We start from the raw sequence: 57,095 nt of genomic DNA, 5'->3' as shown, positions 1-57,095 counted from the left end.
GACAAGCTCAACCAGAGCGCGCTGGGCCTGTCCGGTGGCCAGCAGCAGCGCCTGTGCATCGCCCGTGCCGTGGCCCTGCGCCCGTCGGTGCTGCTGCTGGACGAGCCGACCTCGGCGCTGGACCCGATTTCCACCAGCCGCATCGAGCAGCTGGTGGAAGAGCTCAAGCACGAGTACACCATCGTGATCGTCACCCACAACATGCAGCAGGCCGCGCGCGTGTCCGATTACACCGCCTTCATGTACCTGGGCGACCTGATCGAACACGACCGCACCGAAGTGATCTTCTCGCAGCCGTCCAAGCAGCAGACCGAGGATTACATCACCGGCCGGTTCGGCTGATCGGCGCTGACGCTTCGTCACCTGTCCCAGCCAGGCCCGCCTGGCTCTACCTGGATTGCAGAACATGAACCTTCCCAACGACCACATCGTCAAAAGCTACGACGAAGAGCAGCAGCGCCTGGTGGCCGAAATCGTGCGCATGGGCGAGATGGCCGTCGCCCAGCTGGAGGCGTCGATGGACGTCATCGAGAAGCGCGATGAGAACGCCGCCCATCGCATCATCGCCAACGACGAAGCGATCGATTCGCTGGAACAGCAGATCAGCCACGACGTGATGCGCCTGGCGCTGCGTGGCCCGATGGCCCGCGACCTGCGCGAGATCCTCGCCGGCCTGCGCATTCCGGCCGATATCGAACGCATCGGCGACTACGCGGCCAACGTCGCCAAGCGCTCGATCGCGCTGGGCAAGGTGCCGCCGCTGCCGCAGATCCAGGGCCTGCGCGCCCTCGGCCGCCTGGCCGCACAGCAGGTCCGCCGCGCCATCGCCGCCTACCGCGACAACGACGCCGATGCCGCGCTGGAACTGCGCGAGGACGACGCCCGCCTGGATGCGCAGTACACCGCGCTGTTCCGCGAGCTGCTCACCTACATGATGGAAGACCCGCGCAACATCACCCCGTGCACCCACCTGCTGTTCATGGCCAAGAACCTGGAGCGCGTGGGCGACCATGCCACCAACATCGCCGAGAACGTGTGGTTCCTGGTGCACGGCGAACAGCCGCTGCCGCCGCGCCAGAAGCGCGACGAGACCTCCAGCGCGGGCGATATCTGATACTGCACTGCAACACCGGATTCGACTCCAGGGTGGCCGCTGTCCTCGTGACGGCGGCCTTTTTGTTGGCGCTGCAATACTTCTCACGAAAATTTGAATTCCCGGCGAGGATTCGTTGAGTAGGATCGCTGCACCATCGCTTCACCACGGGCACCCGCCCACCACCCAGGAGCACGACCGATGAGCACCTCCAACAAGACGCTGTCCCTGCTGACCGCCACCGCCCTGGCCGCAGGCCTCGGCATGACCGCCTCCGCCTCGGCCCTGAGCATGACCGACCTCGCCCAGGGCTACCTGGTGGCCGGCCAGGCGGCCAAGGCCACCGACGCGAAGGCGACCGATGCAAAATCCGCCGATGCGGCCAAGCATGCCGAAGGCAAGTGTGGCGCCGACGGCAAGAGTGCTGAAGGCAAGTGCGGCGGCGACAAGGGCAAGGCAGCGGCCGGTGCGGACACCAAGGCCAAGACCGGCGGTGACAAGAAGTCGGCCGAAGGCAAGTGCGGCGAAGGCAAGTGCGGTGGCAAGCACTGACGTCCGCGCCGGCGTCGTCCACCCGCGGTCGCCGCTTCCTGCGGCGGCCGTGGGCCTGGGCCTGCGCCGTGCCCTGCTGCAGGACCTGCGCGATGCACCGGCCGGCGATTTCGATTTCCTCGAATGCGCGCCGGAGAACTGGATCGGTGTCGGTGGTCCCGCAGGTGACGCGTTGGCCGAACTGGCGGCGCGCCATCCGCTGAGCTGCCACGGCCTGTCGTTGTCACTGGGCGGCAGTGCGCCCCTGGATACCCAGCTGCTGGCGCAGGTGGGTGCGTTTCTGCACCAGCATCAAGTGCCGCTGTACAGCGAACACCTGAGCTACTGCAGCGACGAGGGCCACCTGTACGACCTGCTGCCGATTCCATTCACCGATGAAGCGGTACGCCACACCGCTGCCCGCATCGCCCGGGTGCAGGACATTCTCGGTCGCCGCATCGCCGTGGAAAACGTGTCGTACTACCTGGCGCCGGACCCGACGATGGACGAACTGGCCTTCACCACTGCCGTGCTGGCCGAGGCCGACTGCGACCTGCTGCTGGACGTCAACAACGTCTACGTCAATGCCTGCAACCACGGCTACGACGCCGATGCCTTCATCGCCGGCCTGCCCGCACAACGCATCGTCTGCCTGCACGTGGCCGGGCACCTGGACGAGGCGCCGGACCTGAAGATCGACACCCACGGCAGCCCGGTGATCGACCCGGTGTGGGACCTGCTGGCACGCACCTACGCCCGCATCGGCCCACGCCCTACCCTGCTCGAACGCGACTTCAATTTCCCGCCCTACGCCGAGCTGCGGGGCGAACTGCAGACCATCCACCGCCTGCAGGCCGCGCATGCCGGAGCCGCCCATGGCTGACGCCCCCGAACGCCTGCGTGCGCAGCAGCACGCGTTCACCGCGCACCTGCGCGACCCGGCACAGGTACCGGCGCCGCCCGGCATGGACCCGCGTCGGGTGGCCGTGTACGAACGCCTGCTGTTCAACAATCTGCTGGGATTGTTGAGCAACGGCTTCCCGGTCTGCGTGCGCCTGCTGGGCGAACCGGACTGGAGTGCACTGGTGCGCCACTATTTCGCCAGCCACCATTGCCACACCCCGTTGTTCACCGAACTGGCTGCCGAGTTCGTGCAGTGGCTGCAGGTGCAGCCGGAGCTGCCGCATCCGGCGCTTGCCGAACTGGCCCACTACGAGTGGGTGGAGACCGCGCTGTATCAGCTGCAGGCCGATCCGCTGCCGGAACCGGGCGACATCGATCCGCTGCAGGTGCCGCTGCGCCGCTCACCGCTGGCCTGGCCGCTACTGTACCGCTGGCCGGTGCATCAGCTGGGTAGCGAAGATGCACCGTCGCAACCACCGGCAGAGCCCACCGGCCTGCTGGTGCGGCGCGATGCCGATGGCGCGGTGCGATTTGCCACACTGACCAGCCTGGCGGTGCATCTGCTGACCCTGATCGGCGAGTCCCCCGGGGCCACCGGCCAACAACAGCTGCAGCAACTGGCCGCCCTGCACCACCTCGATCCTGGGACATTGGCCGCCCCTGGCGCGCACCTGCTGCAGCAGTTCCTGCGTGCTGGTGTGATCGGTCCGCTCCCCGCTTCACCCTGACGTCCCTTCCAGGAGATACACCGATGAAGACCCCGCCCTTGGCCGCCGCACGCGGCCAGCTGGACCGTTTCGCCCCGTGGTTGGCCCCGCTTGGCCTGCGCCTGCTGCTTGCCTGGGAATTCTTCGAATCCGGGCGCGAGAAGCTGCACGGGCAGAACTGGTTCGCCGATCTGCAGGATGCTTTCCCGTTTCCGTTCGACCAGCTGCCCGCTGCGCTGAACTGGCAATTGGCCACCTGGTTCGAACTGGTGGGCGCAGCGTGCCTGCTGTTGGGCTTCGGCACCCGCTTTGCCGCCGCCAGCCTGCTGGTGCTGACGGCTGTGGCAACGTACGCGGTGCACTGGCCGGCCGAATGGAGCTCGCTGGGCGATCTGGCGATGGGCTATGCGATCAGCGATCAGGGCTTTGGCAACTTCAAACTGCCGCTGCTGTTCATGGCGATGCTGTTGCCGCTGCTGTTCACCGGTGCTGGGCGCCTGAGCGTGGATGCAGTGCTGGCGCGCTGGTATCCGTCGGGCCCCACGGCGCGGCCTGCGCTCCGGTAGACGCCGTCCCTGGTCGGCGCGCAGGGTGCCAACCAAGGTTGGCACCTACCAGGATCCCGGGCGCCCTGGTCGGCGCACGTCGCACCGTCCGGTAGATGCCGACCTTGGTCGGCGCACGTCGCGCCGTCCGGTAGACGCCGACCTTGGTTGGCACCTACCAGGATCCCGGGCGCCTTGGTCGGTGCACGTCGCGCGGTCCGGTAGACGCCGACCTTGGTCGGCGCGCGTCGCGCCGTCCGGTAGATGCCGACCCTGGTCGGCGCGCAGGGTGCCAACCAAGGCTGGCACCTACCGGGATCCCGGGCGCTCAGGGTCGCTCTGCTAGAATCCGTACATGACCGACCCCACTTCCGCACCTGCCGCCCTCCCTGTTTCCGACGTACCCCAGGCGCAGCGCGCGATGTCACAACGCTTCCGCGGCTTCCTGCCGGTGGTGGTGGATGTTGAAACCGGCGGCTTCGACAGCCAGCGCAACGCGCTGCTGGAAATCGCCGCCGTGCCGATCGAGATGGACGAGAACGGCCTGCTCTACCCTGGCCAGACCGCCAGCGCCCATGTGGTGCCGGCCGAGGGGCTGGAGATCGACCCGAAGTCGCTGGAAGTGACCGGCATCATCCTCGACCATCCGTTCCGGCTGGCCAAGGAAGAGAAGGCGGCGTTGGACCACGTCTTCACTCCGGTGCGTGCAGCGATGAAGAAGTACGGCTGCCAGCGCGCGATCCTGGTCGGCCACAACGCGCATTTCGATCTCGGCTTCGTCAACGCCGCGGTGGCCCGTACCGGGCACAAGCGCAACCCGTTCCACCCCTTCAGCGTGTTCGACACGGTCACCTTGGCGGGCATTGCCTATGGCCAGACGGTGCTGGCACGCGCGGCCACGGCGGCCGGGCTGGGCTGGGATGCCAACGAGGCACACAGCGCGGTGTATGACACCGAGCAGACGGCGCGGTTGTTCTGCACGATCGCCAACGCCTGGCCGCGGTGAAGCAGCCAACGGCGGAGCCCCTCGTGGCGAATCGGCATTGCGGGTGAGGCCGGGCAGGATGGATTCGCGGGGGACGCCGTAAACCCATCCTTGGGGGCTTAGCCGCGCCATCCATGGCGCGGATACCCCCGCGACCCCACCCTGCCCGGCCTTTGACAGTTTCCCGGGCGCCACGGGAAGATCAGAAAAGCGGGAGCAACAGCGGGTCGCTGCGCTCGATGGGTGCCGACTGTTGGTACGGCAATGCCAGTAGATCCACGCCATGCGTGGATGCTTTGCATTGGATCAACCGATGCTCGTGCGATCCCTGCCGTCACTCTTCGCGCGGTACAACGCGCGGTCGGCGCGCTGGTACAGCAGTGCCGGGGTGCGGTCGTCGCCGTCCAGTTCCACCAGGCCGGCGCTGAAGGTCACCCGCAGGCCGGGGATGCCGGCCCAGTCCGGGTGGTCATGGAACAGGCCACGCAGGCGCGCGCACAGCTGCGCCGCCTCCTCCAGCCGGGTGTCATTGAGCAGCAGCGCGAATTCTTCGCCGCCGGTGCGTGCCGGTAGATCCGAATCGCGGCTGGCGGCGGCGATCACCTGGGCCACTTCCACAAGTACCGCATCACCGATGCTGTGGCTGTGCTGGTCGTTGACGTCCTTGAAGTGGTCGATGTCCAGCACCACCAGGCATAGCGGATGGCCACTGCGCTGGGCGCGGGCGAAGTCGCGGGCCAGCGCCTCGTCGAAGCCGCGACGGTTGGCCAGCCGGGTCAGCGCGTCTTCGCGGGCCTGCCGTTCGAACGCCTCGGCCTGCCGCGCCAGGCGCTCGGCCAGCTCGGTCTTCTCCTGGTTCAGCGCCTGCAGGTGCACGGTCTGCGCCTGCAGGTCGAAGGTGGCCTCGTCCACGCGCCGTGCCAGGCGCAGGTTGCTGGCCTTGTACTGCTGCAGCAGGAAGCGGTACAGCGCCACCAGCGCGGACAGCAGCACCAGCCCGATCAGCGCCTGCACGCTGTGCCGCTGCCACCAGAATGGCTCGACGGTAAAGCTCCACACTGCTTCCTGATGCCCCCAACTGCCACCCGGGTGCGCGGCGGCCACGTGCAGCGTGTAATCGCCCGGCGGCAGGCCGACGAATTCCACGCTGCGCTGCGGGCCACGTTCCACCCAGCCGTTGTCCAGCCCCTCCAGCCGTGTGCGGTAGCGGATGCGGTCGGACATCAGGTAGCTCAGGCCCACGTAGCTCACCGCAAGCCGTCGCCCACCGGGAATCAGGTTGCGCTCGGGGCCCTCCCAGTGCACCGGCGCACCGTCGACCTGTACGTTCTCGATTGCCGCAGGCGGTGCGGGACGTTCACGGAAACGCTGCAGCCGCTGCGGATCGACCGTGCTCAAGCCACCGGCGGTCACCACCCAGAACGTGCCGTCCTGGCGCAGGATCGCCGAGGGACCGGAGCTGCCGTTGGCCTGCGCATTGGCCATGCCGTCGATCTCGTTGTAACGCTCCACCGTGACCCGCGGCGCGCGTCCGTCGGCCACGGCGTTGAGCGTGGCCATGTCGGTGCGCAGTACTCCGCGGTTGCTGCTGATCCACACGTTGCCCAGTCGGTCGGGCACCAGCTGGAACACCGCGTCCACCGGCATGCCCTGCTCCAGGCCCACCCGTGCCAGCGTCCCCGCCTGCCAGCGGTACAGCCCACGGTCACTGCTGATCCACATCGCATCGCCGATCTGGTGGAAGCCGAACACGCTGCGGCCCCCGCCCAGCGGCGCCAGGTCGATCGACTGCACCCGGTCACCGCGCAGCACGCGGACGCCTTCAATGGTGCCGATCCACAGATTTCCCTGGTGATCGTGTTCCAGCGCGGTGGTCAGGCCTCCCGGAATGCCAGCAACGGTGGGCACGGTTACTTGGTCACCCTCGATGCGGACCACGCCCTTCTGCGTCCCCGCCCAGACCACGCCGTCAGGCGCGATGCTGATCGCACGGATGTTGCCGCCAGGCAGGCCATCGGCCGCCGCGTAGTTGTGGCGAAGCCGTCCATCGGCGTGCAAGCGGTAGATGCCGTCGCCGAAGGTGCCCACCCACAGATCGCCGCCGGCATCCTGCGCCAGGCTCAGCACCGAAGGCGCCTTGCCACCGCGGTTGTGCAGCGGTATCGCACGGAATCGACCGTCGCCGGTCTGCAGGTCCAGGCCGCTGGCGCTGCCCACCCACAGGTGGCGGTCCCGGTCTTCGAGCACCGTGCGCACGTAGTCGCCGCTGAGGCCATCGCGTTCGGTGTAACTGCTGAACAGGGTTTCGCGCAGGCGGTACAGGCCGCCATTGGCACCCACCCAGATGCTGCCCTCGGCGTCTTCGCGCAGGCTGACCACGCGCCCGCCGGGCAGGTTCAGACCCGCCGGCAGGCGCTCCAGGCCATGTGCCGAGATGCGCAGCAGCCCTTGGTTCTCGGTGCCCAGCCACAGGTCGCCATGGCGGTCCTGCAGCATGGCGGTCAAATGCAGCTGGCCAGGCAGCCGGTGCACCAGCACCAGGCGATCATCCTCCACCCGGTACAGGCGCTCGCCCGCGACGATCCACAGCGTGCCATCGGGTGCGCGATAGGGCCACGACAGGCCCTTGTCCACGCCCCACGCTGCTGGCGCGCGCTGCAGTACGCCGGCGGTGTCGCGCAGCACCAGGCCGTCGAGGGTGCCGATCCAGACCCGGTCCTGCGCATCGACCGCCATCTTGGTGAAACTCATCGCCAGCGGCAGGTCCGGCGGCGGGCGCTGGTAGACGATGCCCTTGTCCGGGGTCAGATAGCCAATGCCCTTGCCCTCGTACAACAGCCACAGGCGCCCTTGGCTGTCCATCTGCATGGACTGGATCAGCACCTGCGGCGTATCCGGTTGATGTTCCCAGACCCGCCACTGGCCGTCGCTGCCGCGGTGGCTGACATTGCCGCGCGAATCGCTGATCCACAGACCGCCCTGCGGATCGACCAGCAGCGCGCCGATGCCGTTGTCGCGCAGCCCCGGCCGGGTGCTGCGGTCGAACACGGTGAAATCCAGGCCGTTGTAGCGCACCAGGCCTTCCCAGGTGGCGAACCACAGGTGGCCTTCCGGGGTCTGCGCGATGTCCCGCAGCGAGTTGTGCGGCAGACCATTGCGCGAGGTCCACACGTCGATGGCGTAGTCGCGCAACGGCGGCGCGCCACTCTGCGCGGCCAGTGGCGTGGCAATCGCCAGCAGCAGCCACAGCACACCCACCTGCAGCAGGCGACCGATGTTCTCCGCGTGGCGCCCCGCCCGGCGCCTGCCCGCCCCCTGTCCGCCCATCAGCGCAGCGGCGGCGGCCAGCTGCGGATGCCGGTGGCGGCAGCAGACGCGAACAGGGACAGCCGCACCGCGCAGGGCGGCATGCCGGCAGGAACAGGCAGGCTCATCGGACGAAGAATGGGGAAGTACGCAGATGATAGGGCAAACCCTGTCACCGGCGTCACCGCGCCCGGGCCGCCCGGCGCAACCGGGCCGGGTCCGGGATCGATGCCGCTAGCGCGCCTCGGCGCTGGTCGACCACTGCACCACCGCTTCCAGCCCACCTTCGGGGCGGTTGCGCAACCACAGGCGCCCCCCGTCCTTCTCGGCCAGCGCGCGGGCGATGGTCAGGCCCAGGCCGGCACCGCCGGTCTCGCGCGAACGGGATGTCTCCACCCGCACGAACGGGTCGAACACCGCTTCCAGCTGGTCATCGGCCAGCCCGGGGCCATCATCGGCGATGACCACCGTGATCGTGCCCTCGCCGCGCTCGACACGTACCCGGGCGCGTTGCGCATACATCACCGCGTTGTCCACCAGGTTGGAGAACAAGCGATGCATCGCCAGCGGGCGCAGCATCAGCACCGCGCCGCTGCGGCCTTCAAAGACGACGTCGGCGCCGTCCTCGGCAGTGTCCTCGACGATGCTCTCCAGCAGCGAATCCAGGTCCAGCGCGGCGCGCTGTTCGGCACTCTCCGCACTTCGGGCAAGTTCAAGGCCCTCGCGTACCAGTGCCTGCATCGCAGCCAGGTCGCCGATCAGGCGCTCGCGCAGCGTCTCGTCGGTCACGTTTTCCAGGCGCAGGCGCAGCCGGGTCAGCGGCGTCTGCAGGTCGTGGGTGATCGCCGCCAGCATCTGCGTACGTTCGGCCAGGTGGCGCTGCAGCCGATGCTGCATGGCATTGAAGGCTTCGGCGGCGCGCTGCACCTCACGCGGCCCGCGCAGCGGCAAGGGTGCCCGCTGCAGGTCATCGCCCAGGTCCTCGGCGGCGGCCGCCAGCTCCTGCAGCGGCGCACTGGCCATGCGTGCAACCACGTAGGCCAGCACGGCAATGGCCAGTACCAGCAGGGTCAGGAACAGCGGGTCCACGGCGAGGATGCCGTTGTGCGCGATCGCCGGCGAATCCAGGGCGAGCTTCAGCAACGTGCCGTCGTTGAGCACCACGTCCACCGCCCGGCACTTGGGCGGGATGAAGGTGGGATCGCGTTCGTGTGGCGGCTTGCGGTGGCCCGGCGGCGGTGGCGGCAGCAGGTCCTGCAGCTTGGGAATGCACGAACGGAACGAGGCGAAGTGCACATGCGCCCGCGACACCGGGCCCGGGCGGTCTTCCAGTACTTCCATCAGCGCCTTGTCGGCCCGCCCGATGCGCGCGCCGGGCTGCAGTGCCCGCACGCTGGGGCCACCGATCTCCAGCAGCCGCTCGCGCAGCTCCGGGTTGCCGTCGAGCAGGTTGATGTAGCCCTGCAGGCGGTCGGCGATGCGGTTCAGGTTCTGCCGCTCGAATTCCTGCTGCCGCTTGGAACTGGCCAGCATGGTCGCGCCGATCGCGGCCACGCTCATGCCCAGCAGCAGGATCACGAACAGCCGTCCGACCATCGAGGACAGGAAGTGGCGCAGGCGCTTCATCGCGGCTTATTCCAGGTTGACGGCCGAGGCCAGCACGTAGCCTTCGTTGCGCACGGTCTTGATCAGGCCATCGGGGCCACCGTCATCGGCCAGCTTGTTGCGCAGCCGGCTGACCTGCAGGTCGATCGCCCGGTCCTGCGCTTCGTAGTTGCGGCCGCTGCTGAGGGCCACCAGCTGCTCGCGCGAGAGCACCTTGTTGGCATGGGCGATGAACACCCGCAGCAGGCGGAATTCGGCGCCGGACAGCACCACCACGCGCCCGTCCGGATCGACCAGGTGGCGATGCTCCAGGTCGAAGATCCAGCGTGAGAAACGCGCACGGCGCACCGCCAGCGGTTCCAGGTTGGCCGGCAGCGCTTCGGTACGGCGCAGCACGTTGCGGATGCGCGCCAGCAGTTCACGCGGCTCGAACGGCTTGGCCAGGTAGTCGTCGGCGCCCATTTCCAGGCCGAGTACGCGGTCGATCGGCTCGGCGCGCGCGGTGAGCATGATCACCGGCGTGTTCGAGCGCGCGCGAAGGTCGCGACACAGGGTCAGGCCATCCTCGCGCGGCAGGTTGAGGTCGAGCACGATCAGGTCCACGTGTTCGCGTTCCAGCAGCTGGCGCATGCTGGTGCCATCGGCGGCGGTGCTGACCTGGTAGCCAGCACGGCCGAGCTGCTCGGCCAGCAGGGTGCGGATATCGTTGTCGTCATCGACGATCAGCAAACGGTGCATCGGGTTTTCAGTCTCCATGTCGCGAATCATCCCGTGTCGGCAGCTGAACCGCATCCAGGCCAATGCGTACCACTGTATCCCCCGCAGTGCGGGATACCTGCCGATACGCAGTCTCGCAGACAGTGTTACATAGAGACACACCCCGAGGATTGAGCACAGCGTCGCTCGATCTTCACAATGCCCACCAACGCCGCCGCTGCGGCCCCCAGAGTGAAGCCGCCACGTGATCTCCCGCCTGTTGCCCGCGACCCGCAAGGGTCGCCTGATGTTGATCGCCCTGATTGTCCTGATCGCCGCTGTATCCGCCTGGTGGCTGCTGCGCAAGCCGGCCGCACCGGCGCTGGCGACCACCCCGGTCAGCCGCGGCGACATCGAGCAGACGGTGGAAGCCACCGGCGTGATCGACGCCTACAAGCTGGTCAGCGTCGGCGCGCAGGCCTCCGGCCAGATCAAGTCGCTGAAGGTGCAGCTGGGCGATACGGTGAAGGAAGGCGACCTGATCGCCGAGATCGACGCCACCACCCAGCAGAACCAGGTGCTCAACGCGCAGGCCTCGCTGGACCAGGTGACCGCGCAGCGCGCAGTGCAGCAGGCCACCCTGCGCCAGGCCGAACTGGAGTTCGCACGCCAGCAGCAGATGCTGGCTGCCGAAGCCACCTCGCGCCAGGAATACGACGCCGCCGAGGCCCAGCTGAAGACCGCGCGTGCGCAGCTGCAGTCCTACGAGGCGCAGATCAAGGGCCGCGAAACCGAACTGGGCACTGCCCGTGCGAACCTGGCGTATACCCGCATTGTCGCGCCGATGGACGGCACCGTGGTGGCGGTAGTGGCCGAGGAAGGCCGCACGGTGAACGCCAACCAGACCGCGCCGACCATCGTGATGCTGGCACGGTTGGACGTGGTGACCGTCAATGCCGAGGTGTCCGAGGCCGACGTGGTCAAGATCAAGGCCGGCATGCCGGTGTACTTCACCACGCTGGGTGACCCGGACCGCAAGTACCACGCCACGCTGCGGCAGATCAATCCGGCACCGGCGTCGATCGCCAACGAAAGCTCGTCCAGTTCCAGCAGCTCGTCCAGTTCCAGCTCCAGCAGCGCGGTCTACTACAACGCGTTGTTCGACGTCGAAAACCCCGATGGCACCCTGCGCATCGACATGACCGCACAGGTATCGGTGCTGCTCAAGCAGGCCAAGGGCGTGCTGATGGTGCCGGCCGTTGCACTGGGACCGAAGTCGCGCGATGGCGATCGCATCGTGCGGGTGGTCGACGACAAGGGCCAGCCGCAGCCGCGCAAGATCAAGGTCGGCATCAACAACGGCGCCAACGTCGAGGTCCTGTCCGGCCTGAAGGAAGGCGAGCGCGTGGTGGTCGGCGAAGGCGGCGCTGCGGCAGCCGCTGGCGGCGGCAACCGTGGCGGCATGCAGATGCGGGTCGGCGGCCCGGGCATGGGGCGCCGATGAGCATGACGGCGCCACTGCTGCGCCTGCGCGACCTTCGACGCGAATTCCCGGCCGGTGAAGATGTCATCGCCGTGCTGCGCGACGTCAACCTGGACATCCATGCCGGGGAGATGGTGGCGATCGTCGGCCAATCCGGGTCGGGCAAGTCCACGTTGATGAACATCCTCGGCTGCCTGGACCGCCCGACCCGTGGCAGCTACCAGGTGGCGGGCCGCGAGACAGGGAAAATGGCGCCCGACGAGCTGGCCGAGCTGCGCCGCGAGCACTTCGGTTTCATCTTCCAGCGCTACCACCTGCTGGGTGATCTCGACGCACGCGGCAATGTGGCCGTGCCGGCGGTGTATGCCGGCAGCCCCGGCCCGGTGCGCACCGCGCGTGCCGAGCAGCTGCTGCAGCGGCTGGGCCTGGCCGACCGCATGCACCACAAACCCGGGCAGCTGTCCGGTGGCCAGCAGCAGCGCGTGTCGATCGCGCGCGCGTTGATGAACGGTGGCGAGGTGATCCTGGCCGACGAACCGACCGGCGCCCTGGACACGAAATCCGGCGAAGAGGTGATGGCCATCCTCGGCGAACTGCATGCCGAAGGCCACACCATCATCATCGTCACCCACGACATGAGCGTGGCCGAGCACGCACAGCGCATCATCGAGATCCGCGACGGCGAGATCATCGCCGACCGTGCCAATCCGGCCGCGCCCAGCTACCGTGCGCAACGCGAGCCGAGCGCTGGCGTGGCCCATGGCAGCAGCTGGCAGGCCGCCCGCGACCGATTCACCGAAGCGTTCCGGATGGCCCTGCTGGCGATGAACGCCCATCGCCTGCGCACCTTCCTGACCATGCTCGGCATCATCATCGGCATCGCTTCGGTGGTCTCGGTGGTGGCACTGGGCAACGGTTCGCAGCAGCAGATCCTGCAGAACATCAGCGCGCTGGGCACCAACACCATCGACGTCTACCCCGGTCGCGGCTTCGGCGACATGCGTTCGGCGCGGGTGCAGACCCTCAAGGCCAGCGATGCCGATGCCCTGTCACGGCAGAGCTACGTCGACAGCGCCACCCCCAGCGTGTCCAGTTCGGTCACCGCGCGCTACCGCAACCAGTCGGCCACCGCGCAGATCAGCGGCGTCGGCGAGCAGTACTTCCGGGTGAAGGGCGTGAGCCTGCTCAGCGGCAGCTTCTTCGACACCGACGCGGTGAAGGGGCTGGGCCAGGTGGCGGTGATCGATGAGAACACCCGGACCCAGTTCTTCCCCGATAGCGATCCGATCGGCCAGGTGATCCTGCTTGGCAACGTGCCGGTGCGGGTGGTCGGCGTGGCCAAGAAGCAGAGCTTCGGTTTCGGCGGCAGCACCAGCCTGAGCGTGTTCGTGCCCTACACCACGGTGATGTCGCGCATGCTCGGGCAGAGCCACGTTTCCAGCATCACCGTGCGGGTGAACGATGAAACGCCGATGGATGCGGCGCAGGAAGCGATCACCCGGCTGCTGACCATGCGCCACGGCACCGAGGACTTCTTCCTCAGCAACAGCGCCGAGATCCGCGACACCATCGAACAGACCACGCGCACGATGACCCTGCTGATCGGCGCCATTGCCGCCATCGCGCTGCTGGTCGGTGGCATCGGCGTGATGAACATCATGCTGGTCTCGGTGACCGAGCGCACCCGCGAGATCGGCGTGCGCATGGCGGTGGGGGCGCGGCAGAGCGACATCCGCCAGCAGTTCCTGATCGAAGCGGTGCTGGTATGCCTGCTCGGCGGATTGCTCGGCATCGGCCTGGCACTGCTGATGGGCGTGTTGATCGGCCGTTTCGCCAGCGATTTCCAGGTGCTGTTCTCCACCGCTTCCATCATTGCCGCCTTCGCCTGTTCGACCCTGATCGGCGTGGCGTTCGGCTTCCTGCCGGCACGCAGTGCCGCCCAGCTCGACCCGGTGGAGGCCCTGGCCCGCGAATGAAGATGATGACCCGACTGCCCTTCCCCGCTCCCTCGCGCCTGCTGCTGTCCGGCGCCGTGCTGCTTGCACTCTCCGCATGCGCTTCCGTGGGCCGCTATCCGGTCGAAGACCCCAGCGTTGCCGCCACCTATGGTCGTGGCGATGCGACCCTCAACGCGCCGGCCGACGACCCGCGCAGCGGCCTGGACAGCCCGGCCCGTGACGTCCGCCAGGACAACTGGTGGACCGGCTTCGGCGACGAGCGCCTCGACCGCCTCGTCGCGCAGGCGCTTGCCGCCAACAGCGACCTCGGTGCGGCCGGGCTGGCGGTGCAGCGTGCACGCCTGCAGGCCGGGCTGGCCAGCAACGCGCTGTGGCCGCAGCCTTCGTCGTCCGGCGTGAGCGGCAGCGGCAGCCGCGCCACCGACCAGGCCGACGACTGGCGCCGCAGCTATTCCACCGGCGTGTCGCTGGGGTGGGAAATCGATCTGTGGGGCCGCCTGCGCACCCAGCGCGACATCGCCCGCTGGGAGGCCGACGCCAGCGAAGAAGACCGGCAGAACACCGCCCTGCTGGTGATCGGCGATGTCATCAACCAGTATTGGGCACTGGCCTACCTCAACCAGTCCATCGCCACCGGCCAGGCCAACCTTGAGCGGCTGCAGCGCACGCACGAACTGGTACAGGCGCGCTTCGATGCCGGTGCGGTTTCGCGCCTGGAAGTACGCCAGGCACTGCAGAACCTGCAGTCGCAGCGTTCGGGGCAGAGCGCGCTGGAACAACAGCGGGTGGAGGTGCGCAACGCGCTGACCGTGCTGCTGGATGGCACGCCGTGGCCGCAGCAGGACGAACCGCAGAACCTGCTGGAGGCGCAGAGCCCGAGCATTGCCGAAGGCCTGCCCGCCGACCTGCTCGGCCGCCGGCCCGACCTGCGCGCGGCCGAACTGCGGCTGCGCAACAGCCTGAAGACGATCCGGGTGACCGCCACCCAGTACTACCCGGCACTGAGTCTTACCGGCAGCCTGGGTTCCAGCGCCACCTCGCTGGGCGATGTGCTGCGCAATCCGGTGGCGACGCTGGGAGCTGGGCTGTCGCTGCCCTTCCTCAACCTGCAGCGCGTGCAGCTGGATACGGACGTGGCCGGCACCAACTACCAGATCGCCGCCACCAACTTCCGCAAGACGCTGTACACCGCGCTGTCGGAGGTGGACAACGCCTTGTCCGCACGCGAGCAGCTGCTGCGCCAGGTAACCGCGTCGCAGGCGTCCTACGATGAAGCGGTGGAAGTGGAACGTGCGCAGGAAGTGCGCTATCGCGTGGGCGCCACCGATCTGCGCACCTGGCTGGAAGCACAGCAGACCCGGCGCGACGCGGAACTGTCACTGGCACGGGTGCGGCAGAGCCAGTTGAACAACGACGTGACGCTGTTCAAGGCGCTGGGAGGCAGCGCGGGGTAAGGCATCCGGAGCGCCAACCAAGGTTGGCGACTACCGCCTGCCCGGTAGGTGTCGACCTTGGTCGACACGGCAGATCAGAAAAAAGGGTCAGATCCCTTTCCCGTGGGAAAGGGATCTGACCCCGATCGGGTCTCCGCAGCTGCCGATCAACCGCGCTGGCGCACGGCCTCGAACAGGCTGACACCGGCAGCAACCGAGACGTTCAGGCTCTCGATCTCGCCCGGCATCGGAATCTTGACCAGGCCATCGCAGTTTTCGCGGGTCAGGCGGCGCAGGCCGTCGGCTTCGCCGCCCAGCACCAGGGCGATGTTGCCCTTCAGGTCCAGCTGGTACAGCGACGCAGTCGCCTCACCGGCCAGGCCGTAGATCCACACGCCCTGCTTCTGCAGGTCCTTCAGGCAGCGCGACAGGTTGGTCACCGCCACCACCGGAATAAGGTCGGCAGCGCCGGCCGAGGTCTTGCGCACCGTGGCGTTGACCGTGGCCGACTTGTCCTTGGGAATGATCACGGCGGTGGCGCCGGCAGCGGCGGCCGAGCGCAGGCAGGCGCCGAGATTGTGCGGGTCCTGCACCTCGTCCAGCACCAGCAGCAGGGCCTTGCCTTCCGCAGCCGTGACCAGGCCTTCCAGCTCGTTCTCGTTGTAGGTGCGGGCGGCGGCATAGCGTGCGGCCACGCCCTGGTGGCGCACCGAACCGCCCACGCCGTCCAGCGCCTGGCTGTTGACCTTGCGCACGTCGATGCCCTTGCGGCGGGCGTTTTCCTCGATTTCGACCAGGCGCGGGTTCTTCGCACCGGCCTCGACCAGCACTTCGCGGACGTTCTCGGCGTCGTTCTCAATGGAGGAGGCGACGGCGTTGACGCCGACGATCCACTGGCTGTTCTTGCTCATGCGGGCAGGACCGGAAAGGGGGTGGCTATGGTAGAGCATCGGCGGACGCGGCGCTGCGGCGGCTGGCCGGTAGCGCCGGGCCATGCCCGGCAACCGTTGTCCGTCGCCCCCGCCGGGCCAGGCCCGGCGCTACCCGCGCGTGCGCGGCGGCCAGTGCGGGGTGTCGTGGTCGGGATGCTGGTGGGAAACGACCGTGGCCAGGAATTCCAGCGCGGCCATGTCCTGTTCCGTACGGCGTGCCGGCAGCCGGCCCAGCCCATCGACGAAGGGCAGCTTGCGCTCGACGCCGTACTGAAGGGTCGGCGGCAGTCGTTCAGGCTGGTCGAACGCACCGGCGGCCACCGCCACGCCATCGGGGGCTTCATAGGTCAATGGCGTGCCACAGTCGGCGCAGAAGCCGCGCCGCACTACGTTGGACGACTGGAAATAGCGCGGCTGGCCACGGGTCCAGCTGAACTGCACACCGCGCACCGACACCAGTGGCGCGTAGTAGGCGCCGAAGGCCTTCTGGCACATCCGGCAGTGGCAGATCGAGCTGTCGGTCAGCTCGCCCCGCGCCTGGAAGCGGATCGCGCCGCACTGGCAGCCGCCGCTGTATTCGGGTTGGCCCTGCATTGCTGCTTTCCTCCGGAACCTCGTGTCGACCAAGGTCGACACCTACCGATGGGGACGTGCCGCCCGGGACCGGCGCCTACCGGGATGGTCGGCGCCGGCGTGGCAGGTGCCGACCGTTGGTCGGCACACCTTTCAGTACTTCTTCTTCGCGCGCTTGGCTGGCTTGCCGCGCTCGGGCAGCGGGGCCGGGCCTGCTTCCTCTTCCTCGCCCTTGTGCTCGACCAGGCGGAAGTCGATCTTGCGCTCTTCCATGCTGGCCTTCAGCACCAGGATGCGCACCTGGTCACCCAGCCGGTAACTGCTGCCGCGGCGCTCGCCGGTCAGCGTCTTGCGGGTCGCGTCGAACTTGTAATAGTCCTGCGGCAACTGGGTCACGTGCACCAGGCCCTGAACCTTCGAGTCGGCCAACTCCACGAACAGGCCGAAGCTGGTCACGCCGCTGATCACGCCGTCGAACTGGCCACCGACGTGTTTTTCCATCCACGCCGCGCGGTAACGCTCATCCACTTCGCGTTCGGCCTCATCGGCGCGACGCTCACGCTCGGAACACTGCAGTGCCAGTGCTGCCATCTCGCGGGCGGTGTAGGTGAACTTGTCCAGCGGCTTGCCCGACAGCGCATGCTTGATCGCCCGGTGCACCAGCAGATCCGGGTAACGACGGATCGGCGAGGTGAAGTGCGCGTACGCCTCCAGCGCCAGGCCGAAATGGCCGTTGTTGTCCGGGCTGTACACGGCCAGGCTCTGGCTGCGCAGCAGCACCGATTCCAGCAGCGTGGCATCGGGACGGTCGCGGATTTTCTTCAGCAGCTTGGTGTAATCACCCGGGCGCACCTTCGACCACGGCGGCAGGCTCAGCTTGAACTCCTTGAGGAATTCCAGCAGATCGGCGTACTTGGTCTCCGGTGGCTTCTCGTGCACGCGGTAAGGCGCGGGCACGTGGCGCGACAGCAGGTACTTGGCCGCCTCCACGTTGGCCGCGATCATGCATTCCTCGATCAGCTTGTGCGCATCGTTGCGCACCAGCATGCCGGCCTGGGTGACTTCACCGCGGTTGTCGAGTACGAAGCGGACTTCACTGCTTTCAAACTCGATCGCGCCACGCTTGCTGCGCGCCTTGGACAGCACCTTGTACAGCTGGTGCAGTCGCTGCACCTGCGGCAACAGGTCACCGATGAAGGCCTTGGCACCAGCATCGTCCTCGCCCACCGCCTGCCACACCTGGGTGTAGGTCAGGCGCGCATGCGAATTCATCACCGCTTCGTAGAAGCGCGAGCCGGTTACCTGGCCCTCGCGGTCGATCTGCATGTCGCAGACGAAGCACATGCGGTCGACCTTCGGCATCAGCGAGCAGATGCCGTTGGACAGCGTTTCCGGCAGCATCGGCACCACGAAGCCCGGGAAGTACACCGAGGTGGCGCGCTTCTGTGCTTCATCGTCCAGCGGCGTGCCGGGACGGACATAGTTGGAGACATCGGCAATGGCCACCACCAGGCGGAAGCCATCGGCGTTGGGCTCGCAGTACACCGCGTCGTCGAAGTCCTTGGCGTCCTCGCCATCGATGGTCACCAGCGGCGTGCTGCGCAGGTCGACGCGGTCGCCGATCATCGCCGGCTCGACCACCAGCGGTACCGAGGCAGCTTCGTCCAGCACCTCCTGCGGGAACTCGAACGGCAGCTCGTGGCCGTGGATCGCGGTTTCCACCACCAGCGAGGCAGTCAGCTTGTCGCCGAGCACGGCGATGATGCGACCGATCGGCGGACGGCGGCTGTCCGGTGCCTGGGTCAGTTCGCAGACGACCAGCTGGCCATCGTTCGCGCCGCCGGTCTGGTCCGGCGGTACCTGCACGTTGCGCTGGATGCGCTTGTCATCGGGCACCACGTAGTTGATGCCCATCTCGACGCTGAAGCGGCCGATCAGGCGCGTCATGCCGCGCTCGAGAACGCGGGCGATGCTGCCTTCGCGACGGCCGCGGTGGTCAATGCCGGTGACACGTGCCAGCACCTTGTCGCCGTGCATCACCTTGCGCATTTCATAGGGCGGCAGGAACAGATCGTCACCGCCCTCGACCGGGCGCAGGAAGCCGAACCCTTCCGGATTGGCGATCACCACGCCGGTGACCAGGTTCAACGTCTGGATGGGCGCGAAGCCGCCGCGGCGGTTCTGCACCAGTTGGCCGTCGCGGACCATGGCGCCAAGACGGCGCGAAAGCGCTTCGGCACGGTCCGGTGCGGTCAGGCCCAGGCGCGCGCCGAGTTCCTCAGCCGTCTGCGGCCCTTCGCAGCGTTCCAGCAGGGCCAGGATGGCCTCGCGGCTGGCAATGGGTTGTTCGTACTTTTCCGCTTCTCGGGAGGCGTAGGGATCATCGATCACCTTGCCCGCCGGTGGCAGCTTGCGACCCGTTGCCGGGCCCGGCGGCTCGGCGTTGCGGCGGCCACGCCCCGGAGGCGGTGCACCGCCTTCGGCCAGTGCGGGGAGCCAGCCCGGCAACGGCTTGCCCGGCTTGTTGTTGCGGGCAGTGCCCTGCTTGGTGCCCTTGTTGGGGGCTTCACTGCGGGACTTGCTCCCGCCCTTACTTGGTTTTTTGGTAGTCATCGCCCTCCATGGTAGCCGCTGTGGGCGTGCAGAACGGGTCAGCACCCGTCTTTGAACAATCGGGTGAAAAACGTTCACAAAATCGTTGACAGCCTGCGTGTTCATCTTCACAATTGCGCCTCTGGAACGCCCAGATGGCGGAATTGGTAGACGCACTAGTTTCAGGTACTAGCGGGTAAAACCGTGGAGGTTCGAGTCCTCTTCTGGGCACCAACGAAAAAACTCCTCGCTTCGGCGGGGATTTTTTTTGCCTGTAATCCGGCTGCCGCATCCATCCACGCATGGCGTGGATCTACTGAGCGCGTTGGACGCAGGAATTTCAGAAGGGTGTTGACACCTCCGTCACGGCACCCCATAATTCTCCTCCTCGACGCCCAGGTGGCGGAATTGGTAGACGCACTAGCTTCAGGTGCTAGCGGGGGCAACTTCGTGGAGGTTCGAGTCCTCTCCTGGGCACCATGTCGAGAATGAAAAACACCCGCGAAAGCGGGTTTTTTCTTGTCTGGCGTCCGGTCGGCATCACCACCACGAACGCAGCATCAGCTCCAGGCCCAGCAACAGCAGGAAGCCGAGGAAGCAGGCACGGAACACGCGCGCACTGATGCGCTGGCGGATCACCTGCCCCAGCCACATGCCCAGCAGCGCCGGCAGTACCGCCAGCGCGCTCAACCCCAGCTGCTGCACGCCAAACGCCCCGTTGAGCACTAGGCCGGTGGTCAGCGAGATCGTCGATACGGTGAACGCCAGGCCCAGCGCCTGCACCAGCTCCTCGCGCTGCAAGCCCAGCGACTGCAGGTAGGGCACCGCCGGCATGACGAACACGCCGGTGGCGCCGGTGACCACGCCGGACACCGCCCCGACCAGCGGCCCCAGCCAGCGCTCGCGCCGCTGCGGTACGCGGAACACCGGCGCCACCAGTGCGTACAGCGCATACACGACCAGCGCCACGCCCAACGCGGCGCGCGAGGCATCACGATCCACCCGTACCAGCAGCGCGGCCGAGCCCAGCGTCACCACCACCACGGCCAGCATCATCGGCCACAGCCGCCGCAGGGTGCGGCCCAGTGATGGCCCGGACAGCAACTGCCAGGCATTGGTGACGAAGGTGGGAATGAACAGCATCGAGGCCGCCGCCACCGGCGACAGCGCGCCGCCCAGCAGCCCCATCGCCACGGTCGGCAGGCCCATGCCGGTCACGCCCTTGACCACGCCGGCCAGCAGGAACACCACCACCAGCAACCCATAGAAGTACATCGTCTCGTTCATGCCTTCATTGGAGCCGGCGGCACTTCAGCGCACAATGCGGTCTTCCCGCCTGCGCCTTCGGACCAGCCGAAGGCAGGGCCGAGCGGAGCAAACGACATGCGTCTGGACATTGCCGATCTGCGCCTGTTCCTGGCGGTGGCCGAAGCCGGCAGCATCACCGCCGGCGCTGCAGAGGCGAATCTGGCACTGGGATCGGCCAGCGAACGCCTGCGCGCCATCGAAACCGACGCCGGCACCGCGCTGCTGACCCGTCACCCGCGCGGCATCAGCCTCACCGAAGCGGGTGCCGCACTGGCCCATCACGCGCGATTGATCCTGCAGCAGCAGGCGCAGCTGCGCGGCGAACTGCAGGCGTTCGCCCACGGTGCGCGCGGCACGCTGCACCTGTACGCCAACACCGCGGCATTGACCAACTACCTGCCCGCGCGGCTGGCCCCATGGCTGGCAGAGCGCCCTCGCCTGCGCGTCGAACTGCACGAACGCACCAGCAATGAAGTCGTGCGCGCGATCCGTGCCGGCCAGGCAGAGGCCGGCATCATCAGTGATGCCGTTCCCGCCGATGGACTGCACCGCCATGTCGTTGCCGAAGACCCGCTGATGATGCTGCTGCCGGCCGGCCACCGCTTCGCCGCGCGGCGCTCGCTCGGCTTCAGCGATGTGCTGGGCGAGACCTTCGTTGCCCTGGCCGACGGCAATGCGCTGCAGACCTATATCGAAGAACTGGCGGCAGAGGCCGGACGCACGCTCGACGTGCGCATCCGCATGAAAACTTTTGAAGGCCTGTGCACGATGGTGGGCCATGGCATCGGCGTGGGCATCGCGCCGCGCACGATCGCGCGGCAGCATCGACGGGCCACCGGCATCGTCGCCGTTGCACTCGGCAACGCGTGGGCACAACGCCGGCTGTGCGCCGCGTTCGCCGACTGGAAATCGCTCTCGCCACCGATGCGCAGCCTGCTGCTGCATCTGGATGTGCACGCGGAAGCCGGTGCAGAAAAAAATGTGTGAAATGGTGTTGACACATATCCAGCCTTCCTGCAAAATTCTCCTCCTGAGTCGCCCAGGTGGCGGAATTGGTAGACGCACTAGCTTCAGGTGCTAGCGGGGGCAACTTCGTGGAGGTTCGAGTCCTCTCCTGGGCACCATGACTCAGACAATGATCAAACCCGCGCAAGCGGGTTTTTTCATGTCCGGCATTCGAAACGCGATCGCCTGCGCGGCAGTGCATCCACGCATGGCGTGGATCTACTGGAATTCGCATGCATGCGTGGATGCACTGCAAACAAAAACCCCGCCTTCCGGCGGGGTTTTGTTTTTCAGCAACAGCGATCGATCAGTGCCCGCCACCGGCGGCAGCACCCGCGCCCGCACCGAAGGGCGGCTTGGCCAGCCACAGGAACGAGATGATCGCCAGGAAGATCCAGCCCAGCAGGAAGAAGATGTCGTTGAAGCCCATCTGCGATGCCTGGTGGTTGATCATGTTGTTCAGCACCGCCGCGCCATGTTGCAGGTCGCCCTGCCCCATCGCCGCCACCTGGTCCTGCATGCCCGGCTGATAGGCCGAGATGTGCTCGGTCAGGTCCGCGTGATGCACCTGCGTGCGACGTGCCCACAGCCAGGTGGTCAGCGACGCCGCGAAGCTGCCGCCCAGCGTACGCAGGAACGTGGCCAGGCCCGAACCGGCCGCGATCTCACGACCATCCAGGTCCGACAGCAGGATCTGCAGCACCGGCATGAAGAACAGTGCAACGCCGATGCCCATGATCAACTGCACGCCGGCCACATGGTGGAAGTCCACCTGCAGGTTGAAACCCGAGCGCAGGAAGCTGGTCATCGACAGCACCACGAACGCGATGGTGGCCAGCATGCGCATGTCGAAACGCGATGCGTACTTGCCCACGAACGGGGTCATGATCACCGGCAGTACACCGATCGGGGCTGTTGCCAGACCGGCCCAGATCGCGGTGTAGCCCATGTCGCGCTGCAGCCACTGCGGAATCAGCAGGGCCACGCTGAAGAACGCCGCGTAGGCCACCACCATCGCCAGCGTACCGGCACGGAAGTTGCGGTGCCGGAACAGCTTCAGGTCGACGATCGGGTCCTTGTCGGTCAGCTCCCAGATCAGGAACACGGTCAGCGCCACCACGGCCACGCAGGCCAGTACCACGATCTTCATCGACGAGAACCAGTCTTCGTCGTTGCCCAGGTCGAGTACCAGCTGCAATGCGCCCACGCCGATCACCAGGGTGACCAGGCCGACGTAGTCCATCTTCGGCTTCTCGACGTGCTCGGGGCGACCCTTCAACTGGTTGCCCACCACCAGCGCAGCGAAGATGCCCAGCGGCACGTTGATCAGGAAGATCCATTCCCAGCTGTAGTTGTCGGTGATCCAGCCACCGAGGATCGGCCCGCAGATCGGCGCCACCACGGTGATCATCGCCAGCAGCGCCAGCGCCTGCCCGCGTTTCTCCCGTGGATAGATCGAGACCAGCAGCGACTGGGTGATCGGGTACATCGGGCCGGCGACGAAGCCCTGCAGCGCACGCGACAGCACCAGCATGCCCATGCTCTGGGCCAGGCCGCACAGCAGCGAGGTGATCACGAAGGCCAGCGTGGCCCACACGAACAGCTTGCGCTCGCCGAAGCGACGGCTGAGCCAGCCGGTCAGCGGCAGCGCGATCGCGGTGCTGACCGCGAACGAGGTGATGACCCACGTCGCCTGCTGCGAACTGGCGCCAAGATTACCGGCGATGGTCGGCAGCGAGACGTTGGCGATGGTGGTGTCGAGCACCTGCATGAACGAGGCCATCGCCAGGCCCACGGTGCACAGGGCCACACTGGGTGGCAGGAATCCAGCGGCCGCACCCGGCGCCGCCGGTGCGCCCGGAGAGCCGGGCGCAGCTGGAGCTTGTGCGGACATGGCCGACCTCAGCTCGCCTTGGACTGCTGCGGCAGGTTGCCCTGGATGATCGTGTGGATCACCTCATCGGCATCGTGCAGCTGCTTGGCGTACACGTCGGTGTCGAACACCGTGCCCTTGGCGGCTGCGCTCGGCAGCACTTCGCCCTTCTGGTCGCGCAGGCTCACCTCGGCCTTCATCGACAGGCCGATGCGCAGCGGGTGTTCGGCCAGCTGCTTGGCATCGATGGCGATGCGCACCGGCACGCGCTGCACGATCTTGATCCAGTTGCCGCTGGCGTTCTGCGCCGGCAGCAGCGAGAACGCCGAGCCGGTGCCCAGGCCCAGGCTGTCGATGCGGCCCTTGTACTTGACGTCGCCGGCATACAGGTCCGACTTCAGCTCCACTTCCTGGCCCAGGCGCATGTGCCGCAGCTGGGTTTCCTTGAAGTTGGCTTCGACCCACATCTGCTCGGTCGGCACCACCGCCATCAGCGCATTGCCCGGCTGCACGCGCTGGCCGACCTGCACCGAACGACGGGCGACATAGCCGGTGACCGGCGCGACGATGCCCGAACGTGCATTGTTGAGGAAGGCCTGGCGCAGCTGCGCCGCGGCAGCCTGCACATCCGGCTGGGTGGCGATCACGGTGTCATCGACCAGTGCGCGGTTGCGCTCGACGGTCTCGCGCGAACCGGCCACGGCCGCTTCGGCAGCTGCCAGCTCGTCGCGGGCGTGGGCCAGTTCTTCGTTGGAGATGGCGCCGGTGGCGGCCAGGTCCTTGCGGCGTGCAAAGTCGTCGCGCACGCGCTTCAGGGTCACCTGGCGTGCGTTCAAGTCTGCCTGCGCACCTTCGACGCTGCGGTACAGGCCGCGGGTCTGGCGCACGGTCTTGGCCAGGTTGGCTTCGGCCTGCTGCAGGGCCACCGAGGTATCGGCCGGGTCCAGCTGCACCAGCAGCTGGCCGCGCTCCACGCGCATGCCGTCATCGGCGTTGATGGCGACCACGGTACCGGCCACCAGCGGGGTGATCTGCACCTGGTTGCCCTGCACGTAGGCATCGTCGGTCTCTTCGAACCAACGGCCGAACATGAAGTACCACAGCGCCAGTGCCGCCAGCAGCAGCACGACGATCACGAACAGGCCGCGCAACAGCTTGCCGCGGCGGTTGGGGGCGGCGGGGGCCGCAGTGTCTTGGGTCTGGCTCATGGCAGGCGTCTTCAGGAATGCGAGGAATCGGAATGGGAAGCAAGCGGTGCGGCATCAGCGTCACTGGGCTGGAAACCACCGCCGAGCGCCTTGCTCAGGCGCACCGAGGTCTGCAGCTGCTGCGACTGCAGGCCGGCCAGCTGCTGCTGCGACTGCAGCAGGGTGGACTGCGCGGTCAACACGTCCAGGTAGCTGCCGATGCCAGCGCGATAGCGCTGCTGGGCCAGGTCGAACGCAGCGCGTGCGGTATCCACCGCCTGCTGCTGCGACTGCGCCTGCTGCGCCAGTGAGCGCACCGCGTTGACCTGGTCGGCCACGTCGCGCAGTGCATCGAGCACCGCCTGGTTGTAGTTCGCCACGGCCAGGTCGTACTGCGCATCGGTGTTGGCCAGGTTGGCCCGCAGCTTGCCGCCTTCGAAGATCGGCAGGCTCAGCGCCGGGCCGATGTAGGCGAAACTGGAACTGCTCTGCAGCAGGTCGCCGACATTCGGTGCGACCACGCCGGCCAGCGCGGTCAGGTTGAGGCTCGGGTAGAACCGGGTCTTGGCGACCTTGATCTGCTTGTCGGCCGCTTCCACCCGCCAGCGCGCGGCGACGATGTCGGGGCGACGGCCGAGCAGTTCACTGGGCACCACGCCCGGCAGCTGCAGGGCCAGCGGGTTCATCGCCCGCGGGCGTTCGATCGACAGGCCGCGGTCCGGGCCCTTGCCGACCAGCGCGGCCAGCGCCGTGCGCCCGGCATCGATGCGCTGCTGCGCCGCCAGCAACTGCTGCTGTGCGGCCGGCACGCGGGCTTCGGCCTGGCGCACCTGCAGATCGCTGTCGATGCCGGCACTACGACGCTGCCGGGTCAGCTGCAGCGACTTCTGCGAGCGCGCCAGTTCTTCTTCGGCCACGTCGTTGAGCTGCCAGGCGTAGGCCAGGTCGGTATAGGCCTGGGCGATGCCGGTGGACAGGTTCAGGCGCGCGGCCTGGGCTTCGACAGTCGCGGCGTGGGCGCCATCCACGGCAGCCTCCCAGGCGGCGCGCTTGCCGCCCCACAGGTCGATGCCGTAGCTGAAGTCGAACGCGATCTGGCTGCTGCCGGCGTAGTGGCCGCCGATTTCATCGCCAGCCATCGATTCGGGCAGGCGCAGGCCGGTGTAGCCACCGGACACGGAGAGGCTGGGCAGGCGATCGGCGCGCGCGGTGCCGACCTGCGACTGTGCCTGGCGCAGGCGCGCGTCGGCGGCGTCCAGGCTCGGATGGCCGGCCAGGCCTTCGGCGATCAGCGCATCCAGTTGCGCATCGCCCAGTGCCTTCCACCAGTCCTGGGCAGGAAAGCCGGCGGCGCTCAGGTCGCTGTCGGCCAGGGTACGTTCGCTGTGCAGGCTGTCCACGTCGAGCACGTGGCCCTGCGGGTCAAGGCCACGGCTGCTTGCGCAGGCGGCCAAGGCCAGGGCCAGCGCTGAAACCAGCAGCGCGCGCCCGGAGCGGCGGAGAGTGGGATGCGGGATCGGGTTCATGGGGTTGTCAGGGAATCGCGGATTCGGGTCAGGAGGGACAGCAGCTGCGTGCGTTCGTCGGCGGACAGATCGCGCAGGGCGTAATCCATCACCGCGTCGCCGCGCAGCTTCAACCGCGCCCACAGCGCGCGGCCTTCATCGGTCAATACGATCTGCAGTGCACGCCGGTCCTGCGCATGCGGCTCACGGCGCACGCAACCGAGCGCTTCCAGCTTGTCCAGCAGGCGGGTGACCGCGCTGGGCACCTGGTCGATGGCCTGGGCCAGCTCGTTGGCCGTGCATGGCGCCATGTTCGAGAGCACCTTCAGCCCGATGTAGTGGGTGAAGCCGATGCCGAGGTCTTCTTCGGCCATGGACGCGTCGAGCTGGCGGACCAGGCCGTCGCGCACCTGGCGCAGCAGCAGGCCGAAGCTGGGGGGAGTGGTTGCAGGACAGATCATGGGGGAGCATTCTCTTCCAAAAAAAATATTTCTCAATGGAAATATTCGATCTGGCATCAAATGCTGTGTTGCAGCAGTGGGCTGGATCAGGTGAAGGCGCCACCTTAATGGCGCCCCCAACTGGCCCGGTAGTACAATCCAGCCAATGAATGTCACATTCAAGCCACCCCCGGCCCACGTGAAGGCGGGAGAACCCGGCCCTGCCACCCTGCTGCGCGAAGAAGCACTGGACTGGTTCGAGCGCAATGACGGCCCGCCGGTCATCGCCTTCCGCTTCGACAGCCCGCAGGGGCTGGCCCGCGAAGTGGACTGGCATCACCACGTCCGCGCGCAGCTGATCTGCGTCGAACGCGGCCTGCTGACCACCCGCACCTCGCATGGCACCTGGTCGCTGGCGCCAGGCTCGGCGGGCTGGATGCCGCCGGCCGAGCCGCATACGGTCCACATCGATGGCCCCCTGCGCGGCTGGGGCATGGTGCTGGCCGCACCGCTGTGCGCCGAACTGCCCGCCGACCCATGCGTGCTGGGCATCTCGCGGTTGGCGCAGGCAGTGGCCGAACGCATCTGTGACTGGCCGCAGGACTACGAAAGCACCAGCGAACGGCAGCACATCATCAACGTGCTGCTGGACGAGATACGCACCGCGCCGCGCCAGCGCATGCACCTGCCGATGCCGCGCGACCGGCGCCTGCTGAAGATCGCCTCGCAGCTGCTGGCCGACCCGGCCGACGAGCGCGGCCTGGCGCAGTGGGCGCATTGGGCCGGCCTGTCGCCGCGCAGCCTGACCCGCCATTTCCGCGACGAGACCACCCTCAGCTTCGCGCAATGGCGCCAGCAGGCGCGGCTGGCCGAGGCGCTGCGGCAGCTCAGCGAGGGTCGCAGCGTGGCTGACATCGCCCACTCACTGGGCTTCAGCAGCGCCAGCGCCTTCGTCACCGTGTTCCGGCGACACTTCGGGCTACCGCCCGGACGCTACCTGGCACGGGCCGGCCACGGCCTGGAACCGGGCCTTGACCCTGCACGCGGCTTGGCATCCCCCGCCGCATCCGGATAATCACTGGATTGAGAGCGGCGACCGCCGTCACCGCCTCCCGACATAGGTAACAACGCCGCATGACCGATCTTGCCCGCCCCGTGTTCCACGGTTTCGAACAACTGCCGCTGCGCGAGTACGCCGAACGCGCCTACCTCGACTACTCGATGTACGTGGTCCTGGATCGCGCCCTGCCGTTCATCGGCGACGGCCTGAAGCCCGTGCAGCGCCGCATCATCTATTCGATGAGCGAGCTGGGCCTGAATGCCGCGTCCAAGCCGAAGAAGTCCGCACGCACCGTCGGTGACGTCATCGGTAAATACCACCCGCATGGCGACAGCGCGTGCTACGAAGCGCTGGTGCTGATGGCACAGCCGTTCTCGTACCGTTATCCGCTGATCGAAGGCCAGGGCAACTTCGGTTCCAGCGACGATCCGAAGTCGTTCGCGGCGATGCGTTACACCGAATCTAAGCTGACCCCGATCGCCGAAGTACTGCTGGGCGAACTGGGCCAGGGCACCACCGACTGGGCACCGAACTTCGACGGCACCCTGCAGGAACCGACCTGGATGCCGGCACGCCTGCCGCATCTGCTGCTGAACGGCACCACCGGCATCGCCGTGGGCATGGCCACCGATGTGCCGCCGCACAACCTCAACGAGATCGTCAGCGCGCTGCTGCACCTGCTGGACGATCCGGATGCCAGCGTGCGCGACCTGTGCGAGCACGTGAAGGGTCCGGATTATCCGTCCAACGCCGAGATCATCACCCCGGCCAACGATCTGCGGAACATGTACGAGACCGGCAACGGCAGCGTGCGTGCGCGTGCCACCTACATCAAGGAAGCGCACAACGTGGTGGTCACCGCGTTGCCGTTCCAGGTGTCGCCGTCGAAGGTGATCGAGCAGATCGCCGCGCAGATGCGCGCCAAGAAGCTGCCGTGGCTGGAAGACATCCGCGATGAGTCCGACCATGCCAACCCGGTGCGCGTGGTACTGGTGCCGCGCTCGAACCGCGTCGACGCCGAGCAGTTGATGGGGCACCTGTTCGCCACCACCGACATGGAGCGCAGCTACCGCGTCAACCTCAACGTGATCGGGCTGGACGGCCGTCCGCAGGTGAAGAACCTGAAGACGCTGCTCAGCGAATGGCTGGCATTCCGCAGCAGCACCGTCACCCGCCGCCTGCAGCACCGCCTGCAGAAGGTCGAGCGTCGCCTGCACCTGTTGGAAGGCCTGCTGGTGGCGTTCCTCAACCTGGACGAGGTGATCCACATCATCCGTACCGAGGACGAACCGAAGGCGGCGCTGATCGCACGCTTCGGCCTGTCCGAAGACCAGGCCGAGTACATCCTGGAAACCAAGCTGAAGCAGCTGGCCCGCCTGGAAGAAATGAAGATCCGCGGCGAGCAGGACGAACTGGCCAAGGAGCGCGACAAGATCCTCAGCATCCTCGACAGCAAGGCCAAACTGAAGAAGCTGATCCGCGACGAGCTGCAGGCCGATGCGAAGAAGTTCGGCGACGAGCGCCGCTCGCCGCTGGTGCAGCGCCAGGCCGCGCAGGCCATCGACGAGACCGAGCTGGTGCCGAGCGAGCCGATGACGGTGGTGATGTCCGAGAAGGGCTGGATCCGCGCCGCCAAGGGCCACGACATCGATGCCTCGACCCTGTCCTACCGCGATGGCGATGCGCTGCAGGGTGCAGTGCGTGCGCGCAGCACCCAGCAGGTCGCGTTCCTGGACAGCGAAGGCCGCGCCTACTCCACGCCGGTGCATACCCTGCCCTCGGCACGCGGCAACGGTGAGCCGCTGACCGGCCGCTTCTCGCCAGCTGCGGGCACCAGCTTCGTGACCCTGGCCAGCGCCGAACCGGATACGCGCTTCGTGCTGGCCTCGACCCACGGCTATGGTTTCGTCACCCGCTTCGAGAACCTGATCGGTCGCAACAAGGCCGGCAAGGCGATGCTGAACCTGTCGGCGGGCTCGTCGGTACTGACCCCATCGGTGGTGGCCAACGTCGCTACCGACCGCATCGTCGCGGTGACCAGTTCGGGCAACCTGCTGGCGATCGCCGCCAACGACCTGCCGGAACTGGACAAGGGCAAGGGCAACAAGATCATCGAGATCCCCAAGGCCAAGCTCGCCACCGAACGCGTGGTCGCCATCGTGGCAATCAGCCCCGGCCAGACCCTGCAGGTCCGCAGCGGCCAGCGCACCATGGGCCTGAAGTTCAACGAGCTCGACGCCTATCTGGGCGCCCGCGCCACCCGTGGCCATCTGCTGCCGCGTGGCTGGCAGAAGGTGGAAGGGTTGTCGGTCGAATGACGGTAGGTGTCAACCTTGGTTGACACGCCTTGCCCGGCAACCGGGAACCCGCCGGGCATGGCCCGGCGCTACCGGGATCGGAGCATCAGACACAAAGAAGCCGGGGCATTCCCCGGCTTCTTTGTTTGTCGGCTGGCGGGCGGTGGAGCAGCTGGCGGGCGAAGGCTGGCTGGCGGTGCTCCGGTGCTGGCGGGCGACGTTGCTTTGCGCTCCTGGTAGAGCCGGGCATGACCCGGCGCTACGGCAATCGGGGTCAGTGCGCCGGGGCGCCGCTGCCGTCGATCTTGCTCAGCTGGTACAGCTCCAGGCCGATGCGCTTGATCAGGCCCAGCTGCTGCTCCAGCCACCAAGCGTGGTCTTCCTCGGTGTCCTTCAACTGCGCCAGCAGCATGTCGCGGCTCACGTAGTCGCCCTTCTCCTCGCACAGCTTCATGCCGGCGGCGAGGTTGTTGCGCACCGCGTACTCGGTGTCCAGGTCCTTGCGCAGCATCTCCTCCACGGTCTTGCCGGGCTCGGTGGCATGCGGGCGCATGTCCGGGTCGCCGCCCAGGAACAGGATCCGGCGCAGCAGCGCGTCGGCATGCTGGGTCTCTTCCTCCATCTCGTGGTTCAGGCGTTCGTACAGCGCGAACAGGCCCTGGTCCTCGTAGCGGCGGGAGTGGATGAAGTACTGGTCGCGGGCGGCGAGTTCGCCGCGCAGCAGTTCCTTCAGGCAGGCGATGACGTCCGGGTTGCCTTTCATGGGGGGAGCTCCTGTGAATCGATGGCGCCCATGGTGCCCCATCTGGAAATACGGTGATCTAATCGGAATCAGTCGCAGTTGCGCCTGCGGCTACAATCGGCCGACCTGCTCGGAAAGGACCTGCAATGCGTCGTACGTGGCGGTGGATTCTGGGTGTGCTGGTGGCAATCGTGCTGCTCGCGGTGCTGGTCCTGTGGTTGCTGCTGCGCGGCAGCCTGGCCGAACTGGACGGCGAGCGCCCGTTGCCCGGGCTGGCCACCAAGGTCACCGTGGAGCGCGATGCGCTGGGGGTGGTCACCATCACCGCCGGCAACAAGGCTGATGCCCTGCGGGCGCTCGGCCGTGTTCACGCGCAGGAACGTTATTTCGAAATGGACCTGATGCGGCGCAGTGCCGCGGGTGAACTGTCCGCCCTGTTCGGGGCGAAGGCGATCGAAGCCGACAAGCGCATGCGCGTACACCGCCTGCGCGCGCGCACCGAGGCCCATCTGCAGGACGCACTGGGCAGCGACCCTGCGGCCGTGCGCGCCTATGTGGACGGGGTCAACCAGGGCCTGGGCAGCCTGGCGGTACGGCCATGGGCCTACCTGCTGCTGCGGCAGGCGCCCCAACCGTGGCAGGCCAGCGACAGCGTGCTGGCAGGCCTGGCCATGTACGCCGACCTGCAGGACCCCAGCAACCAGTCCGAACTGGCCCTGGAGCGCATCCGCGCGGTGGTGCCGCCAGCACTGTATGCGCTGCTGGCGCACGACGGCAGCGAGTGGGATGCGCCGCTGGCCGGCGCTGCCCGTGGCAACGCCCCCCTGCCTGATGCCAGCCAGCTTGACCTGCGCACGCTGAAGGCCGCGACCGGCGCGACTGCCGAGGATGCCGACGCGGTCGGCAGCAACAATTTCGCCGTGGCCGGCGCGCTGACCGCCGATGGCCGTGCGATCGTCGCCGACGACATGCACCTGGGCCTGCGCGCTCCCAGCCTGTGGTTCCGTGTGCGCCTGCGCTACCCCGATCCACAGGCCGCGGGTGGCCAGGTCGACGTCAGCGGATTCTCGCTGCCGGGCGTGCCGGCGGTGATTGTCGGCAGCAACGGCCACGTGGCCTGGGGCTTCACCAACAGCTATATCGACACTGCCGACTTCCGCACCGAGCCAGCGGACGCTGCAGTGACCGTGCACGAGGAACGGATCGTCGTTGCCGGCGGTGCCGACGTGCGTTTCCCGGTGCGCGAAACCGCGTGGGGACCGATCCTGCACACCCACGCCGATGGCAGCGGCGACGCCTTGCGCTGGGTCGCGCAGTTGCCGGGCGCGGTGCGCATGGACTTCGCCGACATGGCACGGGCCGCCGATCTGGACCAGGCCCTGCAGATTGCCGACCATGCCGGCATTCCCGCGCAGAACCTGGTGCTCGGCGACCGCAGCGGGCGTATCGCGTGGCGCCTGATCGGCGCGCGGCCTGACCGTGGCCCGGGCTGTACACCGCTGGGCTTCAATGACAATCACCGCAACCCGGGCTGCGCACCGTGGCCGATCCGCAGCGACGCCGCGCCGAGCCTGGTCGACCCCGCCTCGCATCGGCTGTGGACGGCCAACAGCCGCGTGGTGGACGAGGCGACGCTGGCCACGGTCGGCAATGGCGGCTACGACCTCGGCGCGCGCGGACGGCAGATCCGCGACCTGCTGGCCACGCAGGAGCATTTCGACGAGCACGACCTGCTGGCGATCCAGCTCGACGACCGCGCGGTGTTCCTGCAGCGCTGGTGGGTGCTGCTGCACCAGGTGGTCGAGCACAGCGACGATCCGGCACTGAAGCGGTTGGGCACGGCCAGCAGCCATTGGGACGGGCGCGCCGCGATCGATTCGGTCAGCTACCGGGTGGTGCGCGAGTTCCGCACACAGGTACTCGACACGTTGACCGATGCGCTGCTGGCACCGGCCCGGGCACCGCTGGGCGAGGATTTCCTGGCACCGCGCCTGGCGCAGCTGGAAGGCGTGGCCTGGCCGATGCTGCAGCAACGCCCGGCCAACCTGCTGCCACCCGCCTACACGAGCTGGGATGCACTGCTGGCCGATGCGGCGCGCCGTACCGAAGCGGAGCTGTCCGCGCAGGGGCCGCTGGCGCACCGCAGCTGGGGCGAGCGCAATACCGCAGCGATCTGCCATCCGGTCGCGCGCGCCCTGCCCGCCTTCGCCAGCCGCTGGTTGTGCATGCCGGCCGATCCCCTGCCCGGCGACCGTGACATGCCGCGTGTACAGACGCCGGCGTTCGGCGCCTCGCAGCGCATGGTGGTCTCGCCCGGACACGAGGGCGATGGCATCGTGCACATGCCGGGTGGGCAGAGCGGCCATCCGCTGTCGCCGTACTGGGGCGCCGGACATGAGGACTGGGTGCATGGCCGCCCCACCCCGTTCCTGCCCGGCAAGGCGCAGCACACGTTGACGCTGATACCGGCCAGGTAATTGCTCGCCGGGCATGGCCCGGCGCTACCAGAGCAACGAGCCCGCGCACAGTGGATCCGAACGATATGGTAGCGCCGGGCCATGCCCGGCGGGATTCACCGCGTCAGGCCTTGCGGCGCTCGATCAGGTTCAACAGCGGCCCGGTCATCGCGGTCGTCACCAGTGCCATGATCACCAGCACCGCAAACAAGCGGTCGCCCAGCAGGCCCAGCTCGTAGCCCAGGTTGAGCACGATCAGCTCCATCAACCCGCGGGTATTCATCAGTGCACCCAGTCGCCACGCTTCGCGCGAGGCCATGCCGGTACTGCGCGCCGCGCTCCAGGTGCCCAACAGCTTGCCCACAGTGGCCACGGCGATCACCACCACGCACAACGCGATGTCACTGGTCTGCAACGCGTCGGCGCGCATGCGCAGGCCGGTCATGGCGAAGAACAGCGGCAGCAGCAGCGTCACCGCGAACGGTTCGACCCTGGCCACCAGCAGGTGCCGCAGCTGCGCGTTGGACGACACCGCCACGCCTGCAGCGAAGGCGCCGAACAGCGCATGGATGCCGAGCACTTCGGTGACCAGCGCACTGGCCAGCGAAAGCAGCAGGATGCCCAGCAGCCAGCGCCCTTCGCGACCCGGCGCGATGGTCTGGCGGGCGAACCACGGCTTCACCAGTCCCAGCATCAGCGCGATGAACGCCACCACGCACAGCAGGTTGAGGCTGGCCGGCAACCAGCCGGTGGCCTGCGCTGCCGCCACGATCAGCGCCAGCAGGCACCATGCGGTCGCATCGCCCAGCGCCGCGCAGGCGATGGCAGTCTGCCCCAGCGGGGTGTGGGTGATGCCGCGATCAGCGAGGATGCGCAGCAGCACCGGGAAAGCGGTGATGCTCATCGAAATACCGACGAACAGCGCGAACGCGGTGAAACCCACGCCCTGCGGGCCATGCTGCGGGTACAGCCAGATGGCCAGGACCACACCAAGCACGAACGGCACCGCGATGCCTGCGTGGCTGACGGTGAAGGCGAATCTACGGCGCCCACGCAGCGCGCCCAGATCAAGCTCGGCACCGGCCACCAGCAGGAACATCAGCACACCCAGTTGGCTGAGCATACCCAGCGGCCCGAGCGAAGCGGCCGGGAACAGTGCACCGTGCACCTGCGGCAGCAGGCTGCCCAGCAACAGCGGCCCCATCATCAGGCCAGCGGCCATTTCGCCGATCACGGCCGGCTGGCCGAAGCGCTTCAACAGCGCACCGGCGCCCTTGGCGACCAGCAGCAACACCAGCAGCTGCAGCAGGAACAGGCCGAGCGGCGAGGCCAGGTGATGTGCCCAGTCACTGCCGACCACGGCTTCGGCCTTGCTGGCCACCGTCGGCAGCCCGGGGCCCGCATAGCGCGCCAGCAGCAGGCCGACCAGCAGCGGCACGCCGGCCCACACCAGGTAGCGCCAAGCCCACTTCGTCGGCCTCACGGGGCCTCCGGTCTGTACGTCCATGAACATTCCCCAATGTGCAGGGGGCTGATGATACGTCCCTCGCCGCCCATGCGCTGCAGGGCTCGCCGGGCATGGCCCGGCGCTCCCCGTGTGGCTGCCGCTCGGCGCGGCCGATCAGGCCAGGGCCTGCTCGTGCACGCCGGCGATGGCGCGGCCCGACGGGTCGGCGGCGGCGGCAAAGCTGGCATCCCAGGCGATCGCTGCCGGCGAGGAACAGGCGATCGACTTGCCGCCCGGCACGGTTTCAGCCGCCGCATGGCTGGGGAAGAACTGCTCGAACAGGTGACGGTAGTAGTACGCCTCCTTGGTCTGCGGCGGGTTGTGCGGGAAGCGCTTGTCGGCCGCAGCCAACACGCGGTCGCTGACCTGTGCTTCGGCGTGCGCCTTCAGGCCATCGATCCAGCCATAGCCGACGCCATCGCTGAACTGCTCCTTCTGCCGCCACAGGATGCTGTCCGGCAGGTAGCCCTGGAAGGCTTCGCGCAGTACCGCCTTCTCGATGCGGCGACCACCAAAACCGGCGCCGACCATCTTGTGCGCGGCATCGAATCGCATCGCCACGTCGAGGAACTCGCGGTCCAGGAACGGCACGCGCGGCTCCACGCCCCAGGCCATCATCGACTTGTTGGCGCGCAGGCAATCGTAGTTGTGCAGGGCATCGAGCTTGCGCACCAGTTCCTGATGGAATTCGCGCGCGTCCGGCGCCTTGTGGAAGTACAGATAGCCGCCGAAGATCTCGTCGCTGCCTTCGCCGGACAGCACCATCTTCACCCCCATCGCCTTGATCCGGCGCGCCAGCAGGAACATCGGCGTGGAGGCGCGGATGGTGGTGACGTCGTAGGTTTCAATATGGCGGATCACCTCCGGCAGCACGTCCAGGCCTTCTTCGAAGGTGTATTCGAAGCCGTGGTGGACCGTGCCCAGTGCTTCGGCGGCCACCGCAGCAGCGGCCAGATCCGGCGAGCCCTTCAGGCCGATGGCGAACGAATGCAGGCGCGGCCACCACGCTTCACTCTGCCCGCCATCTTCGATGCGACGACGCGCATAACGTGCTGCCACGGCGGCAACCAGCGACGAATCCAGCCCGCCCGACAGCAGCACGCCGTACGGCACGTCACTCATCAACTGGCGTTCGACCGCATGTTCGAAGGCCTGGCGCAGCTCGGCGAGATCGGCCGAGCGGCCCTGCACGTCGTCGTACTCGCGCCACGGCTGCTGGTAGTAGCGCACCAGCTCACCGCTGGCGCTGTCGTAGTAATGGCCCGGTGGGAACTGGGCGACGTCGGCGCAGGTATCGACCAACGCCTTCATTTCAGAGGCGACGCGCAACCGCCCCTGCGCATCATGGCCCCAGTACAGCGGCACCACGCCGACCGGGTCGCGCGCGATGAGTACACGGCCCGCACTGCGATCCCACAAAGCGAAAGCAAAGATGCCGTTGAGCTGCTCCAGCCACTGCGCCGGCGACCCGCCCTGGCAGTACAGCGCGTTGATCACCTCGCAGTCCGAGCCGGTCTGGAAGGCATAGGCCTGGGCAAGTCCGGCCTTGAGCTGCTGGTGGTTGTAGATCTCGCCGTTGACCGCAAGCGCCAGCTGCCCGTCTTCGGACAGCAGCGGCTGCGAGCCGCCTGCCGGATCGACGATGGCCAGGCGCTCGTGCACCAGCAGCGCGCCCTCGTCCAGGTACACACCGCTCCAGTCCGGGCCACGATGACGCTGGCGCTGCGACAGCTCCAGCGCATGGCGGCGCAGGGAAGGAAGATCGTCACCGGCCTGCAGGCCGAAAATACCGAAGATCGAACACATGGGTGGAACTCCTGTTGTGGGGAAGTACACGGGGGAAAGGTGTTCGACCGGCCATCCAGGCCCGGGTGGGGCTGCGCCCGGGCACAAAAAAACCCGCATCGGCCGATGCGGGTTTTCTGGTGTCCGGGCGTATGTTGCTGTCTATCTACCCAGGGCGCAGTCCCGCATCGGCCGCGCACGATTATTCGCACGCAGATTATTGCGGTTGGTGTTGTTGACGGCGGTGGCCAGGCGGATCGACATGGCACCGACCCTACCCCGCTTTCCGGCACGGCGCAACCGTTGCGTTGGCAACCACTCCGCAGCGCGCATAATGGCCCGCCGTGAAACGTGCAATGGAAATGCAACACCGCAACGGACGCAACGCGGCTCTGGCCGCCCTGATCTGCCTGGGCCTGGCCGCCTGCCAGACCCTGCCCCCACCCTCGCTCCTTCCGCCGGCTCAGCAGCAGAGCCTGGAACAACGCGGAACCGACGGCAGCTTCGAGGGAGCCTTTGATACCGCGGAAACCTTCGAGCGCTTCAACGATCCGCGCGCCATCGCCTATTACGAGCGTGCCGCAGCGGTCACCCCCTGGACCTTCCACAACACCAAGGCGGAAAAAGCACTGGGCCGGATCTGGATCTCCGGCACGCTGCGGTATGCCGACAGCCCCCACATCAATCCTGCGCCGGTGCTGCGCGCGTCCTGGCGGCGTGGCGAACGCGCCTATCTGGCGGCGGCCTATCACGGCAATCCCTATGCGTTCTACGAACTCGCCAAGGCCTATCGCCAGCGTGGCGACGCGCAACAGGCGCTGCGCTGGGACCTGCGCGGAATGATCTACCAGCGCTATCCGAGTTCATCGTCGCGACTGCCGGATGCGGTGGCCGCGCAGGGCGACAGCGTGCATCCGCTGGTTGCGCAGATCCAGCGTCGCGCCGAGCGCGGCGATGCCGAAGCGCAGGTGGACCTGGGCGCGCTGCTGGAGAAGGGCGTGGGACTGCCGCGCGATCCGGCGCGTGCGCTTCAGCTGTACCAGCGCGCCGGCGAGAAGGGCAATGTGTTCGGCCAGTACTTCGCCGGGCTGCTGCTGGGCCGCAGTGCGCCGGGCGTGGACAAGAACCCTGACGCTGCTGCCGCCTGGTTTGCCAAGGCGGAAGCACAGCAGTTCTACATGGCGGCGCCGAGCTACTGGAAAAAAGCGGTCGAACCGCCGTTCTTCAGTTTTTCGGAGTAACGCGCGCCGCTGCGCTCGCCGGGCATGGCCCGGCGCTACCCACGATCATCCGCACGCTCACCCCGGTGGCGCCGGGCCATGCCCGGCGACGCAGATCACACCAGCAACCGCTCCACCAGTCGCTGGTACAGCCCCGGCAGTGCTTCCAGCTCGTCCACGCGCACGTTCTCATCCACCTGGTGGATGCTGGCGTTGACCGGGCCGACTTCGATGCATTGCGCGCCCAGGGGTGCGATGAAGCGCGCATCGGAGGTGCCACCACCGGTGCTCTCTTCCGGTGCGCGACCGGTGTGCTCGGCCAGCACCGCGCGCGCCGCTGCACGCAACGTACCTTCCGGGGTGTAGAACGGCTCGCCACTGCGGTGCCACTTCAGCGTGTACTGCAGGCCATGGCGGTCCAGCAGCGCGGTGATGTCCGCTTCCAGCTTCGCTGCATCCCAGTGCGGGTTGTAGCGGATGTTGAAATCCACCTCCAGCTCACCGGGAATCACGTTGTTGGCACCGGTGCCGGCATGGATGTTGGAGATCTGCAGGCTGGTCGACGGGAAGCTCTCATAGCCCTCGTCCCAGCGCCGTGCGCTCAGTTCGGCCAGCATGGGCGCGGCAAGATGAATCGGATTGCGCGCCTTGTCCGGGTAGGCCACGTGGCCCTGCACGCCCTGCACGCGCAGCTTGGCCGACAGGCTGCCGCGACGTCCCACGCGCAGCAGGTCACCCAGCGTGGCGGTGGAGGACGGCTCGCCGGTGATGCACCAGTCGATGCGCTGGCCACGCTCGGCGAACAGCCGCGCGACATGGCGCACACCATCGATCGCATCGCCTTCCTCATCGCTGGTCAGCAGCACCGCCAGCGTACCGGTGTGCTGCGGATGGGCCGCAACGAACTGTTCGGCAGCGATCACGAACGCGGCCACGCTGCCTTTCATGTCGGCGGTGCCGCGACCGTACAGCACGCCATCGCGGATCTGTGGCGCGAACGGATCGCTCTGCCACGCCTCGCGCGGGCCCGGCGGCACCACGTCGGTATGGCCCAGCAGGACCAGCACCGGCGCGCCGCTGCCGTGCGTGGCCCACAGGTTGTCGACCTCGCCCAGCCGCAGGTGCTCACAGGTGAAACCGGCCGCCTGCAGACGCTGGCCGATCAGTTCCTGGCAACCGGCATCGTCCGGGGTCACCGACGGCCGTGCAATCAGATCGCAGGCCAGGTCGAGGACGGCGCTCACGCGCCGCCCACGCCGAAGCGCGCCTTGAAACCGTTGTCGCTGAAACCCTGGCTGACCTTGCCGTCGGCAGTCACCACCAGCGGCCGCTTGATCAACTGCGGGTACTCGCGCAGCAGCAGCTTCCATTCCGCCTCCGAATCGGCGGCCTTGCGGTTGTCCGGCAGCTGCCGCCAGGTGGTGGAGGACCGGTTGACCATCGCCGCCAGGCCACCCAGCTGGGCGGCCCATTCCAGCAGCGTTTCCGGGCTGGGTTTGTTGTCGCGGTAGTCAACGAAGGTGTACGGCACGCCGAAGCGGTCCAGCCACTTGGTCGCCTTCTTGCAGGTATCGCAGTTCTTCAGACCGTAGACGGTGGTGCTCATGCGTGCGGCCCCGTCAGTCGGCCAGGCCGCGCAGCAGGTCGTTGACGCTGGTCTTGCTGCGAGTGCGGGCATCGACCTGCTTGACGATCACCGCGCAGTACAGCGAGTGGGTACCGTCCTTGCTCGGCAGCGAGCCGGACACCACCACGCTGTACGGCGGAATGTAGCCGTAGCTGATTTCGCCGGTGGCGCGGTTGTAGATGCGGGTGCTCTGGCTGAGGAACACGCCCATGCCGATCACGCTGTGATGGCCGACGACCACGCCTTCCACCACTTCCGAACGCGCGCCGATGAAGCAATGGTCTTCGATGATGGTCGGGCTGGCCTGCAGCGGCTCGAGCACGCCACCGATGCCGGCACCACCGGACAGGTGGCAGTGCTGGCCGATCTGCGCGCAGGAACCGACGGTGGCCCAGGTGTCGACCATGGTGCCTTCGCCGACGTAGGCACCGATGTTGGTGAAGCTCGGCATCAGCACCACGTCCTTGCCGAAATACGTGCCGCGACGGGCGATCGCACCCGGCACCACGCGCACGCCGCCACGGCGGAACTTCGCCTCGTCATAGCCGGCAAAGCGCGATTCGACCTTGTCCCAGAACGGTGCCGGGCGCGCATCGACCACGGCCATGTCGTTGACGCGGAAATACAGCAGCACCGCCTTCTTCAGCCATTCGTTGACCTTCCAGCCACCATGGCCATCGGGTTCGGCGACGCGGAACTCGCCGCTTTCCAGGCCATCGATCACGCGGTTGACCAGCGGCCGGGTCGAGCCTTCCAGTTCGTGCAGGGTCAGCGTGGCGCGGCGCTCGAAGGCGCTTTCGATGCCGAACTTCAGTTCTTCCACGCCCGGCCCGGCCGGCTTGCGCAGCGACTTGCGTGCGATGTTCTCGGCGCGCGCAGCTTCGGCGGTCTTGGCCGGGACCTTCTTTGCCGGCGCCTTCTTCGCTGCAGCCTGTTTCGGCACGGCGGCCTTCTTCACCGCTGCGGTCTGGCCCGCCTTCGGCTGTTGTGCCGCTTTCTTCGCAGCCGGGGCAGCGGCAGTAGTCTTTCTGGCCGCAGCGCTCTTGGCAGTCGCGGCAGTCTTCTTTGCAGGCTTGGTGGCCATCAGGCGGGGTCTCCGGCGTTTCGATCAGGGTCCAGGCAGGCCAGCATTGCGTCATGCAGCTGCTGCCGGGCGGATTCAGTCAGGGGGAGGTCGTGTTCGTCACTGATCACGAAGGTGTCTTCGGCGCGTTCGCCGAATGTGGCAATGCGCGCGTCCTGCACGCGCAGTCCCTGGTTGCGCAGCACGAACGCCACGTCGGCCAGCAGGCCGGGGCGGTCGGGCGCGACCAGGGCAAAGCGGGTCGCGCCGGGTTCATCGCGGAACTCGATGCGTGGGGCGAAACGGAAGTGGCGCAGCTGGCGTGGCACCACCCGGCGCGAGGGACGCAGCCGCGCAAGGTCGCCACTGAGCGCCTCGCGCAGTGCAGCTTCCAGGTTGGCGCTGCTGCCATCGGCAAACGTATCGGCCGGGCTGACTTCAAAATTATCGAAAATCGTCTCGGACGGACCATCCAGCACGCGTGCGCGGTGGATGCCGTAACCCTTGCGGTCCAGGGTCATCACGATCGCGGCAAACAGGCCATCACGGTCCGGCGAGTGCACGAACACTTCCAGCGCCGGGTCGTCAACGCTGATCCGGCGTACCTTCACCAGCGTCTGGCCCTGCTTGATCGGCACCAGTGCGGCCGCCTGCCAGGCCAACTGTTCCGGGCGCAGGCGGATGAAACCTTCGTCAGGCATCACCGCGAACTGGCGGTCGATGGTGGCATCGTCGTAGCCCTGCTCGCGCACCAGCGCACGCACGCTGTCGCGCGCTTCGGCCACGCGCTCGGCGGCCGGCACCGGATGCTCCAGGCCCTCGCGCAGCGCGCGGCGGGTAGCGAAATACAGATCGGCCAGCAGCCGGTCCTTCCACGCGTTCCACAACTTCGGGCTGGTGCCGGCGATGTCGGCGCAGGTCAGCAGATAGAGGTAATCCAGGCGGTCGCGGCTGCCGACCAGGGTCGCGAAGCGATGGATCACGTCCGCATCGGCGATGTCCTGCTTCTGCGCGGTCACCGACATCCGCAGGTGCTGTTCGACCAGCCAGGCCACCAGTTCGGTATCCGAACCACTCAGCCCCTGCGCGTGGCAGAACGCCCGTGCATCGACCGCGCCCAGTTCGGAATGATCGCCGCCGCGCCCCTTGGCGATGTCGTGGAACAGGCCGGCCAGCAGCAGCAGTTCGGGCTTGCGCAGGCGCGGCCAGACTTCGTGGGCGATGGAGAAACGTTCATCGGCGCGACTGCTGGCAAAGAGCCCCATGTTGCGCAGGACCATCAGCGTGTGCTGGTCGACGGTGTAGACATGGAACAGGTCGAACTGCATGCGCCCGCTGACCTGGGCGAATGCGGGAATCCACTGCCCGAGCACGCCCAGCCGCGCCATGCGCGAAAGCGTGTCGACCGGGCGCTGGCCACGCAGCAGGGCCATGAACTGTTCGCGCGCATCAGGGTCTGCCTGGTCATAGGCAGGCAGCAACGGCAGCGATTCGGCCAGCGCGCGCGCAGTCAACGAATGCAGGCCACGGATCTGCGGATTGTTCGCCCAGCTGGCGAACAGCGCGAAGACCTGGCCGATGTCAGCATTCGGCCAGTCGGCATCGTTGGCCGCCAGGTAGCCACGGCGCAGCGCGAACCCCACGGTCAGCGGCTCAGGCTGTGCCTCGCCATCGAACTGTTCCTCGAAACGCTGCAGCAGACGATCACTGATCCGCCGCACCACCGAAGCGGCGCGGTAGAAGCCCTGCATCATCTTCTCGACGCCCAGGCTCTCGGCGTCGTCTTCAAAGCCCAGGCGCGCGGCCAGGGTCTTCTGGTAATCGAAGCGCAGGCGCTCTTCCGGGCGTCGCGCCACCAGGTGCAGGCCGAAGCGCAGTCGCGCCAGCACCGCACGTTCGCGCTTCAGCGCCGCGGCCTCGTCAGCGCCCAAGTGGCCCAGGCCGACCAGCGCTTCCAGATCGCGCACGCCAAACGCACGCAGCGCCATCCAGCCCAGCGTGTTGAGATCGCGCAGGCCGCCGGGGCCATCCTTCAGGTCCGGCTCCAGGTTGTCGGCGGTGTCGCCGAAACGCTGGTGGCGGTTGCGCAGTTCCTCCAGCTTGGCCAGGAAGAACGCACGCGGCGGCCACAGTTCGCGGTCATCCACTGCCGCACGCAGCGCACGCCGCGCCGCCTCATCGGCCATCAGCGGGCGCGCTTCGATCAACGCCGTCAGCACGGTCTGGTCGGCCGCAGCCTCGCTGCACTGCCCGCCCGAACGCACCGCGTGGCTGACCGCCAGGCCGCAATCCCACAGCAGCGCGAACAGGCGCGCGAGCGCTTCCTCATGGGCCAGCTGCGCCTGCGGATCGCCGAACACCAGCAGGTCGATGTCCGAGCGCGGGAACAGTTCACCGCGCCCATAGCCACCGACCGCAAACAGCGACAGGCCACTGTCGGCCGGCAGGCAGCGCTGCCACGCATGGCGGATCAGGTGATCGGCCGCGCGCGCGCGCAAGGCCAGCAGGCGCTCGATGTTGTCGCCCTGGTCGAAGCGGCGGTACAGGCGCGTATCGGCCTGCTGCAGCGCGTCGCGCGCGGCAGCAGCCCAGTCCGGGTCGTTGAGCGACGCGGCCGGCGTGTCCAGCAGCGAACTCGCCGGCAGCATCGTCAGGAGACCTGCGATTCGCCCGGCGACAGGGTCAGCACGTCCACGCCGGTCTCGGTGACCGCGATCATGTGCTCCCACTGTGCCGACAGCTTGCGGTCCTTGGTCACCACGGTCCAGCCATCGGGCAGCACCTTGTTGTAGCGGGTGCCCTCGTTGATCATCGGCTCGATGGTGAAGGTCATGCCCGGCTGCAGCACCAGGCCCTGGCCCGGACGGCCGTAATGCACCACCTGCGGCTCATCGTGGTAGACCTTGCCGATGCCGTGGCCGCAGTACTCGCGCACCACGCTGAAACGCTCGCCTTCGGCGTAGCTCTGGATCGCATGGCCGACGTCGCCCAGGGTTGCGCCCGGGCGCACCGCGCGGATGCCGCGCCACATCGCTTCATAGGTGGCGTCGACCAAGCGCTTGGCCATCACCGACGGGGTGCCGACGAAGTACATGCGGCTGGTGTCGCCATGCCAGCCGTCCTTGATGACGGTGACGTCGATATTGATGATGTCGCCATCCTTGAGGACCTTCCCTTCGCTGGGAATGCCGTGGCAGATGACATTGTTGACCGAGGTGCACACGGTCTTGGGGAAGCCGCGGTAGCCGACGTTGGCCGGAATGGCGCCCTGCACGTTCACGATGTGGTCGTGGCAGATGCGGTCCAGTTCCTCGGTCGTGACACCGGGCTTGACGTGGGGGGTGACGATGTCGAGCACTTCGCTGGCCAGGCGGCCGGCGATGCGCATCATCTCGATTTCCTGCGGGGTTTTGATATTCACGCTCATGGCTCCCATTATCGCCGATCCGGCCGCAATCTGAACGAACGCCACCCAACTGGCGATCCGGGGCATGCACGGATCCGGCAAGGAAGGTGAAAGCGTGATGGGCCACACCCTTTCGATCGCCTGTTTCTCACGGAATACAGACACTTGCGGTGCCTACGCTGGCCCCACTGTCGTCAAATCGGCGCCGAACGTGCCGACTTCGCGCTGTTCAACGGACCTTCGGGTCAGGGAGGTTGTCCATGCGATCCACCGTTCGTTCCCCCTGGGCTTGGGCCCTGGCCCTGCTGGTGGCTGGCCCGGCCGCCGCCGCCGACACCACTACGTTCAACGTCACCCTGGTGGTCACCAAGGCCTGCACCATCACTGCGGCCGCCGCCACCAACGTCGATTTCGGTACCGCCGCCTCCACCACCGCCACCCCGACCCTGGGCCAGGGCACCGTAACCGCACAGTGTTCGGCGCTGACCCCGTACACCATCTCGCTCAACGCCGGTGCCAATGCCGGTACGGCCAATGACGTCACCACGCGGCGGATGAAGAACACCAACGCGGCAGTGACGGCCAACAACTACGTGGGCTACCAGCTCTACCAGGATGCCGCGCATACCCTGGTGTGGGGCGCCACCACGGGCACCAACACCCAGGCCGGTATCGGCACCGGCCTGGCGGTGCCCTACATCGTCTACGGCCAGATCCTCAACCTGAGCACGGCCAACGCTGCGACCGGCAACTACCTGGATACCGTTACCGCCACGATCACCTATTGATGGAGCACGCCCGCATGGCCGGATCCCGCCCGTGGCGCGCCACCGGCGTGGCGCTGCTCGTTCTCAGCCTGCTTCTTTGGGTCTCCGCGGCCTCGGCGACCAGCCTGCAGGTCGCGCCCACCAGCCTGCAGCTGGAGGCACGCCAGCGCGCCGGCGAACTGTGGTTGACCAACAGCGGCACCTCGCCGGTGAAGCTGCAGGTCCGGGTATTCCGTTGGGTGCAGCAGGACGGCAACGAACAGCTGCTGCCCACCGAAGATCTGCTGGCCACGCCACCGATGCAGGAGTTGGCCGCCGGCCAGCAGCAGCTGGTACGGGTCATGCGCGCCGTGGCCGACGCACCGGCTGCGCAGCAGTACTACCGGTTGATCGTCGACGAGGTGCCCGATCTGGCCACGCGCACCGAAGGCATGCAGTTCGTGCTGCGCTATTCCATCCCGGTATTCGTGCAACCCGGCGCTGGCAGCCAGCTGGCACCGCAGCTGCACGCCCGCCTGGTGCGGCTGGACGACGGTCGCAACGGCGTGGAAGTAGGCAATACCGGCAACAGCTATGCGCAGATCGCCGACCTCGCCCTGGGCAGCCCGGAGCGGCCGCGCATCGTCCATCCCGGCCTGTTGGGCTATGTACTGCCCGGCCAGGTCATGCGCTGGCCGCTGGAGCGCACGGCGATCGACCGCGACAACGACCAGATCACGGCCAAGCTCAATGGCGAGTCGGAACAGACGTCGCTGCCGCCACCACCGGCTCGCTGAGGCGCTGATGAGCGCAGCGCTCGGTGCGGCCCTGTCCCCGGCGGCTCATGCAGCCGATGTCTCCGGGGTCTCCGCCGATGCCCTGCTGCCGCCACCAACCCCACTCACGGCCAACCAGACGCTGTACCTGGACGTGACCCTCAACAGCACGCCGCGCGGCCTGCTGCCCTTCACCGACAACCGTGGCCGCCTGCAGGCCAGCCCCGAGATCCTGCGCCAGCTTGGCTTCAACGCCAGCGGCGCTGCCCCGGTATACCTCGACCAGATCAGCGGTGCGGTGGTGCGCTATGACGCGCACCTGCAGACCCTCGCGCTGGACGTACCACTGGACCAGTTGACCCTGCCCACGACCGTGCTCAGCCGCCCGCAGGTCCGCGCTTCCCGCGGCAGCGCCTCGCCCGGCGTCCTGCTCAATTACGACCTGTACGGCAGCCGTGTCGACAGCCTCGGCAACCTTACCCTGAGCTCTGAACTGCGAGTGTTCGGCATCGGTACCGGCACCTTCGAGAACACCGCCGTCAGCCGTCGCTACCAGACCGGCGACCGCCACTGGCGCAGCGAAAGCGTACGCCTCGATACGCGCTGGACGCTGGACTTCCCGGACAAGGCGCTGACTTTGGAGGTGGGCGATTTCTACAGCGGGTTTGTCGACTGGAGCCGGCCGGTACGCCTGGGCGGCATCCAGATCGGTCGCAATTACGGGCTGCAGCCGTATCGCGTTCTTACCCCGACTCCGGCCTTCCTCGGCCAGGCGGTGGTGCCATCCACGGTTGAGCTGTATGTCGATGGCCTGCGCCAGTACAGCGGCCAGGTACCGGTCGGGCCGTTCCAGCTGGCGGCGCAACCGGGCATCAGCGGCACCGGCAGCGCGCAGGTGGTGGTTACCGATGCCTTCGGCCGCATGCAGACCCTGGATTTCAGCTTCTACGGCACCCAGCAGCTGCTGGCCAAGGGCCTGTCGGACTGGTCGCTCGGCGTCGGCCAGCTGCGCGAGCAGTTCGGCGAACGCTCCTTCGCCTACGACGACCGTACCGTGGCAAGCGCCAGCTGGCGCGGCGGCGTCAGCGACACATTCACCGGCGAAGCACATGCCGAGGGCGGCGGCGGCCTGGCCCAGGCCGGCGTGGGTGGCTGGTGGCTGCTGGGCGGCGCCGGCGTGCTCAATGCCGCCTATGCCCACAGCCGCTACCAGGGCCTGCAGGGTGGACAGTGGGCGCTGGGGTACAGCTGGAACAACCGGCGCTTCAATTTCAACCTGCGCAGCGTGCGCAGCCACGGCGACTACCGCGACCTGGGCGCGCTGCAGGCCAACCTGCCGCCTAGCATCAGCGAGCAGGCCACGGTCGGCCTGGACCTGTTGCGCCTGGGCACCCTCAGCGCCAGTTACCTTCGCCTGCGCTACCCCGATGGCGATGACAACCGTTATGCCAGCCTGTTCTGGTCACGCAGCTGGAGCCCGCGCTGGTCGGCCTACCTGTCGGTCAACCAGAACCTGGACGACAGTGATGACCGCAGCGTCTACCTGTCGCTGACCGCAAGCCTGGGCAACAACCGCCAGGCCAGCCTGTCCAGCCAGCGCAATGGCGACCGCCAGAGCTGGGTCGCCGATGTCACCCAGCCGGTCCCGGGCGACGGCAGCGCAGGCGGTATCGGTTGGCGCGCGCAGGTCCGCCACGGCGACGGCGGCAGCGGCGGCCTGGCCGAAGTCGGCATCCTCAACGATGTCGGCCGCTACGCCTTCGGTGCCTCCCGCCAGGCGGGCCTCAACTACGCCTATGGCAGCGCCAGCGGCAGCCTGGTGTGGATGGCCGGGCACACCTTCGCCGCCCGCGAAGTCGCCGATGCCTTCGCCGTGGTCAGCACGAATGGCGTTGGCGGTGTGCCGGTGCGGCTTGAGAACCGCCTGATCGGTGCCACCGACGAGCGTGGCCTGCTGCTGATCAGCCCGCTGCTGTCCTGGCAGCGCAACCGCGTCTCCATCGACACCCTGGACCTGCCGGCGGACATGCGCGCTGATCGCATCGAGGACTGGGTGACACCCCGCCAGCGCGCCGGCACCGGCCTGACCTTCAACCTGCGTTCGCGCGTGTCATTGCGGCTGATCCTGCAGGACATGCGGGGGCAACCGCTGGAGGTGGGCAGCGAAGTGCAGCTGCCCGATGGCCGCCAGGCCACCGTCGGCTACGACGGCCTGCTGTACCTGGAGGACGTTGCACCCGGCAGCGTGCTGTACATCACCAGCAGCGGTGGCCAGTGCCGGGTCCGCGTGCCGGCACCGCAGGTGGTCGCCGTCGGGGCCAGCGCGCGCCCGGCCCCGCTGCAATGCGTGCCGGAGGTGGCGCCATGAGGAGGATGCTGCTCGGCCTGCTGCTTCTGGCCGGCCTGATCGCCAGTGCACCGACACGCGCGGCCGCGACCTGCACCGCCACCGCCGACGCGCTGCTGCCCTTCGGCAACGTCAGCAGCGGTGCGGCAGGCGCCACCACCGGCACCTTGAACATCACCGTGAACTGCTCCACCGCCGCACTCAGCCTGATCGCCACCACCGGCATCCGCGTCTGCATCGGCCTGGGTAATGGCACCGGCGGCACCAGTACTTCGCCGTGGCGGACAATGGTCAACGGCAGCAGTGATCCGCTCAATTTCCAGATCTACAACGTCGCCAACTACAGCGAAGTCACCGGCCTGGCACCGCGCGGCACACCTCCCGCACAGGAGCTGACGATGACCTACAACGTGCCGCTGATCGGCGGCTCCGGCAGCCGTAGCACGCAGTTGTTCGCTCAGATCCCGGCCAACCAGGTGCTGGCCTCCGGCAACTACAGCAGCACCTTCACCGGGGCCAACGTGGTGCTCACCTGGGCCTGGAACGAGGTGCTGCTGGGCACCGCCACCGTACCGGCCACCTGCAATGGCGGCGCTACCGGCACCAACACCGCCAGCAATGCCTTCACCTTCAATGCCACTGCCACCGTGCTGCCGCAATGCGGCAGCTACCTCACCACCACAATGAATTTCGGCAACGTCACCGGCGGCATTCCCGCCAACATCGACCAGACCGCCACCCTCACCCTGACCTGCCTCAAGCGCACCGCCTACCAGGTCGGCCTGAACAACGGTCAGAACAACCCGGCCCTTACCACCACCCGGCGCATGCGCACCACCATCGGCGGCAACAGCTATTACCTGACCTACGAGCTGTACCGGGACGCTGCGCGCAGCCAGCGCTGGGGCAATACGCTCACCGTGGACACCTTCAGCGGCGTCGGCACTGGCAGCGCGCAGACACTGAACATATTCGGGCGTGTGCCTCCCGTTGCCGGACAGCCTCCGGCGGGCACCTACAACGACCTGGTGCAGGTGACGATCACCTACTGAGGGGAGCCCGCTCTACAGAATCCCCCCTGTCGGCCGATACCGCGCATCAAGTCGACAACACGGTGGATCGCAGGTGGTTCGGGCAGTACTGATCGGAGTGATGGCCATCGCCAGCACGACAGCGTGGGCCGAGCCGGCGCCCGTCCCAATGCAGATCCGCCTGACCGTGGTTGAAGGCTGCGTCGGCACGGAGGGCGGCCCACGTTGCCCGGTGCCACAGCAGCACAGCGACGGCGGTCACCTGCCGCCCCAGGTCCGTGAACTGGCCCCGCCAGCACAGGACGAACAGGGGCATTCGCTGCCCGAACCGCCCACCACTTACTACTGATGCGCCGGCTACTGCTTCTGCTGGCCGCGGTGCTGCCCATTGCCGCGCAGGCGCAGGCGCTGGAACTGGTGCCGACCACCCTGCACCTGCCGGCTGCGCAGGGGCGGACCGAGCTGTGGCTGCACAATCCTGGCCCCGGGCATTGGCGCGGCCAGGTGCAGATCTGGGCGTGGGACCAGCAACAGGATGCCGAACACCTGCAACGCAGCGGGCAGGTGCTGGCCAGTCCGACCTTGCTGGACCTGCCGGCCGGCGCCCGCCAGCGCGTGTGGTTGCTGCCGGCGTCGTCCGCGCCTGTGGCCGCTGAACAGGCATTCCGTATCATCCTGGCACCGGCAGAACCGGCCATGCCGCGCTATTCACTGCCCCTGTTCCGCAGCGAACCGGTCGGCCCAGCGTCCCCCTGCCTGCAGCCAGAGCTGGTGGTCAACGGGTCGCAATTCATGCTGAGACTGTTGAACAATGGCACCCGGCACGCGCGCTTGAGCGACCTTGCCTATGAGACGGCTGGCGGCCAGCGCAGCCTGCTGCTGCCCGACCTTGCCGGCTACGTGCTGGCGGCGCGCCAGCGCCAGTGGCAGTTGCCGCCGCGCGCCGATGGCTATGCAGGCGGCAGGTTCCATGCCCGCCTGCAGGACGGCACAGAGGTGATCCTGGCGGCGCGGGCACCCGCAATTGCAGCGAGCCAGCCAAGCGGGCTATAATTGCCCGGATGTCCTGCCGCCCCGTGCGCGGGACACCGTCCACACCGGACGTCACCGGTGAATCCACACCTGCTGCCCCCATCCGTGCCGGGGTGCTCCGCAAGGAGTTCGGCCACGGAGGCAACAGGGAAGCCCAACCCCGGAACCTTCAGCGCTTCCACGCGTCCCGCATACCTATCCCGCGGGCGGAATCGCCGGTTCCCCATCAGGAGTTCTGCAATGCCCCAGGTCACCATGCGTCAGATGCTGGAAGCCGGCGTCCACTTCGGCCACCAGACCCGCTACTGGAACCCGAAAATGGCTCCGTACATCTTCGGCGCCCGCGGCAAGATCCACATCATCAACCTGGAAAAGACCGTCCCGCTGTTCAACGACGCGATGAACTTCATCTCGTCGGTTGCCCAGAAGCGCGGCACCATCCTGTTCCTGGGCACCAAGCGCAGCGCGCGTGAGTCGATCCGCGAAGAAGCCGAGCGTTGCGGCATGCCGTTCATGAACCAGCGCTGGCTGGGCGGCACCCTGACCAACTTCCGTACCGTCAAGCAGTCGGTTGCCCGCCTGAAGGAACTGGAAGCCGGTGAATCCGACGGCACCTTCGAGAAGCTGGTCAAGCACGAAGTGCTGGGCCTGCGTCGCGAGCGCGACAAGCTGGAAGCCTCGCTGGGCGGCATCAAGGACATGAACCGTCTGCCGGACGCGATCTTCGTCATCGACATCGGCCACGAAGACATCGCCATCAAGGAAGCCAAGAAGCTCGGCATCCCGGTGATCGCCGTCGTCGATACCAACTACAACCCGGAGCTGGTGGATTACGCGATCCCGGGCAACGACGACGCCATCCGTGCCGTGCAGCTGTACGCACGCGCCGCTGCTGACGCCGTGCTGGAAGGCAAGGCTGCTGCACCGCACGCTGCCACCGTCCGTGAAGAAGAGTTCGCCGACGCTCCGGCCGAAGAAGGCAAGCCGGCTCGCCGCGCTCCGGCCAAGAAGGCTGCTGCCGACAAGGGCGAAGCCCAGGCCTGATCCAGGCCCCGGTGGGCGCCACGCGCCCACCTTTCCTGTCCGCTGCCGATGGCGCGACGACAGGAAACTGTCACACGGGCCGGCCACCATGCCGGCCCAACCCCTTTCTTTCGTGAGGTAATCCCGTGGAAATCACTGCTTCCCTGGTCAAGGAACTGCGCGAGCGCACTGGCGCCGGCATGATGGAATGCAAGAAGGCGCTCACCGAGGCCGGCGGCAACATCGACGCCGCTGCTGAAGCGCTGCGCAAGTCCGGCGCTGCCAAGGCCGACAAGAAGGCTGACCGCGTGGCCGCCGAAGGTCGTCTGGGCCTGGCCCAGGACGGCGGCAAGGCCGTGCTGGTCGAGATCAACTCGGAAACCGACTTCGTCGCCAACGACATCAACTTCAAGAACTTCGTCGATTCCGTCGCTGCCGCTGCACTGGCATCGGGCGCCGCCGACGTGGAAGCCCTGAAGTCGGCCACCCTGCCGACCGGCCAGACCGTCGAAGAAACCCGCGCGACCGCCGTGCAGACCCTGGGTGAGAACATCCAGATCCGTCGCCTGGTCAAGCTGGACACCACCGGCAACGTCGGTTCCTACGTCCACACCAACGGCAAGGTCGGCGTGCTGGTCGACCTGATCGGCGGCGACGCCGAACTGGCTCGCGGCCTGGCCATGCACGTGGCCGCGCTGAAGCCGCCGCACAACAAGGCTGCCGATGTGCCGGCCGAGTTCGTGGAAAAGGAAAAGGAAATCGAACTGGCCAAGATGTCCGAGAAGGACAAGTCCAAGCCGGCCGACATCCTGGAAAAGATCATCAGCGGCAAGATCAACAAGATCGTCAGCGAAGTGACCCTGTACGGCCAGAGCTACGTCCTGGACGGCGACAAGACCGTCGAGCAGGTGGTCAAGGCCGCCGGCGCCGACGTGGCTGGCTTCCAGCTGCTGGTCGTTGGCGAAGGCATCGAGAAGGTGGTGGAAGACTACGCCGCCGAAGTTGCCAAGGCGATGCAGGTCTGATTCCAGCCTCACGGCTGTAATGAAACCAGAAGGAGCCGCGGGAAACCGCGGCTCTTTTTTTATGCCGGTGGGCCTGTGGGTGCCCTTCACCTGTGGGTGGCCGAATCTGTGGGTGCGCACCGTTGGTGCGCACACCGACACCTTTGCGTTGCACGCGAATCAAGCCGATACTCGGCACAGGGAACCTGCAGTCACATAACAGGAACGAAATTCGCAGACTGTGATGCATTCCTAGGTATTCTTGTCCTAATGGAATTGAACGACCCGACATGCCTCCCGAGCTGACAGCTGCACTGGCGCTTTGCCGCAACCTCCCCTCGCCGCCCGGTATTGCCCTGCGCATCATCGAACTGGCCCAGGACCCGGAGGCGGACATCGCTACCGCTGCGGACATCATCGCCATCGACATGGCGCTGAGTGCGCGCATGCTGCGTATCGCCAATTCACCGCTGTATGCCAGCCGGCGCCGGATCGAGAACCTCGGCCAGGCGCTGACCATGCTCGGGCTCAACGCTACGATCAGCCTCGCCCTGGGCTTCACTGTCACCCAGGGCCTGACCGGCAAAGGCGGCGCCGACCACGACCTGCGCCAACGCGCCTGGAAGCGCAGCATCCTCAGCGCGCTGGCGGCCAGCCAGCTCGGCCAAGCGCGCGGCCTGCGCAGGCTGGAGGAGCTGATGCTGGCCGGACTGCTGCAGGACATGGGCGTGCTGTGCCTGGCCCAGGCCGAATCCGAACGCTACCTGCCCTTGCTGTGCGAAGCGCGCGACAACCCCGACCTGATCGCGCGCGAGCGCCAGGAACTCGGCTGCAGCCACGCCGACGTCGGTGCATGGGTGGCCGAGGAGTGGGGCCTGCCGCGCTACCTGGTGGACAGCATCCGCCACAGCGAAGACGAAGGCACCGCCGAAAATCCGTTCCAGGCCTGCGTACAGCTGTCTGGCGCGGTCGCCGACATCTGGCTGGATGAAGACGCCGATGGCGCACGCGAACGCGCCCTGCAGCAGGTCCACGACCGCCTGCAGATGGACAGCGCCCGCTTCGACCAGGTGCTGGCGCGGATCAGCGAAGCGCTGCCGGACATCGCCAGCCTGTTCGAGAACGGCCTGAACTCGCCGGCACGCGTGCGTGAACTGATCGACCACGCCCAGGAACTGGCCACCCTGCGCAACCTGCGCGAACTGCAGGATGCCGACCAGGCCCGCCGCCGCGCCGATGAATTCGAGGCCCGCGCCAAGCGCCTGGCCGACCAGGCCCATCGCGACGCGTTGACCGGCGTCCTCAACCGCCGCCAGCTCGAAGCCGTGCTGGAACAGGAATTCCTGCGCGCCGGCCGCCATGGCTGGCCGTTGTCGGTGGCCTTCATCGACCTGGACGATTTCAAGAAGATCAACGATGCGCACGGCCACCTGACCGGCGACGAGGTGCTGCGCGCCTTTGCCGGCAAGCTGCAGGGACAGCTGCGCAACAGCGACACCGTGGCCCGCTTCGGCGGCGAGGAGTTCGTCGCGCTGCTGCCCAATACCAGTGAATCGGTGGCCCTGGACGTGATCCGCCGGGTACTGGCGAACATCGTCGCCACCCCGATGGCGGAACTGGAAGGTGGCCCGCTGTTCATCACCTTCTCGGCCGGCGTGGCCACCCAGGGCGGCTACGAGCGCTTTGCCGGCGTGCAGGACCTGCTGCGCGCCGCCGATGACGTGCTCTACCGCTCCAAGAACCTGGGTCGCAACCGGGTCATCGCACGCTCTCCCGGCGAACTGGGGCATGATGAACTGTCTGCCACCGCTGGCGCCGAGCTGGGCTGAATGGTGCGCCCCGGATGCACGGGGCACACCGGTATTTTGCGCCGCAGTGCACAAAACGCTTTGGCCGCGCGCCGCTTGCGCGTAGAATCGCCCGCGATTTCCACGCACCCGAGGTCCCTATGTCCAAGCTCGCCTATCGCCGCATCCTGTTGAAACTTTCCGGGGAGGCGCTGATGGGAGATGAGGACTACGGCATCGACCCCAAGATCATCAACCGCCTGGCCCGTGAAGTCGTCGAGGCCCAGCAGGCCGGCGCCGAAGTCGCCCTGGTCATCGGTGGTGGCAACATCTTCCGCGGTGCAGGCCTGGCCGCTGGCGGCATGGACCGCGTCACCGGCGACCAGATGGGTATGCTGGCCACGGTCATCAACGCGCTGGCCATGCAGGATGCGCTGGAAAAAGTGGGCGCAAAGGCCCGCGTGATGAGCGCGATCAAGATCAACGACGTGTGCGAGGACTACATCCGCCGCCGCGCCATCCGCCACCTGGAAAAGGGCCGCCTGGTGATCTTCGCCGCAGGCGTCGGCAGCCCGTTCTTCACCACCGACTCGGGCGCCGCCCTGCGCGCGATCGAGATCGGCGCCGACCTGCTGCTGAAGGCAACCAAGGTCGATGGCGTGTACGACAAGGATCCGAACAAGTACAGCGACGCTGTCCGCTTCGACAGCCTGAGCTACGACGAAGTGATCCGCCGTGGCCTGGAAGTGATGGATACCGCCGCCTTCGCCCTGGCCCGCGACAGCGACCTGCCGATGCGCGTGTTCGACATGGGCCAGCCGGGCGAGCTGCTGAAGATCCTGCACGGCGAGAACATCGGCACCCTCGTCCAGGGCCGCGATCCGGCCTGAGGCTGAGCGCAAGGCGATCTCCGGGCCGATTCAGGCCCGGCGGCGTCCCGTATTCGCCTATAATCGCCCGATTCCAGTTACATCCAGGACCCTGGCGATGCTCAACGACATCAAGAACAACGCGCAGACGCGCATGGCCAAGAGCATCGACGCTCTTAAGCACACCCTCACTTCGATCCGCACCGGCCGCGCAACGCCGGCCCTGCTGGACCGTGTCACGGTCAATGCTTACGGCAACGCCAGCACGCCGCTGAACCAGGTAGCGTCCGTCTCCAACGCCGACGCCCACTCCCTGCTGGTCACGCCCTTCGACAAGAGCATGATCAAGGAGATCGAGAAGGGCCTGTACAACATCGAGCTGACCCCGAACACCATCGGCACCTCGATCCGCGTCAACCTGCCGCCGCCGACCGAAGAGCGCCGCAAGGAACTGGCCAAGCAGGTACAGAAGGAAGGCGAAGGCGCCAAGATCGCCGTGCGCAACATCCGCCAGGATGCGAACAAGGAAATCGCCAAGCTGCTGAAGGACAAGGCGATCAGCGAAGACGACAAGAAGCGCGGCGAAGACGATATCCAGAAGTTGACCGATGCCAACATCAAGGATATCGACAAGGTCGTCGCCGACAAGGAAAAGGAACTGATGTCGGTCTGAAGTCGATGCCTTCAGTCCCGCCTCCCCTGCCGGCCGCCCTCCCGCGCCACGTCGCCATCATCATGGATGGCAACGGGCGTTGGGCACAGCAGCGCCGTCGCCCCCGCGTGATCGGCCATCGAGCCGGCGCGCGCGCGGTAAACCGCACCATCGAGCGCTGCCTGGAACTGGGCATTCCGGCGCTGACCCTGTTCGCGTTCTCCAGCGAGAACTGGGGCCGGCCGCAGGAAGAAGTCGATGCGTTGATGAAGCTGTTCCTCGGCGCGCTCGACCGCGAAGTGGACGAGCTGCATCGGCGCGGCGTGCGCGTGCGCTTCATCGGCGAACGCGAGCGCTTCGGTGCTGCCCTGGTCAGCCGCATGCAGCTGGCCGAACAGCGCACCGCCGACAACAGCACACTGACCCTGTCGATCGCCGCCAGCTATGGTGGCCGTCAGGACATCGCCCGTGCCGCACGCGCACTGGCTGTTGAAGTTGCAGCCGGCCGCCTGCTTCCCGAGCAGATCGACGAATCCCTGCTGGGGCGACAGGTGGCCCTGGCCGACCTGCCGCCACCGGACCTGTTCATCCGCACCGGCGGCGATACCCGCATCAGCAATTTCCTGCTGTGGCAGCTGGCGTATACCGAGCTGTGGTTCACCGAAGCGCTGTGGCCGGATTTCGATGCCGCGCAGCTGCAGCTCGCGCTGGATGCCTACGCCAGCCGTGAGCGCCGCTTCGGCCTGACCAGCGCCCAGATCGCCGCCCTGGCCACCGAGACGTCCAGCCCATGACCAAGACCCGAGTCCTCGCCGCGCTGATCATGGCGCCGGTCGCCATTGCCGCGATCCTGTTGCTGCCCACGCAATGGCTGGCCGCCGCCGCCGCTGCCGTGCTGCTGATCGGCCTGTGGGAATGGCTGAAGCTGGCCGACGTCGAAGACACCCTCGCCCGCACCGTGCTGCTGGTCCTCAACCTGGTGCTGATGGTGCTGCTGGTGTGGGCCGATGCCGGCACCCTTGTGCTGTTCCAGATCGCGACCCTGGTGGGCGTGGCGTGGTGGCTGGGCGCGCTGGTGTGGCTGCGCTTCTTCAACTTCGGCGCGCAGCCTGGCAGTCCGGCGCGCATCCTCAAGCTGCTGGCCGGCACCCTGGCCATCGTGCCGGCGTGGGCTGCGCTGGTGCTGATCCATGCCGGCGGCGACCCGCCCGGCCATCAGGGCCACCTGTGGCTGCTGGCCGCGCTGGCACTGGTCTGGGCCGCTGATTCGGGCGCCTACTTCGCTGGCCGTCACTTCGGCAAGCACAAGCTGGCACCGCGGATCAGCCCTAACAAGACCTGGGAAGGCCTCGTCGGCGGGCTGATCGCCGGCGTTGCGGTGGCCGTCGGCCTGGGCTGGCTGGCCGGCATCGATGCCGCGCACCTGCCCGGCCTGCTGGTTACCTCGGTGGTGGCCGTATTCGCCTCGGTACTGGGCGACCTGTTCGAAAGCCTGATCAAGCGCCATGCCGGCGCCAAGGATTCAGGCCACCTGATCCCCGGCCACGGCGGCGTGCTCGACCGCGTCGACGGCGTGCTGGCGGCCATCCCGGTGTTCGCACTGGGCAAGGAAATCTTCGGGTTCTGACCATGGAAGCTGCTGCAGACCTGCGCCGGGTCGCCGTATTCGGCGCCACCGGCTCGATTGGTGCCTCCACGCTTGACGTGATCGCCCGCCATCCGCTGCGGTACCAGGCCACCGTGCTTGCCGCCGGCCGCCAGGTACAGGCGCTGCTGGCCCTGTGCCGGCAGCACCGGCCCGCGCATGCGGTGATCGCCGATGAAACCCTGTATGCCGAACTGCGCGACGGCCTGCGCGAAGCCGGCCTGGCCACCCAGGCCCACGCCGGCCATGCCGCGCTGGACCAGCTGGCGGCCAGCGACGCCTGCGACACCGTGGTTGCCGCGATCGTCGGCGCCGCCGGCCTGTCCTCGACCCTGGCCGCCGCTGCGGCCGGCAAGCGCA

Annotated in this window: 48 protein-coding genes and 3 tRNA genes (2 of these 51 running past the window's edge); 32 read left to right on the top strand and 19 right to left on the bottom strand. The window is 67.5% G+C overall.

Translation table 11 applies throughout. From position 1 onward, the window contains the following. The 7 genes from pstB to rnt form a co-directional block, all read left to right on the top strand. On the top strand, nt 1–342 hold the 3' portion of the coding sequence (gene pstB / locus CR918_RS05250; RefSeq protein ID WP_025875381.1) for a phosphate ABC transporter ATP-binding protein PstB. The gene continues 489 nt to the left of window position 1, outside the view; only the last 342 of its 831 coding nucleotides appear in the window; the start codon falls outside the window, past its left edge; its stop codon occupies nt 340–342. 64 nt (nt 343–406) lie between these two features. Continuing rightward, on the top strand, nt 407–1,114 hold the full coding sequence (phoU, locus tag CR918_RS05245) for a phosphate signaling complex protein PhoU (RefSeq protein WP_025875384.1): 708 nt from the start codon (nt 407–409) through the stop codon (nt 1,112–1,114). A 180-nt stretch (nt 1,115–1,294) separates the two neighbouring features. Beyond that, a complete protein-coding gene (locus CR918_RS05240) occupies nt 1,295–1,645 on the top strand; it encodes an HvfA family oxazolone/thioamide-modified RiPP metallophore (RefSeq protein ID WP_025875386.1) in 351 nt (116 codons plus the stop codon). Continuing rightward, nucleotides 1,632–2,507: an HvfB family MNIO-type RiPP peptide maturase gene (locus CR918_RS05235; RefSeq protein ID WP_099783427.1), complete on the top strand. Its 876-nt coding sequence runs from the start codon at nt 1,632–1,634 to the stop codon at nt 2,505–2,507. The genes CR918_RS05240 and CR918_RS05235 overlap by 14 nt, the downstream gene beginning before the upstream one ends. Then, complete coding sequence (locus CR918_RS05230) at nt 2,500–3,255, top strand: HvfC family RiPP maturation protein (protein WP_099844246.1); 756 nt, start codon at nt 2,500–2,502, stop codon at nt 3,253–3,255. The genes CR918_RS05235 and CR918_RS05230 overlap by 8 nt, the downstream gene beginning before the upstream one ends. A 23-nt stretch (nt 3,256–3,278) precedes the next feature. Further along, the gene (locus CR918_RS05225; protein WP_099842203.1) at nt 3,279–3,800 is read left to right on the top strand and encodes an HvfX family Cu-binding RiPP maturation protein; all 522 of its coding nucleotides are present in this window, start codon (nt 3,279–3,281) and stop codon (nt 3,798–3,800) included. A gap of 400 nt (nt 3,801–4,200) precedes the next feature. After that, nucleotides 4,201–4,785 carry a ribonuclease T gene (rnt, locus tag CR918_RS05220; RefSeq protein WP_032951815.1) on the top strand — a complete coding sequence of 195 codons (585 nt, stop codon included), beginning with the start codon at nt 4,201–4,203 and terminating at the stop codon, nt 4,783–4,785. A gap of 285 nt (nt 4,786–5,070) precedes the next feature. Here the strand turns inward: rnt and CR918_RS05215 are convergent, their stop codons facing one another. The 3 genes from CR918_RS05215 to CR918_RS05205 form a co-directional block, all read right to left on the bottom strand. Then, entirely contained in the window at nt 5,071–8,091 is a 3,021-nt protein-coding gene (locus CR918_RS05215) for a ligand-binding sensor domain-containing diguanylate cyclase (protein ID WP_099783425.1), read from the bottom strand. Between the two features lie 213 nt (nt 8,092–8,304). Continuing rightward, the gene (locus CR918_RS05210) at nt 8,305–9,696 is read right to left on the bottom strand and encodes an ATP-binding protein (protein WP_025875397.1); all 1,392 of its coding nucleotides are present in this window, start codon (nt 9,694–9,696) and stop codon (nt 8,305–8,307) included. Between the two features lie 6 nt (nt 9,697–9,702). After that, nucleotides 9,703–10,431, bottom strand: coding sequence for a response regulator (locus tag CR918_RS05205; protein ID WP_025875399.1), 729 nt, complete (start codon nt 10,429–10,431; stop codon nt 9,703–9,705). A 205-nt stretch (nt 10,432–10,636) separates the two neighbouring features. Here CR918_RS05205 and CR918_RS05200 point away from each other — a divergent pair, with 205 nt between their 5' ends. The 3 genes from CR918_RS05200 to CR918_RS05190 are packed head-to-tail and all read left to right on the top strand — an operon-like array spanning nt 10,637 to nt 15,266. Further along, nucleotides 10,637–11,875: an efflux RND transporter periplasmic adaptor subunit gene (locus CR918_RS05200; RefSeq protein ID WP_099842202.1), complete on the top strand. Its 1,239-nt coding sequence runs from the start codon at nt 10,637–10,639 to the stop codon at nt 11,873–11,875. Then, nucleotides 11,872–13,830, top strand: a complete 1,959-nt coding sequence (locus CR918_RS05195) for a MacB family efflux pump subunit (RefSeq protein ID WP_032975817.1) — start codon at nt 11,872–11,874, stop codon at nt 13,828–13,830. The genes CR918_RS05200 and CR918_RS05195 overlap by 4 nt, the downstream gene beginning before the upstream one ends. Continuing rightward, complete coding sequence (locus CR918_RS05190) at nt 13,827–15,266, top strand: efflux transporter outer membrane subunit (protein WP_099842201.1); 1,440 nt, start codon at nt 13,827–13,829, stop codon at nt 15,264–15,266. Before CR918_RS05195 ends, CR918_RS05190 begins: the two co-directional genes overlap by 4 nt. 146 nt (nt 15,267–15,412) lie before the next feature. Here the strand turns inward: CR918_RS05190 and rlmB are convergent, their stop codons facing one another. The 3 genes from rlmB to rnr form a co-directional block, all read right to left on the bottom strand. Further along, nucleotides 15,413–16,156, bottom strand: coding sequence for a 23S rRNA (guanosine(2251)-2'-O)-methyltransferase RlmB (gene rlmB, locus CR918_RS05185; protein ID WP_025875407.1), 744 nt, complete (start codon nt 16,154–16,156; stop codon nt 15,413–15,415). A 129-nt stretch (nt 16,157–16,285) separates the two neighbouring features. Then, nucleotides 16,286–16,771 carry a GFA family protein gene (locus CR918_RS05180; RefSeq protein WP_025875409.1) on the bottom strand — a complete coding sequence of 162 codons (486 nt, stop codon included), beginning with the start codon at nt 16,769–16,771 and terminating at the stop codon, nt 16,286–16,288. 132 nt (nt 16,772–16,903) lie between these two features. Continuing rightward, nucleotides 16,904–19,363 carry a ribonuclease R gene (rnr, locus tag CR918_RS05175; protein WP_099783419.1) on the bottom strand — a complete coding sequence of 820 codons (2,460 nt, stop codon included), beginning with the start codon at nt 19,361–19,363 and terminating at the stop codon, nt 16,904–16,906. A 128-nt stretch (nt 19,364–19,491) separates the two neighbouring features. Here rnr and CR918_RS05170 point away from each other — a divergent pair. Both CR918_RS05170 and CR918_RS05165 read left to right on the top strand, forming a co-directional pair. Continuing rightward, nucleotides 19,492–19,576: transfer RNA gene (locus CR918_RS05170), tRNA-Leu, on the top strand. 159 nt (nt 19,577–19,735) lie between these two features. Next, nucleotides 19,736–19,822, top strand: a tRNA-Leu gene (locus tag CR918_RS05165). 60 nt (nt 19,823–19,882) lie between these two features. Here the strand turns inward: CR918_RS05165 and CR918_RS05160 are convergent. Next, nucleotides 19,883–20,629, bottom strand: coding sequence for a sulfite exporter TauE/SafE family protein (locus tag CR918_RS05160; RefSeq protein ID WP_099783417.1), 747 nt, complete (start codon nt 20,627–20,629; stop codon nt 19,883–19,885). A 96-nt stretch (nt 20,630–20,725) separates the two neighbouring features. Between CR918_RS05160 and CR918_RS05155 the strand changes: the two genes are divergently transcribed. Further along, complete coding sequence (locus CR918_RS05155; RefSeq protein ID WP_099842200.1) at nt 20,726–21,637, top strand: LysR family transcriptional regulator; 912 nt, start codon at nt 20,726–20,728, stop codon at nt 21,635–21,637. A gap of 50 nt (nt 21,638–21,687) precedes the next feature. Beyond that, nucleotides 21,688–21,774, top strand: a tRNA-Leu gene (locus CR918_RS05150). Nucleotides 21,775–21,962: 188 nt separating this feature from the next. Here CR918_RS05150 and emrB read toward each other — a convergent pair. The 4 genes from emrB to emrR are packed head-to-tail and all read right to left on the bottom strand — an operon-like array spanning nt 21,963 to nt 26,681. Beyond that, entirely contained in the window at nt 21,963–23,549 is a 1,587-nt protein-coding gene (gene emrB, locus CR918_RS05145; protein ID WP_025877622.1) for a multidrug efflux MFS transporter permease subunit EmrB, read from the bottom strand. Nucleotides 23,550–23,557: 8 nt separating this feature from the next. Beyond that, nucleotides 23,558–24,736, bottom strand: a complete 1,179-nt coding sequence (gene emrA / locus CR918_RS05140) for a multidrug efflux MFS transporter periplasmic adaptor subunit EmrA (RefSeq protein WP_099783412.1) — start codon at nt 24,734–24,736, stop codon at nt 23,558–23,560. Between the two features lie 11 nt (nt 24,737–24,747). Next, the gene (gene emrC, locus CR918_RS05135) at nt 24,748–26,241 is read right to left on the bottom strand and encodes a multidrug efflux transporter outer membrane subunit EmrC (RefSeq protein WP_032975811.1); all 1,494 of its coding nucleotides are present in this window, start codon (nt 26,239–26,241) and stop codon (nt 24,748–24,750) included. Beyond that, nucleotides 26,238–26,681, bottom strand: coding sequence for a multidrug efflux system transcriptional regulator EmrR (gene emrR, locus CR918_RS05130; RefSeq protein ID WP_025877626.1), 444 nt, complete (start codon nt 26,679–26,681; stop codon nt 26,238–26,240). The genes emrC and emrR overlap by 4 nt, the downstream gene beginning before the upstream one ends. Nucleotides 26,682–26,826: 145 nt before the next feature. Between emrR and CR918_RS05125 the strand changes: the two genes are divergently transcribed. Together CR918_RS05125 and parC are read left to right on the top strand one after the other, a co-directional pair. Continuing rightward, a complete protein-coding gene (locus CR918_RS05125) occupies nt 26,827–27,735 on the top strand; it encodes a helix-turn-helix domain-containing protein (protein ID WP_099842199.1) in 909 nt (302 codons plus the stop codon). Nucleotides 27,736–27,794: 59 nt separating this feature from the next. Continuing rightward, nucleotides 27,795–30,038, top strand: a complete 2,244-nt coding sequence (parC, locus tag CR918_RS05120; RefSeq protein ID WP_032975808.1) for a DNA topoisomerase IV subunit A — start codon at nt 27,795–27,797, stop codon at nt 30,036–30,038. A 253-nt stretch (nt 30,039–30,291) separates the two neighbouring features. Here parC and bfr read toward each other — a convergent pair whose 3' ends face one another. Beyond that, nucleotides 30,292–30,780: a bacterioferritin gene (gene bfr / locus CR918_RS05115; protein ID WP_025877631.1), complete on the bottom strand. Its 489-nt coding sequence runs from the start codon at nt 30,778–30,780 to the stop codon at nt 30,292–30,294. Nucleotides 30,781–30,905: 125 nt separating this feature from the next. Between bfr and CR918_RS05110 the strand changes: the two genes are divergently transcribed. Next, nucleotides 30,906–33,236: a penicillin acylase family protein gene (locus tag CR918_RS05110; protein WP_099842198.1), complete on the top strand. Its 2,331-nt coding sequence runs from the start codon at nt 30,906–30,908 to the stop codon at nt 33,234–33,236. 103 nt (nt 33,237–33,339) lie between these two features. Here CR918_RS05110 and CR918_RS05105 read toward each other — a convergent pair whose 3' ends face one another. After that, entirely contained in the window at nt 33,340–34,728 is a 1,389-nt protein-coding gene (locus CR918_RS05105; RefSeq protein WP_059063609.1) for a cation:proton antiporter, read from the bottom strand. A 108-nt stretch (nt 34,729–34,836) separates the two neighbouring features. After that, nucleotides 34,837–36,528: an asparagine synthase B gene (asnB, locus tag CR918_RS05100; RefSeq protein WP_099842197.1), complete on the bottom strand. Its 1,692-nt coding sequence runs from the start codon at nt 36,526–36,528 to the stop codon at nt 34,837–34,839. A 341-nt stretch (nt 36,529–36,869) separates the two neighbouring features. On the opposite strand from asnB, the gene CR918_RS05095 reads away from it, so the two are divergent. Further along, nucleotides 36,870–37,748: a tetratricopeptide repeat protein gene (locus CR918_RS05095; RefSeq protein ID WP_099842196.1), complete on the top strand. Its 879-nt coding sequence runs from the start codon at nt 36,870–36,872 to the stop codon at nt 37,746–37,748. A 95-nt stretch (nt 37,749–37,843) separates the two neighbouring features. On the opposite strand, the gene dapE is transcribed toward CR918_RS05095, so the two are convergent. Genes dapE through map form a run of 5 tightly spaced genes read right to left on the bottom strand, consistent with a single transcriptional unit; the run spans nt 37,844 to nt 43,910 of the window. Continuing rightward, a complete protein-coding gene (dapE, locus tag CR918_RS05090; protein ID WP_099783398.1) occupies nt 37,844–38,971 on the bottom strand; it encodes a succinyl-diaminopimelate desuccinylase in 1,128 nt (375 codons plus the stop codon). Further along, the gene (locus CR918_RS05085) at nt 38,968–39,333 is read right to left on the bottom strand and encodes an arsenate reductase (RefSeq protein ID WP_025877641.1); all 366 of its coding nucleotides are present in this window, start codon (nt 39,331–39,333) and stop codon (nt 38,968–38,970) included. The genes dapE and CR918_RS05085 overlap by 4 nt, the downstream gene beginning before the upstream one ends. Before the next feature lie 13 nt (nt 39,334–39,346). After that, on the bottom strand, nt 39,347–40,438 hold the full coding sequence (gene dapD, locus CR918_RS05080; protein WP_025877642.1) for a 2,3,4,5-tetrahydropyridine-2,6-dicarboxylate N-succinyltransferase: 1,092 nt from the start codon (nt 40,436–40,438) through the stop codon (nt 39,347–39,349). Then, a complete protein-coding gene (locus CR918_RS05075; protein ID WP_456301995.1) occupies nt 40,438–43,047 on the bottom strand; it encodes a [protein-PII] uridylyltransferase in 2,610 nt (869 codons plus the stop codon). Before CR918_RS05075 ends, dapD begins: the two co-directional genes overlap by 1 nt. Nucleotides 43,048–43,067: 20 nt before the next feature. Continuing rightward, on the bottom strand, nt 43,068–43,910 hold the full coding sequence (gene map / locus CR918_RS05070) for a type I methionyl aminopeptidase (RefSeq protein WP_080277585.1): 843 nt from the start codon (nt 43,908–43,910) through the stop codon (nt 43,068–43,070). A gap of 173 nt (nt 43,911–44,083) precedes the next feature. On the opposite strand from map, the gene CR918_RS05065 reads away from it, so the two are divergent. The 14 genes from CR918_RS05065 to CR918_RS05000 form a co-directional block, all read left to right on the top strand. After that, nucleotides 44,084–44,611, top strand: a complete 528-nt coding sequence (locus CR918_RS05065; protein WP_025877648.1) for a Csu type fimbrial protein — start codon at nt 44,084–44,086, stop codon at nt 44,609–44,611. Then, on the top strand, nt 44,611–45,366 hold the full coding sequence (locus tag CR918_RS05060; RefSeq protein ID WP_099842195.1) for a fimbrial biogenesis chaperone: 756 nt from the start codon (nt 44,611–44,613) through the stop codon (nt 45,364–45,366). The genes CR918_RS05065 and CR918_RS05060 overlap by 1 nt, the downstream gene beginning before the upstream one ends. Before the next feature lie 7 nt (nt 45,367–45,373). Continuing rightward, on the top strand, nt 45,374–47,713 hold the full coding sequence (locus tag CR918_RS05055) for a fimbria/pilus outer membrane usher protein (protein ID WP_099842194.1): 2,340 nt from the start codon (nt 45,374–45,376) through the stop codon (nt 47,711–47,713). After that, nucleotides 47,710–48,744 (top strand): Csu type fimbrial protein, encoded by a 1,035-nt coding sequence (locus CR918_RS05050; protein WP_099842193.1) that lies wholly within the window; start codon nt 47,710–47,712, stop codon nt 48,742–48,744. The genes CR918_RS05055 and CR918_RS05050 overlap by 4 nt, the downstream gene beginning before the upstream one ends. A gap of 148 nt (nt 48,745–48,892) precedes the next feature. Further along, nucleotides 48,893–49,072 carry a hypothetical protein gene (locus CR918_RS05045; protein WP_223482177.1) on the top strand — a complete coding sequence of 60 codons (180 nt, stop codon included), beginning with the start codon at nt 48,893–48,895 and terminating at the stop codon, nt 49,070–49,072. After that, complete coding sequence (locus CR918_RS05040; RefSeq protein WP_099842191.1) at nt 49,072–49,776, top strand: fimbrial biogenesis chaperone; 705 nt, start codon at nt 49,072–49,074, stop codon at nt 49,774–49,776. Before CR918_RS05045 ends, CR918_RS05040 begins: the two co-directional genes overlap by 1 nt. 219 nt (nt 49,777–49,995) lie before the next feature. Beyond that, nucleotides 49,996–50,799 (top strand): 30S ribosomal protein S2, encoded by an 804-nt coding sequence (gene rpsB / locus CR918_RS05035; protein ID WP_025877657.1) that lies wholly within the window; start codon nt 49,996–49,998, stop codon nt 50,797–50,799. Nucleotides 50,800–50,924: 125 nt separating this feature from the next. Next, a complete protein-coding gene (tsf, locus tag CR918_RS05030; RefSeq protein WP_032975792.1) occupies nt 50,925–51,803 on the top strand; it encodes a translation elongation factor Ts in 879 nt (292 codons plus the stop codon). Between the two features lie 269 nt (nt 51,804–52,072). After that, nucleotides 52,073–53,611, top strand: coding sequence for a sensor domain-containing diguanylate cyclase (locus CR918_RS05025; RefSeq protein ID WP_099842190.1), 1,539 nt, complete (start codon nt 52,073–52,075; stop codon nt 53,609–53,611). Nucleotides 53,612–53,730: 119 nt separating this feature from the next. After that, the gene (gene pyrH / locus CR918_RS05020) at nt 53,731–54,459 is read left to right on the top strand and encodes a UMP kinase (RefSeq protein WP_025877663.1); all 729 of its coding nucleotides are present in this window, start codon (nt 53,731–53,733) and stop codon (nt 54,457–54,459) included. A 97-nt stretch (nt 54,460–54,556) separates the two neighbouring features. Then, on the top strand, nt 54,557–55,111 hold the full coding sequence (frr, locus tag CR918_RS05015; RefSeq protein ID WP_025877664.1) for a ribosome recycling factor: 555 nt from the start codon (nt 54,557–54,559) through the stop codon (nt 55,109–55,111). A 5-nt stretch (nt 55,112–55,116) separates the two neighbouring features. After that, nucleotides 55,117–55,884 carry a polyprenyl diphosphate synthase gene (gene uppS, locus CR918_RS05010; RefSeq protein ID WP_032975790.1) on the top strand — a complete coding sequence of 256 codons (768 nt, stop codon included), beginning with the start codon at nt 55,117–55,119 and terminating at the stop codon, nt 55,882–55,884. Then, nucleotides 55,881–56,717 carry a phosphatidate cytidylyltransferase gene (locus CR918_RS05005; RefSeq protein WP_025877667.1) on the top strand — a complete coding sequence of 279 codons (837 nt, stop codon included), beginning with the start codon at nt 55,881–55,883 and terminating at the stop codon, nt 56,715–56,717. The genes uppS and CR918_RS05005 overlap by 4 nt, the downstream gene beginning before the upstream one ends. Nucleotides 56,718–56,719: 2 nt before the next feature. Then, nucleotides 56,720–57,095 carry the 5' end (the start) of a 1-deoxy-D-xylulose-5-phosphate reductoisomerase gene (locus CR918_RS05000; RefSeq protein WP_099783381.1) on the top strand. Its footprint extends 815 nt past the window's final position, so 376 of the gene's 1,191 nt are visible here — the first part of the coding sequence; the start codon lies at nt 56,720–56,722; the stop codon falls past the right edge of the window.

This window comes from Stenotrophomonas indicatrix (assembly GCF_002750975.1).
GTDB classification, from domain to species: Bacteria; Pseudomonadota; Gammaproteobacteria; order Xanthomonadales; family Xanthomonadaceae; genus Stenotrophomonas; species Stenotrophomonas indicatrix.
This window is presented reverse-complemented; position numbering and strand designations above follow the sequence as displayed.

Excerpts from the sequence above, each read along its gene's own strand:
- phoU (WP_025875384.1), top strand. The coding sequence starts at position 407 with ATGAACCTTCCCAACGACCACATCGTCAAAAGCTACGACGAAGAGCAG.
- CR918_RS05240 (WP_025875386.1), top strand. The coding sequence starts at position 1,295 with ATGAGCACCTCCAACAAGACGCTGTCCCTGCTGACCGCCACCGCCCTG.
- CR918_RS05230 (WP_099844246.1), top strand. The coding sequence starts at position 2,500 with ATGGCTGACGCCCCCGAACGCCTGCGTGCGCAGCAGCACGCGTTCACC.
- CR918_RS05225 (WP_099842203.1), top strand. The coding sequence starts at position 3,279 with ATGAAGACCCCGCCCTTGGCCGCCGCACGCGGCCAGCTGGACCGTTTC.
- rnt (WP_032951815.1), top strand. The coding sequence starts at position 4,201 with ATGTCACAACGCTTCCGCGGCTTCCTGCCGGTGGTGGTGGATGTTGAA.
- CR918_RS05215 (WP_099783425.1), bottom strand. The coding sequence starts at position 8,091 with ATGGGCGGACAGGGGGCGGGCAGGCGCCGGGCGGGGCGCCACGCGGAG.
- CR918_RS05210 (WP_025875397.1), bottom strand. The coding sequence starts at position 9,696 with ATGAAGCGCCTGCGCCACTTCCTGTCCTCGATGGTCGGACGGCTGTTC.
- CR918_RS05205 (WP_025875399.1), bottom strand. The coding sequence starts at position 10,431 with ATGGAGACTGAAAACCCGATGCACCGTTTGCTGATCGTCGATGACGAC.
- CR918_RS05195 (WP_032975817.1), top strand. The coding sequence starts at position 11,872 with ATGAGCATGACGGCGCCACTGCTGCGCCTGCGCGACCTTCGACGCGAA.
- CR918_RS05190 (WP_099842201.1), top strand. The coding sequence starts at position 13,827 with ATGAAGATGATGACCCGACTGCCCTTCCCCGCTCCCTCGCGCCTGCTG.
- rlmB (WP_025875407.1), bottom strand. The coding sequence starts at position 16,156 with ATGAGCAAGAACAGCCAGTGGATCGTCGGCGTCAACGCCGTCGCCTCC.
- CR918_RS05180 (WP_025875409.1), bottom strand. The coding sequence starts at position 16,771 with ATGCAGGGCCAACCCGAATACAGCGGCGGCTGCCAGTGCGGCGCGATC.
- rnr (WP_099783419.1), bottom strand. The coding sequence starts at position 19,363 with ATGACTACCAAAAAACCAAGTAAGGGCGGGAGCAAGTCCCGCAGTGAA.
- CR918_RS05160 (WP_099783417.1), bottom strand. The coding sequence starts at position 20,629 with ATGAACGAGACGATGTACTTCTATGGGTTGCTGGTGGTGGTGTTCCTG.
- CR918_RS05155 (WP_099842200.1), top strand. The coding sequence starts at position 20,726 with ATGCGTCTGGACATTGCCGATCTGCGCCTGTTCCTGGCGGTGGCCGAA.
- emrB (WP_025877622.1), bottom strand. The coding sequence starts at position 23,549 with ATGTCCGCACAAGCTCCAGCTGCGCCCGGCTCTCCGGGCGCACCGGCG.
- emrA (WP_099783412.1), bottom strand. The coding sequence starts at position 24,736 with ATGAGCCAGACCCAAGACACTGCGGCCCCCGCCGCCCCCAACCGCCGC.
- emrC (WP_032975811.1), bottom strand. The coding sequence starts at position 26,241 with ATGAACCCGATCCCGCATCCCACTCTCCGCCGCTCCGGGCGCGCGCTG.
- emrR (WP_025877626.1), bottom strand. The coding sequence starts at position 26,681 with ATGATCTGTCCTGCAACCACTCCCCCCAGCTTCGGCCTGCTGCTGCGC.
- CR918_RS05125 (WP_099842199.1), top strand. The coding sequence starts at position 26,827 with ATGAATGTCACATTCAAGCCACCCCCGGCCCACGTGAAGGCGGGAGAA.
- parC (WP_032975808.1), top strand. The coding sequence starts at position 27,795 with ATGACCGATCTTGCCCGCCCCGTGTTCCACGGTTTCGAACAACTGCCG.
- bfr (WP_025877631.1), bottom strand. The coding sequence starts at position 30,780 with ATGAAAGGCAACCCGGACGTCATCGCCTGCCTGAAGGAACTGCTGCGC.
- CR918_RS05110 (WP_099842198.1), top strand. The coding sequence starts at position 30,906 with ATGCGTCGTACGTGGCGGTGGATTCTGGGTGTGCTGGTGGCAATCGTG.
- CR918_RS05105 (WP_059063609.1), bottom strand. The coding sequence starts at position 34,728 with ATGTTCATGGACGTACAGACCGGAGGCCCCGTGAGGCCGACGAAGTGG.
- asnB (WP_099842197.1), bottom strand. The coding sequence starts at position 36,528 with ATGTGTTCGATCTTCGGTATTTTCGGCCTGCAGGCCGGTGACGATCTT.
- CR918_RS05095 (WP_099842196.1), top strand. The coding sequence starts at position 36,870 with ATGCAACACCGCAACGGACGCAACGCGGCTCTGGCCGCCCTGATCTGC.
- CR918_RS05085 (WP_025877641.1), bottom strand. The coding sequence starts at position 39,333 with ATGAGCACCACCGTCTACGGTCTGAAGAACTGCGATACCTGCAAGAAG.
- dapD (WP_025877642.1), bottom strand. The coding sequence starts at position 40,438 with ATGGCCACCAAGCCTGCAAAGAAGACTGCCGCGACTGCCAAGAGCGCT.
- map (WP_080277585.1), bottom strand. The coding sequence starts at position 43,910 with ATGCCCCGGATCGCCAGTTGGGTGGCGTTCGTTCAGATTGCGGCCGGA.
- CR918_RS05065 (WP_025877648.1), top strand. The coding sequence starts at position 44,084 with ATGCGATCCACCGTTCGTTCCCCCTGGGCTTGGGCCCTGGCCCTGCTG.
- CR918_RS05060 (WP_099842195.1), top strand. The coding sequence starts at position 44,611 with ATGGAGCACGCCCGCATGGCCGGATCCCGCCCGTGGCGCGCCACCGGC.
- CR918_RS05055 (WP_099842194.1), top strand. The coding sequence starts at position 45,374 with ATGAGCGCAGCGCTCGGTGCGGCCCTGTCCCCGGCGGCTCATGCAGCC.
- CR918_RS05050 (WP_099842193.1), top strand. The coding sequence starts at position 47,710 with ATGAGGAGGATGCTGCTCGGCCTGCTGCTTCTGGCCGGCCTGATCGCC.
- CR918_RS05045 (WP_223482177.1), top strand. The coding sequence starts at position 48,893 with ATGCAGATCCGCCTGACCGTGGTTGAAGGCTGCGTCGGCACGGAGGGC.
- CR918_RS05040 (WP_099842191.1), top strand. The coding sequence starts at position 49,072 with ATGCGCCGGCTACTGCTTCTGCTGGCCGCGGTGCTGCCCATTGCCGCG.
- rpsB (WP_025877657.1), top strand. The coding sequence starts at position 49,996 with ATGCCCCAGGTCACCATGCGTCAGATGCTGGAAGCCGGCGTCCACTTC.
- CR918_RS05025 (WP_099842190.1), top strand. The coding sequence starts at position 52,073 with ATGCCTCCCGAGCTGACAGCTGCACTGGCGCTTTGCCGCAACCTCCCC.
- pyrH (WP_025877663.1), top strand. The coding sequence starts at position 53,731 with ATGTCCAAGCTCGCCTATCGCCGCATCCTGTTGAAACTTTCCGGGGAG.
- frr (WP_025877664.1), top strand. The coding sequence starts at position 54,557 with ATGCTCAACGACATCAAGAACAACGCGCAGACGCGCATGGCCAAGAGC.
- uppS (WP_032975790.1), top strand. The coding sequence starts at position 55,117 with ATGCCTTCAGTCCCGCCTCCCCTGCCGGCCGCCCTCCCGCGCCACGTC.
- CR918_RS05005 (WP_025877667.1), top strand. The coding sequence starts at position 55,881 with ATGACCAAGACCCGAGTCCTCGCCGCGCTGATCATGGCGCCGGTCGCC.